This is a genomic window from Persephonella marina EX-H1 (assembly GCF_000021565.1).
In the GTDB taxonomy this organism is placed as follows: Bacteria; Aquificota; Aquificia; order Aquificales; family Hydrogenothermaceae; genus Persephonella; species Persephonella marina.
The window spans coordinates 629832-686260 of the sequence record NC_012440.1; the positions used below are offsets into that span (position 1 = coordinate 629832).

At 37.4% G+C, this 56429-nt stretch carries 63 protein-coding genes and 1 tRNA gene (2 of these 64 cut by a window edge); 17 read left to right on the forward strand and 47 right to left on the reverse strand.

From position 1 onward, the window contains the following. The 3 genes in view from PERMA_RS03330 to PERMA_RS03340 are tightly spaced (at most 19 nt apart) and all read left to right on the forward strand, a layout consistent with a single transcriptional unit that may run on beyond the window. A protein-coding gene (locus PERMA_RS03330) for an HNH endonuclease domain-containing protein (RefSeq protein WP_015898878.1) crosses the window boundary here: on the forward strand, positions 1-732 show its 3' portion. Its footprint begins 372 nt before the window's first position; only the last 732 of its 1104 coding nucleotides appear in the window; its start codon lies off the left edge, out of view; the stop codon is at positions 730-732. Further along, positions 720-1097: an HIT family protein gene (locus PERMA_RS03335; RefSeq protein ID WP_012675498.1), complete on the forward strand. Its 378-nt coding sequence runs from the start codon at positions 720-722 to the stop codon at positions 1095-1097. Before PERMA_RS03330 ends, PERMA_RS03335 begins: the two co-directional genes overlap by 13 nt. Before the next feature lie 19 nt (positions 1098-1116). Then, positions 1117-1392: a hypothetical protein gene (locus tag PERMA_RS03340; RefSeq protein WP_012676678.1), complete on the forward strand. Its 276-nt coding sequence runs from the start codon at positions 1117-1119 to the stop codon at positions 1390-1392. 387 nt (positions 1393-1779) lie between these two features. On the opposite strand, the gene PERMA_RS03350 is transcribed toward PERMA_RS03340, so the two are convergent. The 12 genes from PERMA_RS03350 to PERMA_RS03405 all read right to left on the reverse strand — a co-directional run bounded on the left by PERMA_RS03350 (position 1780) and on the right by PERMA_RS03405 (position 11470). Further along, positions 1780-1851: transfer RNA gene (locus PERMA_RS03350), tRNA-Cys, on the reverse strand. A 42-nt stretch (positions 1852-1893) separates the two neighbouring features. Further along, on the reverse strand, positions 1894-2283 hold the full coding sequence (locus PERMA_RS03355) for a hotdog domain-containing protein (RefSeq protein ID WP_012675304.1): 390 nt from the start codon (positions 2281-2283) through the stop codon (positions 1894-1896). Continuing rightward, positions 2261-3976, reverse strand: a complete 1716-nt coding sequence (locus PERMA_RS03360; RefSeq protein ID WP_012676393.1) for a peptidoglycan D,D-transpeptidase FtsI family protein — start codon at positions 3974-3976, stop codon at positions 2261-2263. Before PERMA_RS03360 ends, PERMA_RS03355 begins: the two co-directional genes overlap by 23 nt. A 10-nt stretch (positions 3977-3986) precedes the next feature. Further along, positions 3987-4292, reverse strand: coding sequence for a cell division protein FtsL (gene ftsL, locus PERMA_RS03365; protein ID WP_012675996.1), 306 nt, complete (start codon positions 4290-4292; stop codon positions 3987-3989). 1 nt (position 4293) lies between these two features. After that, positions 4294-5175 carry a 16S rRNA (cytosine(1402)-N(4))-methyltransferase RsmH gene (gene rsmH / locus PERMA_RS03370; RefSeq protein ID WP_015898918.1) on the reverse strand — a complete coding sequence of 294 codons (882 nt, stop codon included), beginning with the start codon at positions 5173-5175 and terminating at the stop codon, positions 4294-4296. Positions 5176-5177: 2 nt separating this feature from the next. Continuing rightward, on the reverse strand, positions 5178-5954 hold the full coding sequence (locus PERMA_RS03375; RefSeq protein WP_012676629.1) for an oxygen-binding di-iron domain-containing protein: 777 nt from the start codon (positions 5952-5954) through the stop codon (positions 5178-5180). Further along, on the reverse strand, positions 5944-6414 hold the full coding sequence (locus PERMA_RS03380) for a hypothetical protein (protein WP_012676712.1): 471 nt from the start codon (positions 6412-6414) through the stop codon (positions 5944-5946). Before PERMA_RS03380 ends, PERMA_RS03375 begins: the two co-directional genes overlap by 11 nt. After that, a complete protein-coding gene (locus PERMA_RS03385; RefSeq protein ID WP_015898954.1) occupies positions 6411-7796 on the reverse strand; it encodes a peptidylprolyl isomerase in 1386 nt (461 codons plus the stop codon). Before PERMA_RS03385 ends, PERMA_RS03380 begins: the two co-directional genes overlap by 4 nt. Positions 7797-7810: 14 nt before the next feature. Then, positions 7811-8482: an ABC transporter ATP-binding protein gene (locus PERMA_RS03390; RefSeq protein ID WP_012676125.1), complete on the reverse strand. Its 672-nt coding sequence runs from the start codon at positions 8480-8482 to the stop codon at positions 7811-7813. Next, positions 8479-9717, reverse strand: coding sequence for an efflux RND transporter periplasmic adaptor subunit (locus PERMA_RS03395; protein ID WP_041530875.1), 1239 nt, complete (start codon positions 9715-9717; stop codon positions 8479-8481). The genes PERMA_RS03390 and PERMA_RS03395 overlap by 4 nt, the downstream gene beginning before the upstream one ends. Further along, complete coding sequence (locus tag PERMA_RS03400) at positions 9714-10976, reverse strand: TolC family protein (RefSeq protein ID WP_015899021.1); 1263 nt, start codon at positions 10974-10976, stop codon at positions 9714-9716. Before PERMA_RS03400 ends, PERMA_RS03395 begins: the two co-directional genes overlap by 4 nt. A gap of 2 nt (positions 10977-10978) precedes the next feature. After that, positions 10979-11470 carry a hypothetical protein gene (locus PERMA_RS03405; protein WP_012676257.1) on the reverse strand — a complete coding sequence of 164 codons (492 nt, stop codon included), beginning with the start codon at positions 11468-11470 and terminating at the stop codon, positions 10979-10981. A 128-nt stretch (positions 11471-11598) separates the two neighbouring features. Here PERMA_RS03405 and ileS point away from each other — a divergent pair, with 128 nt between their 5' ends. Both ileS and PERMA_RS03415 read left to right on the forward strand, forming a co-directional pair. Further along, positions 11599-14442, forward strand: a complete 2844-nt coding sequence (gene ileS, locus PERMA_RS03410) for an isoleucine--tRNA ligase (protein ID WP_012675446.1) — start codon at positions 11599-11601, stop codon at positions 14440-14442. Beyond that, a complete protein-coding gene (locus tag PERMA_RS03415; protein ID WP_012675573.1) occupies positions 14439-14726 on the forward strand; it encodes an HU family DNA-binding protein in 288 nt (95 codons plus the stop codon). Before ileS ends, PERMA_RS03415 begins: the two co-directional genes overlap by 4 nt. Positions 14727-14734: 8 nt before the next feature. On the opposite strand, the gene gmhB is transcribed toward PERMA_RS03415, so the two are convergent. From gmhB to PERMA_RS10750, 3 genes are read right to left on the reverse strand one after another with little or no spacing between them, the layout of a single operon-like run. Beyond that, positions 14735-15295: a D-glycero-beta-D-manno-heptose 1,7-bisphosphate 7-phosphatase gene (gmhB, locus tag PERMA_RS03420; RefSeq protein ID WP_012676234.1), complete on the reverse strand. Its 561-nt coding sequence runs from the start codon at positions 15293-15295 to the stop codon at positions 14735-14737. Further along, on the reverse strand, positions 15296-15781 hold the full coding sequence (locus PERMA_RS03425) for a hypothetical protein (RefSeq protein WP_012675935.1): 486 nt from the start codon (positions 15779-15781) through the stop codon (positions 15296-15298). Between the two features lie 50 nt (positions 15782-15831). Next, positions 15832-15993: a hypothetical protein gene (locus tag PERMA_RS10750; RefSeq protein WP_012676475.1), complete on the reverse strand. Its 162-nt coding sequence runs from the start codon at positions 15991-15993 to the stop codon at positions 15832-15834. A gap of 103 nt (positions 15994-16096) precedes the next feature. Between PERMA_RS10750 and PERMA_RS03430 the strand changes: the two genes are divergently transcribed. Together PERMA_RS03430 and PERMA_RS03435 are read left to right on the forward strand one after the other, a co-directional pair. Next, on the forward strand, positions 16097-16582 hold the full coding sequence (locus tag PERMA_RS03430) for a ferredoxin-thioredoxin reductase catalytic domain-containing protein (RefSeq protein WP_015898913.1): 486 nt from the start codon (positions 16097-16099) through the stop codon (positions 16580-16582). Beyond that, positions 16582-16821, forward strand: coding sequence for a hypothetical protein (locus PERMA_RS03435; RefSeq protein WP_187146671.1), 240 nt, complete (start codon positions 16582-16584; stop codon positions 16819-16821). The genes PERMA_RS03430 and PERMA_RS03435 overlap by 1 nt, the downstream gene beginning before the upstream one ends. Here the strand turns inward: PERMA_RS03435 and PERMA_RS03440 are convergent. The 4 genes from PERMA_RS03440 to PERMA_RS03455 are packed head-to-tail and all read right to left on the reverse strand — an operon-like array spanning position 16814 to position 20733. Continuing rightward, positions 16814-18100, reverse strand: coding sequence for a Ni/Fe hydrogenase subunit alpha (locus PERMA_RS03440; protein ID WP_012676609.1), 1287 nt, complete (start codon positions 18098-18100; stop codon positions 16814-16816). The genes PERMA_RS03435 and PERMA_RS03440 overlap by 8 nt on opposite strands. Continuing rightward, positions 18097-18846, reverse strand: a complete 750-nt coding sequence (locus PERMA_RS03445) for an NADH-quinone oxidoreductase subunit B family protein (protein ID WP_012675806.1) — start codon at positions 18844-18846, stop codon at positions 18097-18099. Before PERMA_RS03445 ends, PERMA_RS03440 begins: the two co-directional genes overlap by 4 nt. After that, positions 18843-19649 carry an FAD/NAD(P)-binding protein gene (locus PERMA_RS03450; protein ID WP_015898946.1) on the reverse strand — a complete coding sequence of 269 codons (807 nt, stop codon included), beginning with the start codon at positions 19647-19649 and terminating at the stop codon, positions 18843-18845. Before PERMA_RS03450 ends, PERMA_RS03445 begins: the two co-directional genes overlap by 4 nt. Then, the gene (locus PERMA_RS03455) at positions 19642-20733 is read right to left on the reverse strand and encodes a 4Fe-4S dicluster domain-containing protein (protein WP_012676137.1); all 1092 of its coding nucleotides are present in this window, start codon (positions 20731-20733) and stop codon (positions 19642-19644) included. Before PERMA_RS03455 ends, PERMA_RS03450 begins: the two co-directional genes overlap by 8 nt. Before the next feature lie 148 nt (positions 20734-20881). Here PERMA_RS03455 and PERMA_RS03460 point away from each other — a divergent pair, with 148 nt between their 5' ends. The 10 genes from PERMA_RS03460 (at position 20882) to hypF (ending at position 32925) form a co-directional block, all read left to right on the forward strand. Next, entirely contained in the window at positions 20882-22126 is a 1245-nt protein-coding gene (locus PERMA_RS03460; RefSeq protein ID WP_012676872.1) for a hydrogenase small subunit, read from the forward strand. Between the two features lie 20 nt (positions 22127-22146). Next, a complete protein-coding gene (locus PERMA_RS03465) occupies positions 22147-23907 on the forward strand; it encodes a nickel-dependent hydrogenase large subunit (protein ID WP_012675774.1) in 1761 nt (586 codons plus the stop codon). Beyond that, on the forward strand, positions 23900-24589 hold the full coding sequence (locus tag PERMA_RS03470; protein ID WP_015898957.1) for a cytochrome b/b6 domain-containing protein: 690 nt from the start codon (positions 23900-23902) through the stop codon (positions 24587-24589). Before PERMA_RS03465 ends, PERMA_RS03470 begins: the two co-directional genes overlap by 8 nt. Positions 24590-24663: 74 nt before the next feature. Continuing rightward, positions 24664-25041, forward strand: a complete 378-nt coding sequence (locus PERMA_RS03475; protein ID WP_012676022.1) for a hypothetical protein — start codon at positions 24664-24666, stop codon at positions 25039-25041. Then, positions 25025-25939, forward strand: a complete 915-nt coding sequence (locus tag PERMA_RS03480) for a vWA domain-containing protein (RefSeq protein ID WP_012676351.1) — start codon at positions 25025-25027, stop codon at positions 25937-25939. The genes PERMA_RS03475 and PERMA_RS03480 overlap by 17 nt, the downstream gene beginning before the upstream one ends. Next, positions 25932-27443 (forward strand): hypothetical protein, encoded by a 1512-nt coding sequence (locus tag PERMA_RS03485; RefSeq protein WP_015898966.1) that lies wholly within the window; start codon positions 25932-25934, stop codon positions 27441-27443. Before PERMA_RS03480 ends, PERMA_RS03485 begins: the two co-directional genes overlap by 8 nt. Next, positions 27444-28784 carry a vWA domain-containing protein gene (locus PERMA_RS03490; protein ID WP_012675981.1) on the forward strand — a complete coding sequence of 447 codons (1341 nt, stop codon included), beginning with the start codon at positions 27444-27446 and terminating at the stop codon, positions 28782-28784. It abuts the gene before it with no gap. A gap of 68 nt (positions 28785-28852) precedes the next feature. Next, a complete protein-coding gene (locus PERMA_RS03495; protein WP_012676568.1) occupies positions 28853-29818 on the forward strand; it encodes an AAA family ATPase in 966 nt (321 codons plus the stop codon). Then, complete coding sequence (locus PERMA_RS03500) at positions 29815-30621, forward strand: DUF58 domain-containing protein (protein WP_012676196.1); 807 nt, start codon at positions 29815-29817, stop codon at positions 30619-30621. Before PERMA_RS03495 ends, PERMA_RS03500 begins: the two co-directional genes overlap by 4 nt. A gap of 60 nt (positions 30622-30681) precedes the next feature. Continuing rightward, positions 30682-32925: a carbamoyltransferase HypF gene (hypF, locus tag PERMA_RS03505; protein WP_012676523.1), complete on the forward strand. Its 2244-nt coding sequence runs from the start codon at positions 30682-30684 to the stop codon at positions 32923-32925. Here the strand turns inward: hypF and PERMA_RS03510 are convergent. The 28 genes from PERMA_RS03510 to PERMA_RS03645 form a co-directional block, all read right to left on the reverse strand. After that, the gene (locus PERMA_RS03510) at positions 32914-33228 is read right to left on the reverse strand and encodes a hypothetical protein (RefSeq protein WP_012675363.1); all 315 of its coding nucleotides are present in this window, start codon (positions 33226-33228) and stop codon (positions 32914-32916) included. The two genes, hypF and PERMA_RS03510, sit on opposite strands and share 12 nt — an antisense overlap. A 63-nt stretch (positions 33229-33291) precedes the next feature. Then, positions 33292-34341, reverse strand: a complete 1050-nt coding sequence (gene flhB / locus PERMA_RS03515; protein ID WP_012675532.1) for a flagellar biosynthesis protein FlhB — start codon at positions 34339-34341, stop codon at positions 33292-33294. Then, positions 34342-35124, reverse strand: a complete 783-nt coding sequence (locus tag PERMA_RS03520; protein WP_012676770.1) for a flagellar biosynthetic protein FliR — start codon at positions 35122-35124, stop codon at positions 34342-34344. It lies immediately after the preceding gene. A 2-nt stretch (positions 35125-35126) separates the two neighbouring features. Beyond that, positions 35127-35396, reverse strand: a complete 270-nt coding sequence (fliQ, locus tag PERMA_RS03525; protein WP_012675891.1) for a flagellar biosynthesis protein FliQ — start codon at positions 35394-35396, stop codon at positions 35127-35129. Positions 35397-35403: 7 nt separating this feature from the next. Beyond that, positions 35404-36117, reverse strand: coding sequence for a flagellar type III secretion system pore protein FliP (gene fliP, locus PERMA_RS03530; RefSeq protein WP_049756084.1), 714 nt, complete (start codon positions 36115-36117; stop codon positions 35404-35406). Then, positions 36098-36400 (reverse strand): hypothetical protein, encoded by a 303-nt coding sequence (locus PERMA_RS03535; protein WP_012676508.1) that lies wholly within the window; start codon positions 36398-36400, stop codon positions 36098-36100. Before PERMA_RS03535 ends, fliP begins: the two co-directional genes overlap by 20 nt. Further along, positions 36393-36632, reverse strand: coding sequence for a FliM/FliN family flagellar motor switch protein (locus tag PERMA_RS03540; protein ID WP_012676737.1), 240 nt, complete (start codon positions 36630-36632; stop codon positions 36393-36395). The genes PERMA_RS03535 and PERMA_RS03540 overlap by 8 nt, the downstream gene beginning before the upstream one ends. Before the next feature lie 8 nt (positions 36633-36640). Next, positions 36641-37153 (reverse strand): flagellar basal body-associated FliL family protein, encoded by a 513-nt coding sequence (locus PERMA_RS03545; protein WP_012676572.1) that lies wholly within the window; start codon positions 37151-37153, stop codon positions 36641-36643. A 22-nt stretch (positions 37154-37175) separates the two neighbouring features. Continuing rightward, positions 37176-38798: a flagellar hook protein FlgE gene (locus tag PERMA_RS10840; RefSeq protein ID WP_012675344.1), complete on the reverse strand. Its 1623-nt coding sequence runs from the start codon at positions 38796-38798 to the stop codon at positions 37176-37178. 4 nt (positions 38799-38802) lie between these two features. Further along, positions 38803-39450: a flagellar hook assembly protein FlgD gene (locus tag PERMA_RS03555; RefSeq protein WP_012676219.1), complete on the reverse strand. Its 648-nt coding sequence runs from the start codon at positions 39448-39450 to the stop codon at positions 38803-38805. Next, the gene (locus PERMA_RS03560) at positions 39428-40759 is read right to left on the reverse strand and encodes a FliI/YscN family ATPase (protein WP_012676105.1); all 1332 of its coding nucleotides are present in this window, start codon (positions 40757-40759) and stop codon (positions 39428-39430) included. The genes PERMA_RS03555 and PERMA_RS03560 overlap by 23 nt, the downstream gene beginning before the upstream one ends. Beyond that, positions 40719-41396 (reverse strand): FliH/SctL family protein, encoded by a 678-nt coding sequence (locus PERMA_RS03565; RefSeq protein WP_012676866.1) that lies wholly within the window; start codon positions 41394-41396, stop codon positions 40719-40721. Before PERMA_RS03565 ends, PERMA_RS03560 begins: the two co-directional genes overlap by 41 nt. A 1-nt stretch (position 41397) precedes the next feature. Continuing rightward, a complete protein-coding gene (fliF, locus tag PERMA_RS03570) occupies positions 41398-42987 on the reverse strand; it encodes a flagellar basal-body MS-ring/collar protein FliF (RefSeq protein ID WP_012675781.1) in 1590 nt (529 codons plus the stop codon). 12 nt (positions 42988-42999) lie between these two features. Next, the gene (gene fliE / locus PERMA_RS03575; RefSeq protein WP_012676878.1) at positions 43000-43284 is read right to left on the reverse strand and encodes a flagellar hook-basal body complex protein FliE; all 285 of its coding nucleotides are present in this window, start codon (positions 43282-43284) and stop codon (positions 43000-43002) included. A 21-nt stretch (positions 43285-43305) separates the two neighbouring features. After that, the gene (gene flgC, locus PERMA_RS03580) at positions 43306-43716 is read right to left on the reverse strand and encodes a flagellar basal body rod protein FlgC (RefSeq protein WP_012675747.1); all 411 of its coding nucleotides are present in this window, start codon (positions 43714-43716) and stop codon (positions 43306-43308) included. Between the two features lie 14 nt (positions 43717-43730). Next, positions 43731-44108 (reverse strand): flagellar basal body rod protein FlgB, encoded by a 378-nt coding sequence (gene flgB, locus PERMA_RS03585; RefSeq protein ID WP_012676498.1) that lies wholly within the window; start codon positions 44106-44108, stop codon positions 43731-43733. After that, entirely contained in the window at positions 44105-46057 is a 1953-nt protein-coding gene (locus tag PERMA_RS03590; protein WP_012675318.1) for a tetratricopeptide repeat protein, read from the reverse strand. The genes flgB and PERMA_RS03590 overlap by 4 nt, the downstream gene beginning before the upstream one ends. Further along, positions 46044-47735, reverse strand: a complete 1692-nt coding sequence (locus PERMA_RS03595) for a hypothetical protein (RefSeq protein WP_012675853.1) — start codon at positions 47733-47735, stop codon at positions 46044-46046. Before PERMA_RS03595 ends, PERMA_RS03590 begins: the two co-directional genes overlap by 14 nt. Positions 47736-47795: 60 nt before the next feature. Beyond that, on the reverse strand, positions 47796-48425 hold the full coding sequence (locus tag PERMA_RS03600; protein ID WP_012676949.1) for a sigma-70 family RNA polymerase sigma factor: 630 nt from the start codon (positions 48423-48425) through the stop codon (positions 47796-47798). A gap of 3 nt (positions 48426-48428) precedes the next feature. Further along, positions 48429-49286 carry a MinD/ParA family protein gene (locus tag PERMA_RS03605; protein WP_012675548.1) on the reverse strand — a complete coding sequence of 286 codons (858 nt, stop codon included), beginning with the start codon at positions 49284-49286 and terminating at the stop codon, positions 48429-48431. Positions 49287-49296: 10 nt separating this feature from the next. After that, positions 49297-50421, reverse strand: a complete 1125-nt coding sequence (flhF, locus tag PERMA_RS03610) for a flagellar biosynthesis GTPase FlhF (RefSeq protein WP_012676687.1) — start codon at positions 50419-50421, stop codon at positions 49297-49299. After that, the gene (gene flhA / locus PERMA_RS03615) at positions 50411-52498 is read right to left on the reverse strand and encodes a flagellar biosynthesis protein FlhA (RefSeq protein WP_012675509.1); all 2088 of its coding nucleotides are present in this window, start codon (positions 52496-52498) and stop codon (positions 50411-50413) included. Before flhA ends, flhF begins: the two co-directional genes overlap by 11 nt. Next, positions 52499-52786 carry a rod-binding protein gene (locus PERMA_RS03620; protein WP_012676645.1) on the reverse strand — a complete coding sequence of 96 codons (288 nt, stop codon included), beginning with the start codon at positions 52784-52786 and terminating at the stop codon, positions 52499-52501. Positions 52787-52795: 9 nt separating this feature from the next. Next, a complete protein-coding gene (locus PERMA_RS03625) occupies positions 52796-53884 on the reverse strand; it encodes a flagellar basal body P-ring protein FlgI (protein WP_012675213.1) in 1089 nt (362 codons plus the stop codon). 9 nt (positions 53885-53893) lie between these two features. Continuing rightward, entirely contained in the window at positions 53894-54589 is a 696-nt protein-coding gene (locus tag PERMA_RS03630) for a flagellar basal body L-ring protein FlgH (RefSeq protein WP_041530876.1), read from the reverse strand. Further along, complete coding sequence (gene flgA, locus PERMA_RS03635) at positions 54535-55473, reverse strand: flagellar basal body P-ring formation chaperone FlgA (protein WP_012675978.1); 939 nt, start codon at positions 55471-55473, stop codon at positions 54535-54537. The genes PERMA_RS03630 and flgA overlap by 55 nt, the downstream gene beginning before the upstream one ends. Beyond that, entirely contained in the window at positions 55454-56254 is an 801-nt protein-coding gene (gene flgG / locus PERMA_RS03640) for a flagellar basal-body rod protein FlgG (RefSeq protein WP_012676335.1), read from the reverse strand. Before flgG ends, flgA begins: the two co-directional genes overlap by 20 nt. Before the next feature lie 15 nt (positions 56255-56269). Continuing rightward, positions 56270-56429: the 3' end of a flagellar hook-basal body protein gene (locus PERMA_RS03645; protein WP_012675693.1), read on the reverse strand. Its footprint extends 557 nt past the window's final position; 160 of the gene's 717 nt are visible here — the last part of the coding sequence; its start codon lies beyond the right edge, outside the window — the gene reads right to left on this strand; the stop codon is at positions 56270-56272.

A 56429-nucleotide genomic window follows, 5' to 3' on the forward strand; every position in this document is an offset into this window, starting at 1 on the left:
GCAATATACAATGGTCCAATGAAACACTTGGGTTATTCTTCTAATAGAAGCTATTACTCAATCTTTGAATATGAAAAAATCAGGAGTAGAAAAGTAAATATTAAGAGTGAGAATTTTAACTTACGAGAATACCTAATAAATAATTACGGCTTTGTAAAGTTTGATAAAAATCTTTATATGCTCTTAAATGAGTTTGGATCTTTCATAAATGGAACGGAATCCATTATATTCAAGTGGGCGTTATTCTCATCAAACATTAATAAGACATTGGATACAGAAAAGATCATCTTTCTTCTGAGAAAAAGTACAGAAGTTCAGCGGGATGTATATGATGCTAAAAAAGTTTATGACAGATATATTAGGGATTTAAGATGTGTATGGTCTAATAAAAGATTAGACTTTGCAAATTATGAAGTGGATCACGCATTACCTTTCTCGGTTACTTTCATAAATGATCTTTGGAATCTATTACCTGCACACTATGAGATAAACAGAAAGAAAAGTGATAAAATTCCGACAGCAAATCTAATAGAAAAGAGAAAAGAATATATTAAAAATTATTGGGATGTACTTTTTAAAGAATATAAAAATAGATTTTTAAAAGAGATGGAAATTGGATTGACAGGTGTTTCAGGTGGAGACAAAAAGGATTTATTTAATTTTGGCATCGAAAAATTAAAACAAAAAAGTAAATTTCTTATAGATCAGGGTTATGAGCCGTGGGAAATTTAGATTGTCCTTTTTGTAAACCTTCACCAGACGAAATAGTCTTAAAAAATGAGTTATGCTATGCCAGATTTGACAAATTCCCTGTCAATAAAGGTCATATTCTCATTATCCCTTTTAGACATTTTAATAATTATTTTGATGCAACAAAAGAAGAAAAAATTGCTATTATTGAGCTAATAGATGAAGTTAAAGAGTATCTTGATAAAAATTTTAAGCCGGATGGGTATAATGTAGGAATAAACGTTGGAGAATCTGCGGGGCAGACTATTTTTCACGTGCATGTACACGTTATTCCAAGATATAAGGGGGATATGGATAATCCTAAAGGTGGCGTTAGAGGTGTAATTCCTGAAAAGAGAGTATATTAAATTTGGGGAGGGTAGGGTAATGAAAACTTTACTATATCCGTGTTGTGGAACGGAAGATCTGTATTACTTTCTATATAGATTTATGGATGATGTAGATAGATTTATTTTTGCTGATCTAAATTTCAGAAGGTATTTTTACATAGATGCAGTAAATAAAGTCAGTAAGATTGGTAAAGTTATAAAAACAGAAAGACAGGGTAGATTTTATTTATCAAGGGAAAAAGGCTATCTGGAAGTTGAGCCTGAATATTTTTACATAACGTTTATATATAAAGGAAAAGGAAATTTTATTTAGAAGAGGTTGTGCTCAGTTTGCTTTATTGGAATTAGAAAAAAGTTCTCTGGATTATTTTATTCATCGGGGTGATAGCGGTGGTGAAGGAGGAAGTCGTATATACTTTCTGTCAAATTTGAATCCTGATTATAAACCTATTTCAAGACTATATGATAAACTTTTGTATAGGCTTAAGCCAGATGGATATATAATATCTGATGGTTCAAATGTTCGATTTAAAAAACCTGATAAAGTTCTATAAGAGTATTTACCATAAAAGTCAGGAAGAAGTTCTCGATATTTTTCCTGTCGAAATGGAACTTCCAAATTCAAAACTAATATCAGTAGATATTCTGAACAGAAGGTATAACCATATGATTGTCTGGAAAGTAAAAAAATATGATTAAAAGGCGGGGGCGGGAATCGAACCCGCGTATAAGGGATTTGCAGTCCCCTGCCTTACCACTTGGCTACCCCGCCATGGGAAGATATATTATAGCACAGTTTTGTTTTATTTCCAGATCAGTCAAGAACGTGTTTTTCAGTGATCACACAGTAGAACTTTCCTGAGAAAACTATCTGATCTGACTCATTTTTTCCTATAACCTCTACAGTTCTTTTTCTTCCTTCTCTTTCCAGAACTGTTCCCTCAAATATGATACTTTTTCCTACCTTTACAGGTTTTATAAACTTTACCTCTGCTTTTGCAAGGACTACATTCGGATGGTTTACACTGATCATAGCACAGTAATCTGCAGCTCCGAATATAAATCCACCATGTACAAGCCCTTTTTCATCTGCAGCCATTTCCTCTTCTGTTTTTAGAACAACTGTTGCGTATTTATCTGTTTCAACAGCTATAGGCTCACCGCAGAGTCTTTTGTTTATCTTAAGGTGAGTTTTTAACTGCATAGCTTCCTCCATTTTTGTCAGGTTTTTCCTTTATATAAAACATAAGTCTATCAACGAGGGCTTTAAGAACAGGTGAGGAGACGGATCCTCCTCCAATTCTTTCCCATCTGTATATCTTCTGTGGTTCGTTTGCAAATATAACAACGGTGAATTTTGGATTTTCTGCAGGGAAGTATCCTGCAAACCATGTGTAGAATTTTTCATTTGATAGGGCTTTTATCTTTGGATCGTACTTCTGTGCTGTTCCTGTTTTTCCTGCTATAGTAAAGTATTTAGATTTCCCTTTTTTTGCTGTTCCTATCTCAACGACCTTTATCAGAACTTCCCTCAGTTTTTTTAAGCTTTTATCACTTAATACCTTACCTACAACCTCTTTTTTAAATTCCTTTTTCTCTCCTGTGAAAGGATCAACGATCTGTTTAACGAGTCTTGGTTTGAGGAGATATCCACCATTTGCTATAGCTGAGTATGCGAGTGCTATCTGGATAGGTGTTGCCGTCCATGACTGACCGATTGATGCGTATGCTATCTGGACAGGTCTGTAATCCGGTCTTAATATACCTGATGCTTCTCCAGGAAATGTTTTTGTTGATCTTCCAAAGCCGAGACTGAACAGTTTTTTGTAGAACTTTTTAGGATCAAGTTTTAATGCAAGCTTTATAGCCCCAACATTTGATGAGTAGATTATTATCTCCTCTGCTGTCAGCATCTTGAATTTCTTATGATCTCTTATCTTTTTCCCGTCAACAACTATCTTTCCTTCCCCACAGTAATACCTTCTGTTAAAGTTTACAACTCCCTCATCTATAGCCTCAGCTAAAACAAACGGTTTTGCAAGTGATCCAGGCTCATATGCACTGTGGAATGTTATGTTTTTGTGATTTCTGTAAAGCCAGTATCTGTTTGGATCGTATGTTGGGTAAGTTGCGTTTGCGAGAATCTCCCCTGTGAATGGGTTCATTATTATTATTGCAGCTTCTTTCGGTTTTCTCTCCCTGACAAAATCTCTCAGTATCTCCTCTGTTATGTACTGTATATTGCTGTCTATAGTCAGAACGAGATTTTTTGGATCTGTTTTTTTAATCTCCTTTTCTATAGTAAATGGGTTTCCTGTTGCATCTTTCATTAAAAGTATCTTTCCGATACCCCCTCCTAAAATCTTGTTGTACTTGTACTCAAGACCTTCAAGACCTATACCTTCTTTTCTGCTCACAAAACCTATCGTACTTCCTGCTACGGATTTTAAAGGGTAGTATCTTATACTGCTCTCTATTATTCCTATATTCCATTCTTTCAGCATCTTTTTTAGATTCTGTATTCTTGGTTTTAATGATTTGTCAACATTCTCAGCAAGGACTACATATCTGCTGTGGTTGTATAATTTTTTGAGGAGTGTTCTTTCCGGAATTTTAAGTATTTTTGACAGGTTTTTTGCTACCTCTTTTTTATTTTCAATATACCTTGGAATAGCGTATATACTTATTGTTGGTACACTGATGCCGAGAATTTTACCGTTTGAGTCAAATATTGTTCCCCTGGGCAGGACTATATTTTCTTTTGTGTAGTACTGTTTTTGTATGTATGAAAGAAACTCATCCCTCTTGTATATCTGGAAGTATGCAAGTCTGAGAACAACGAGAAGAAGACCGATTATTATCAGACCAGAAAATATGTATACTCTGGTTTTATTCATAAGTTATCTCTTAATTAAGATCTATAAAGTGAACCCTTGAGTAATCCACCGCTTTCATTTTAAGCCTCTTTTTTGCTATATCAGATATCCTTTCAGGGGATGAAAGTCTGGTTATCTCCTTTTTTAGCTGGAGGTTCTTTGCTTCAAGGTAGTTTTTCTTGTTAACAAGCTGTGTTATATCTCTCTCCGTTTTAAAATAAAGACTGTTGTACATAACGAGACCAAATGTTACGGAAATTATTATTATCCAGTATTTAACATATTTTTTTATTACAGCCAGGTCTTTCTTCAGTTCTAACCCTAATGCCCTTCCCATTTTAAATCCTCTTCGCAACTCTCAGTTTAGCACTACGGGAAGGAGGATTTTCTCTTATCTCCTCAGTCCCCGGTGTAATAGGTTTTTTCGTCAGAATCTCAATATCCTTTAATCTTTTCCTCTCCCTGTAAATATTTTTTACAATTCTATCTTCAAGTGAGTGAAATGAGATTACAGCAATGATCCCTCCTTTTTCAAGTAGATCTATACCTTTATTTACACCTTCTTTAATCTCCTCAAGCTCATTGTTCACCTCTATCCTTATCGCCTGAAAAGTTTTTGTTGCTGGATGTATTCTGCCCCTTCTTAATGGTGGTGGATATACATTATAAACTATCTGTGCAAGCTCCTTTGTGGTCTCAATTCTCTTTTTCTTTCTTGCTTCAACAATGGCTGAGGCAATTCTCCTTGCAAACTTTTCCTCACCATAATCCTTTATTATCTTTTCAAGTTCTATCTTTGTGTATCTGTTTACAACATCAAAGGCTGTTTTTTTCTGTGTTCTATCCATTCTCATATCAAGGGGTTCTTCCCTCTGGAATGAGAAACCTCTTTCAGTTTTTAGCTGGAATGTTGATACTCCAAGATCAAAAAGGACTCCGGATACGTATTTTATGTCCATTGAATGAACAATCGTATCTATATCTTTAAATGATCCTTTTATAAGTCTGAATCTTCCTTTAAATGGTGAGAGTTTTTCCTCGGCCTTTTCTAATGCGTAATCATCTTTGTCAATCCCAATAAGGAATGTTTCAGGTAGGTTTTTTAAAAGGAGGAAGGAATGTCCCCCTCCACCTACCGTCGCGTCAACTATATATCTTCCTTTTATATTTTTGAAAAAACTGAGTACTTCCCTGTGAAGAACAGGGTAATGTTCTACCACAGCTAACCTTCAAAATGTGATGATGGGATTTTATATATCTCCTCCATAAGATCTATACCACACTGGAGATCTTCCAGCCAGTCAAAGAACTTATTGACTATCTCTTTTCCTCTCATAATGGCTCCATGCTGTGGAGCTATAGTTTCTATATCAAGCTGTCTTGCCATTCTCACCCAGGCTTTAAGTATCCTGTTGGATGGTATATACCTTTTGTGGAAACCTTCCATATACTGAACATGTTCATCAAAGTTCTCAACATATATATAATCCTGTCCTAAAGATGCTCCAAGATCTCCTGAGTATAATGTTTTTGATACAGGATCGTAAACCTGGAAGTTTCCTGGGGCATGCATAAAATGGGCAGGAAGTATATAAAGCTCAGAGTTTCCTAATTTTATGATGGTTCCCTCATCACCTATACCTTTTATCCTGTTTACAACAAGTCTGTCAACACCAAAATGTGGAATGAATCTTATCCATAGAACAGGTGCTATAGCTGTTGCCTTTGTGGTCATAAGCCATCCGTTTATTGCTGCAACAATGTCCGGATCCTGGTGTGAGAGGAAGATATACTTGAGATTATCAACACCTATAAGGCCACCTATCTCAGCAAGAAGATGTTTGAAAACCTTGTGTCCGCCAGGATCAAGGATCATACCTTCACCGTTATCAACTATGAGATGGACGTTCGCCTGTACCATCTCCCCATGTCCAAAATCCTCAAGAAGTATGTTCTGATGAGATCCATTATCAAAAACCTTTCTCTCCTCAGGTACCATCTTCACCTCTCTTCTTTTTTAATTGTTTATAAATTTTATCATCAAATTTATATAGATTTTCAAATATTGTTATTTCTAGATCTGGCTTTATTCTTTTTTTCTTAAATAAAAAAGGTATTATCTCAGGGTAATCTTTTATCTTTTCGTAACATTCTCTTTTTGTATAAACACTGCAGAAACCATTCATTAAGATCGCTGTAAGTAAAAGGTCTATATCTATCTCAGGATAATTATCATACATACATAAAGCCAGTGAGAGAACCGATGCTGTCTTTTCCAACATTCCCCCTCTGTAATCTCTTCCTTTTCTGTCCTTCTTTTCCTCAAATTTTTTTCTTATTTCAGGATCTTTTAAAAATCTTTCCAGCAGATCTCTGTACCTTTTCTTTCTGACCTCATAAAATCCTTTCTCAATCTGTTTCCAGAGAAAATCGTAAGCGTAAGGGGTTTCTTTCCTCATCTAAAAATCCGCTCGTTCCTAATAATTTCAGCATCTTTTCTCAGTTTGTCTATGTACATCTGAACGAGTGTGTTGTACTTTTCATTTTTAAGTAGCGGTTCGACAAGTTTTTTCAGCTCCCCGGATTCTTCATCTGTTGGTGGCGTTACTTTATCAATCTTATAAACGAGAATACCATCTTTTAAAGGTATTATACCTTCTCTGTCTTTAATAAACAGCTTCATATATTCAGGTGTTAGACCGTATCTTACTATCAGGTCTCTTACGGTCTCATCCTTTATCTTCTCAAGTTTACCATCATACTTTTTCATAAGGCTCTGTATACCTTTATCACTTTCCTTTGATATCTTTTCATAAAGTTCTTTTACAGCTCGTTTTTCGTAGTCCTCTTTTAGTTTTGAGTATATCTCATCTTTTACTTTTTCATACGGTAGAGGTTCTTTTACAGCTCTTATAAATCTGGAAAGGTAGTATGCATCATCCGTTTTAACAAATATTATATTTTTATCAGGGGATATCTCCTTAAGCTTCTTTTTAAGCTCCTCAGGTATATTTGAGATACTGTCTGTGTCATCATAAATAACATCTTTGAAGATTATTTTTATATCCTCATTTTTTATCTCTGTTTCACCTTTTTTCAGTCTTAAGAAAAGATCCTTTGCGAGCTTCTCAGACTTCTCCTGATTGTTTTTATCAATATCTATCCTGTATATGATAACCTCTTTACCTTCCTTTCCTGTGTACTCACTTTTGTGTTTTTCGTAGTATCTTTTTGCCTCTTCTTCTGAGATCTTTAAAGGCTGAGGTTTTATGTAAAGAAAATCACCTGAAAGTTTTGATAGCTGTTTGTATACATACGAGTTTATCTCCTCATCTGATAGATAAAATGATGCATCTAAGAATGTGAAAAGATGCTGGGCTGAGAGATCTTTCCTTACTATCTCCTCAAAAAGCTGTGGGGATATATTCATTCCAGAGAGTAATGCTATATATCTATCCTTTGAAAAACGTCCATCTTCCTTAAATGCCTCGACATCAAGTATCGCCCTTTTTACCTCTTCTTTTGTTGCTGCGATACCTTCCTTTTCAGCTTCCTGGTATAAAAGCTCCCTGTCTATAACAGCCTCAAGAGCCTGATCGTATATCTCTTTTTTTAGAGGTGCTGTGTCTACCCCCTGATTTTCAAGTCTGTTCTGTATAACATTAACCTGGTAGTAAAACTCCTGCAGTGATATCTCCCTGCCGTTTACAACGGCAGCTCCTGTTATATTCCCTGCGAATTTGTATATCACAATGGCTACGAAGGCTGTTCCAACAAAGGCAAATGTTGTTATAAAAAGAACAAATTTCATCCATTTTGATTCAGCTATCTTTGCAAACATCTAAAAACCTCTTTTTAGTCAATTATTTTACCATCTTCAATCCTTATAATTCTATCTGCAATACCTGCAACTTTTGGATCGTGTGTTACAACTATGATAGTTTTTCCCTCTCTGTTAAGTTCTTTGAATATATCCATAATCTCTGAGGCTGTTTTACTGTCAAGGGCTCCTGTTGGTTCATCAGCAAGTATTAAATCCGGATCATTTATAAGAGCTCTTGCTATAGCTACCCTCTGCTGCTGGCCCCCTGAAAGCTGGTTTGGTTTGAATGAGAGCTTCTCCTCAAGTCCAACCCTTTCAAGAAGTTTTTTAGCTTTATCCTTCGGGTTTTCAGGTGGTTTTCTGGAGTATATTGTTGGGACAATTACATTTTCCAGAACTGTAAGATAGTTTATAAGATAAAACTGCTGGAATACGAAACCTATATACTCATTTCTTATCTCTGAAAGTTTATCATCATCAAGATCTGAAACATCCATTCCCTCAAAGTAGTACTTTCCGGAGGTTGGTGTATCAAGACAACCTATAATATTCATCAGTGTTGTTTTTCCTGATCCTGAAACACCCATAATTGAGACAAACTCACCTTTTCTGACTGTCAGATCAATACCTTTTAAAACCTTTGTTCTTATTCCAAAGCTTTCGTACTCTTTAACTATATTTTCAAGTTTTATAAGTATGCTCATCTTTTTTCTGGAAGTTTCTTTGTTTTTATTGGGATTATAACCTCTGTTGCTACAGTATCTCCCTCTTTTAATCCTTCAATAACCTCTGTGTATCTCTCAGAGATCCATCCTGTTTTTACATAAGTTTTTACAGGTTTTCCGTTTACTATCTTGAATACATACTGTCTCCCTTTTTCAAACTTTAAAGCTCTGTTTGGAACTAAGATAGCGTCTTCCTTAACACCTGTTATGATCTTTGCATAAACTGTCATCTCAGGCTTCAGATACTTTGCGTACTTCTTTTTTACATTTACTATGGTCATGTAGTAAACGATATTCTCCCTTACAACAGGTTCAGGGTATATCTTTGATATAACACCTTCAAAAACCTTATCAGGATATGCATCTGCGTAGTAAAAGACCTTCTGTCCAACCTTCACCTTACCAATGTCTGTCTCATCCGTGTATATCCTTACCTCAAGCTTTGAAGGATCAAGTATTGTTATGAGATTTGCAACCTGAAGACCTGCAACAACAGTCTCACCTTCCCTTGCTGCTATCTTTGATACAATCCCATCTATAGGTGAGTATATCTGTGTATATGTCAGTCTTATCTTATTTTTTTCAAGTACTTTTTCTGCGTACTCAACTTCTTTCTCTGCCCTTTCCAGTTTTGTTACAAACTCCTTCTTTATCCTCTCAAGTGTTGCTTCTGCAAGCTCAAGCTCTGCTTTAGCCTTATCAAGCTCCCTTTTTGCTATCTCAAAGTTTTCCTCAGTTGTGAACTCCTTTTTTAGGAGCTCCTCTTCTCTTTTATACTTCCAGAGAGCATATCTGTATTTTGCCTTTGCTGAGTTTACCCTCTTTTCTGCCTCTTTTATCTTTAACGGGTATGTTTCCCTTATCTCACTCAGATTTGCTTTTGCTTTTTTTAGATCTGCTTCTGATTTTTCTATATCTTTCAGTATCTCCCTCTGATCTATTATAGCTATAAGCTCACCTTTTTTAACATGATCTCCGATATCTACATTCATCTTCTGGATCTTTCCTGTTGCCCTTGCCCCAACTTTCACATAGGCGTTTACCTGTGTCTTTACGATAGCTGTCGCCTCAATAACATCCTCTATCTTACCTCTTATAACTTTCTCGGTTTTTAATACCTTTATTCCCTCTTCCTTTTTTCCAAATTTCATATAACCTAAGAATGCAAAAAAAACAGATATAACTATCAAAGTTGCGAATATAAGTTTCTTCATCGGCTGCCCCATACCTTGTTAATATCTTCCACCCCTAACTCCCTTTCTATGGATATCTTTGTTATCGCAAGCTCAAGTATGGACTGAACGTAGGTTTCATGAGCTGAGGCTAATGAACTTTCTGCTGTTAAAAGTGCTATTATATCGCTTGTTCCTGCCTTATACTCACCAAGAACCTGTTTATAGTTTATCTCAGCCTGTTCAAGTATAGTTCTTGCAAGCTCAAGTTTTGTGTACGCTGTCTTCAGATCTTCATTTTTCTTGAAAAGGTTAAGCTCAATACTTCTTTTGAGTTCTTTCAATGCGTACCTGTTGTACCTTACCTTCTCCTTTGATGATAGATAATCATAGTATCTTTTCAGTCCTGAAAATATGACCCAGTCCAGTGTTATTCCGTAAGAGCTGTATCTGTCCTTACCAAAATAGCCTGAATAGCTGTTGTTGATAGAGTAGAAAACGTTTACAGAAGGTGTATACTGGAAAATGTATATCTTACTGCTCTCCTCATAGGCCTTTACTGTCTCCTTAAGACTTTTTATCTCTGGTCTTACACTGAAGGCTATCTCTTTCAGTTTTTCAAAATCAGGAAAGTTGTTCTCTGTGTATTTATCCAGAATGGATGTGTCTATCTCTGTATCATTTTTTAAGGGAAGACCTATAAGACTGTTCAGCTCTGCCACCGATTTTCTGTACTCATTCTCAGCCTGTACAAGACTGTACTTGGCGTTCTCAAATCTAACCTTTGCCTGAAGAACATCAGATCTTTTAACAAGACCTAACTTTTTTTTGTCAATAGCAAGCTCATAATCGGCTTTTGCTGCCCTGAACTGTATCTTCCTGAATTTAAGTCTCTCCTTTGCTGCAGCCGATTTAAGATATGCGTACTTTACCTGAAATACTATATCAAGGATGATCTCATCCAGTGAGTACTCTGATGCTCTGTACCTGTGAAGTGCTGATCTGTAATCAAAGTATCTGTAACCGCTGTTGTATATGCTCCAGCTAAGTGATAATGAGTGTGTTCTGCTGAAGTAGTTAAAAGGCTTTTTATCACTGTACCTTGTATAGCTGAACCCGTAGCTCAGTGATGGGAAAAACTGGGAGACTGATGATCTGTAAGCATAAAAGTAAGATCTGAAATCAGATAAACCCTGGTAGTAAAGGGGAAGATTTTCCTTGGCTCTTTTTATAGCTTCCTCAACTGTTATACCGTAAGATATATTCACAAAAAGCAGTATAAAAAGAATGTATCTTTTCATTTTCAGAACACTTTACTCTCTGCAAGCTCTAAAACTTTTTTCCACTGACTTTCTGTTAATGCGTTCTGTATAGCCCTTACCTCTTTTATGTTGTAAATTGTCAGTTCAGCTTTAAGCTTTGCTATATCAACTATAAGCTGTTTTATCCTTTTAGCATCACCACCTTCAAGTACTAGTTTTTTTAGCTCATCTTCCTTTTCTTTTATCTCATTTGCCTTTTCAACCATAAGGTTGTAGTAATCCCTGTAGAACTTCTTTATCTCTTCCATCTGCTCTATTGTAATGCCTATCTCTTCAGCCTTATCTCTTATTACAGGAAGAAAATTGAATCTTTCCACCAGAAAGTATCTGTTCATATAGCTGTCATCTTCTGAAGGCAGCTGATACTCCGTTACAGGTGTTTCCTCTTCCTGGCTTTCCACATTTTCCTGATTCTGACCGAATGAGATCCCAACGGTTAAGAATATAGCCGATATGATGATTAACTTCTTCACAGTTCCCTCCTTATTTTTTGTTTAACAGAAATAGTATATCAGATCAGCTTAATTTTATTAGTTGTAGGATTTGGCTTATAATATTTGTTCTGTAGATTTTTTAGTAAACCTTAGGAGGTTTTATCACGTTGGAATGGAAAGATACACTGAACCTGCCGAAAACAGCATTTCCTATGAAAGGTAATCTGCCAAATAAAGAGCCTGAGATAATCAAAAAATGGGAAGAGATAGACCTGTATAAAAGGTTAAGGGAAGAGAGGAAAGGCAAAGAGAAATATATACTTCATGATGGACCTCCTTATGCAAACGGGAATATACACCTTGGACATGCCCTAAACAAGATACTGAAGGATATACTTGTAAAGTATGAAAGTATGAAAGGGAAGGATGCCCCTTTTGTTCCAGGATGGGACTGTCACGGTCTTCCTATAGAACAGCAGGTTGAAAAGCTTTTGAAAAAGGAGAAAAAGAGAAAGGAAGATCTTTCTAAATCAGAGTTCAGAAAGCTCTGCAGGGAGTATGCCCTTAAATATGTAAATATCCAGAGGGAAGAGTTTAAAAGGTTAGGGATAATAGGAAACTGGGAAAAACCGTACCTGACAATGAGACCGTCATACCAGGCTCAGGAGATAAGGGAGCTTGGGAAGATATTCAGAAAAGGGATAGCTTACAGAGGAAAAAAACCAGTTTACTGGTGTATATACGACAAAACAGCCGAGGCTGAGGCTGAGGTTGAGTATAAGGAGAAGAAAGATCCGTCCATATATGTTGCCTTTGAGCTTGTTGAATCCCCTTTTGATATAAAAGAGAAGGTGTACGCTGTTATATGGACAACAACCCCGTGGACGCTCCCTGCAAACCTTGGAATTATGGTTAATCCTGATTTTGATTATCTGTTTTTAAGATCTGAAGATAAGGTTTATATCGTTGCAAAGGATCTTCTTGAGAGCTTCAGTGAGAAAACAGGTATTGAAGGTGAGGTTATAAAAGAGGTTAAAGGAAGGGAGCTTGAGTTTTTAGAGTACAGACATCCATTTATAGACAGGGTTTCAAAGATATACCTCTCAGAGTTTGTAGAGCTTGGAACAGGAACAGGTCTTGTTCATATGGCACCTGGACACGGTCAGGAAGACTACATCATTGGACAGAGATACGGTGTTGAGGCTTTTGCCCCTGTTGATGATGAGGGAAGGTTTACAGATGAAGCACCTGAGTTCATACAGGGCTTAAGAGTCTTTGAGGCTAATGAGAGAATTGTTGAGAAACTGAGGGAAAATGGTGTACTCCTCCACCATGAGACTGTAAAACACTCCTACCCACACTGCTGGAGATGTAAAAATCCTGTTATATTCAGGGCGACCCCACAGTGGTTTATATCAATGGATGGGATAACTGAGAAAGGAGAGACACTCAGAGGAGAGGCTTTAAAAGAGATAGAAAGGGTTAAATGGATTCCCCACTGGGGTGAAAACAGAATAAAGTCTATGATTGAGAACAGGCCAGACTGGTGTATATCAAGGCAGAGAAGCTGGGGAGTTCCTATAGCCGTTTTCTACTGTAAGAGATGTGGAAATATTATAGATGATGAAAAGGTTTTTGAGCATATAGCAGACCTTGTTGAGAAGGATGAGTTTGGAGCTGATATCTGGTTTGAGAGAGAGGCTGAGGAGCTCCTTCCGGAAGGTTACAGATGCCCAAAATGTGATGGTGAGGAGTTTAAGAAAGAAGAGGATATACTTGATGTATGGTTTGATTCAGGTGTCTCCCATGCTTCTGTATTAAAGTCAGGTTTCTGGGATGAGTTAAAATGGCCTGCGGATATGTATCTTGAAGGGTCGGATCAACACAGGGGATGGTTCCAGTCATCACTTCTTGAAGGTGTTGCTTCCTATGGGAGAGCTCCTTATGATGCTGTTCTGACTCACGGTTTTATACTTGATGAGAAAGGAAACAAGATGTCAAAATCTCTGGGAAATGTTATTCCCCCAGAGAAGATAATAAAGATGTATGGGGCTGATATCTTAAGACTGTGGGTTGTCTCAGAGGATTACACAGAAGATATAAAGATAGGTATGAACCTTCTGAAGAGCATAGCTGATGATTATAGAAAGATAAGAAACACATTCAGGTACTTCCTCGGCAACCTTTACGATTTTGATGCTAATAAGGACAGAGTTCCTTATGAAAATCTCCTTGAGATAGACAGATGGATGCTTTCAAAACTCCAGAGATTGATAGACAGATCCCACTCGGCTTACAGCAATTACAGATTTCACAAGATATACCATGAGATAAAGAGATTTGTTATTGTAGATCTTTCTGCTGTATACCTTGATATTCTTAAAGATAGACTTTACGTTTATGCTCCTGACAGCCTTGAGAGAAGATCTGCACAGACAGTTCTTTATGAGCTTCTTGATTCGCTTACAAAACTGCTTGCACCTATACTTTCCTTCACAACTGAGGAGATATGGGGTTATGTTAGAGAGATCAATCCATCAGTAAAGGAGAGTATCCATCTTGAGGAGATGCCTGTTGTAAATCAGGACTATATAGATCCTGAACTTGAAGAAACCTACGAGAAACTTATGAAAGTCAGGGATGATATCCTTAAAGCACTTGAAGAGGCAAGAAGGTCAGATATTATAAGACATCCTTATGAAGCTAAGGTTGTACTTTCGTTACCTGATGAATACAGATCGGTTGTTGAGAAAAGGATAGACTGGATTAAGTTTTTCTTTACAGTAAGTCAGGTTGAACTCTCAGATCAGGCTGAAGGTGATGTTATTATAGGTGGTGAGAAGGTTGAAGGTGGTAAGATAGCTGTGAAAAAAGCCTCTGGTGAGAAATGTCCAAGATGCTGGATATACGATGAATCAGTTGGAAAGGATGGTCAGCCGGTTTGTGACAGATGTATGGAACAGTTAGAAAGGATGGAAATAAAAATATCTGATATAGAGGAGGCTAAATGAAAAAGTCAGATCTTTTAAACTATCTGATTGAAAGATTTCCTTACCTGAAGAAAAAGGATCTGCACACGATACTTAATGGAACATTTGAGGCTATGACAGATGCACTTTCAAAAGGAGACAAAGTAGAGATAAGAGGTCTTGGCTCATTCAAGGTTAAGGTGAAGAAGAGCAGAAAAGCAAGAAATCCTAAAACGGGTGTTGTGGTTGAGGTTCCTGAGAAAAGGGTCGTTCATTTTAAGATGGGTAAAGTTCTTAAGAAAAAACTTTTCTCCAGACCGGTTTAAAAGGGGGCTCAATAGCCCTCTTTTAGTATAAAGTTTTCTACAACATCCAGTATGTTCTCACCAACAAAATCAGCCTCTGTATTATCAATATACTTCAGGCCCTGTCCCGTTTTAACAAGAGCAGCTTTTATCCCTTCTTTATGAGCGGCCTTAATATCGTTCTCCTTGTCACCTATGAGGAATGATCTTGAAGGATCAATACTGAATTCTTCTATTCCCTGTTTTATCATACCACTTTCAGGTTTTCTGCAGTCACATACCATTCTTAGTTCAGGTACAACTCCATCTGGATGGTGGGGACAGTAATAAACCTTATCAATCTTTATACCGTTTTTACTGAAAATATCAAGCATATACTCTGTTAATTTTAGGAAATCTTCCTCAGTATAATAGCCTACAGCTATTCCTGACTGGTTTGTAACGATTAAAAGTTTAAATCCAGCATCCTGAAGTTTTTTTAAAGCTGGGAAGACCTCAGGGTATATCCTGAAATCCTCAATCCTGTGAACAAAACCGTAATCCTCATTTATAACGCCATCCCTGTCTAAGAAAACAGCCTTATTTTTCATTTACAACCCCAGTAGAAATGCTACATCTTCAGGTGTTTTCCCTTCTAATATGTAGTAAAAAGCCTGAAGACCTTTCTGGTCTATTGATATATAAAGGGCTTTATCCCCTGATTGGAATGGAACAACAAGGACCGGAACCCTCCATGTCTGTATAAACCTCTTCCATTCAGGCCTGAAATCGGCCATAAGAAGCTGTGCTTCCCTTCTTTTTCCTATTATAAAATTAACCACTGCGAACATATACTTTGCTTCAGGTATTTTTGATGCAGCTTTTGCAAGCTCTCTTCTTGATCCCTTTATATCCCCATCTATGTATTTGTTAAACCCTTCTATAAACGCCTTTTCCTCCTCAGGAAGTTCAAGATAAAACTCAAAAGGGATCTCTATATATGTTTCTATATTATCAAACTCAAATAAAGGTGCCACCTGGGTTTTAAACTTATCTGGATGCCTTTTGTATATAAGTATTGAAGGTTCTTTTTTCATCAGATCCTCTCAGATTTTTTGAGAAAATTATAATACAGAGGTTTTTTTTATCAGTGATTTATGTCATCATTTTTATCTTTCTGGTAGTACTTCCTGTCTCTCTCATCAACAACTGTGTTGTTCTTTGACCAGTATACCATGAGGCCTACTATCACAATAACAGCCAGTAAAAATATAACTACAGTAAAGATAAGCTCAACCGTTTCGTTCATCACCTTCTCCGAATGCTGATTTTCCTCATTTTAATTTAGCAGGTATAATATTACCTTATCAGTATAAAAAAATAAATATATCTTTAAAATATGGAGGAAATAAATGAAAGATGTTAAGCCTGAAATATTGGAAAAAATGAAAAAGTTTGCAGAGAACTTCTCAAAAAAATCCGGAACTGTAGTTAATCCTAATAAAGAAGCTGCAGAGGCAGTTATTAGCGGTCTTGCCTCACACGTTGAGGAACTTGGAAAACCATTATGTCCATGTAACTTCTACCCTGATAAACAGGAAGAAGTTAAAAGGAGAAGATGGATATGTGCCTGTGACGAGATGCAGGTATTAAAATACTGCCACTGTCTTCTCTTTACCACGGAGGAAGGACTCCCAATAACGGAGTATCTGCCAGAGTGGCATGAAGGAAGACAGATTTATGGACTTGTGAAAGATCCAACACCTGATAAAGGAAGAGCCCTTGGAAAGGTTGATAAGATAATAAACCTGCTTAAAGATTATGTTAAGGAACATAATCTTGATATACCAGAAGAAGAAATCGTGGAATGGGCCCAAAAGGTTGCAAGGAAAAAATGATGAGATTTGTTTTAGGATTTTTCTTTCTAATAATAGGTATTCTTGGGATAATACTTCCTGTTATTCCGGGGGTACCTTTCCTTGTTCTGTCAGGTTTCCTATTAGGTATCATATCTGACAGGACGGTTGTAAAAACGCTGAAAAAATTCAAGGTTAAAGACGGTAAAAACAGACTGTGGGACAGGGTTATAAATTACGTTATTATCAGGTATATACACAGAAAAAAAGCTGTTAACTGATCTTTTTCCCTCTTATCTCTCCGATCTTCAGAAAATGTGTAGCACAGGAGATACAGGGATCAAAGTTTCTTATAACTTTTTCTCCAGTTTTTAGGATCTCCTCAATATTTTCCCTGTTCATAATCATATTTCTAACAGATACCTCCATAATATCCTGGTTCTGTGAGGTGGGAGGTACTATATCCGCCTTTTTTATTTTTCCTTCACTGTCAAAGCTGTACTTGTGCCATAGTATTCCCCTTGGTGCTTCGGATACACCGTAACCTGTCCCCTCTTTAACTGTGTAATCGGCATTTTTCAGGCTCTCTTTTCTGTAGTCTTTTATCAGATCTATTGATCTTTCAAGTGAATGGATGATCTCAACCATTCTAATAAGTATTGTTTTAAAACTGTTTTTGATCGGTGGATAAAGATCTATATCTTTTGAAGATTTTAATGCCATATATGAAAGTTTTTCATAGCTGTTGTTGAATCTTGATATAGGTCCAACTATGTATAAATCCCTTCCGTAAAGCTTTGCTCTTTTTGCTGTTGAGTGATCAACCTGATACTCTTTTATTACATTATCAAACTCCTCTTTTGTTAATCTAAGGCCTTTGTTTGATACTATATCCCCTTTGAGTATAGGGTACTCTTCTTCCTCAAGTGAGAGAAAATGTATATCAGGAATCTCATTATCCGGAAAGTTGAACTCAGAGAATCTTTTTAAAGCGTATACAGAAAGATCAAGTGCCTTCTCGAGAAGAGGAATGATACTTTTAAGGCTATCATCGTCTGCAAATTTGGTAAATCCTCCAACTGAGATAGATACAGGATGGGAGACTCTTCCTCCTATTTTCTGTATAATTTCGCTTCCGGCATTTTTTATTATTGTTCCTATTTTAAGGAATTCAGGGCTGTCCTTTCCAACCTCAAATACGGATCCTTTATTAAGAAAATCAGGAAGATGGAGAAAGAAAACATGTACAGCGTGACTCTGTATCCATTCACCGAAGTAGTAAAGTCTTCTCAGTTTCTCAATCTCACTGGAAACCTTTAAACCAAAAGCGTCCTCAATTGCCTGAACACCGCTTATCTGGTATGCTACAGGGCATATACCGCAGATACGGGATGTTACATCTATAATCCTGTAGTACTCTTTACCTTTTAGTATTCCCTCTATAAATCTTGGAGGTTCAAATATGTTCAGTTTCACATCTTTAAGCGTTCCATTCTCATAAAAAAGAGATATAGATCCTTCTCCCTCTACTCTTGTTAAAAGATTTTCAATCTTTTTCATATCTTTTCCCTTATGTAAGGATGGTAAGCATTAAACCCCATAAGGATGGACTCGTAGAACTCCTTCTGATCTAAACTGAGGAACTGAAATACCTCCTTTAATGTCTCAATCTGAGGATTTTTAACAGGACCAAAGCATCCGTAACATCCCCTGTTGTAGGAAGGACATACAGCTCCACATCCTGCAGATGTTATACTTCCAAGGCAGGGTTTTCCAAAAATTATCACACATGGGTTTCCCTTTCTCTTACACTCCATACATACAGGGTACTCAGGGTTATAGGGTTTCTTGCCGAGGATCACAGAGTATATTACCTCAAGGAGGGCTTCTTTATTTATGGGGCATCCTCTTATCTCAAAATCAACGTCTATATAATCTGAAACAGGTCTTGATCTCTCAAGAGATTTTATCATCTCAGGTTTTGGGTAAACAGAACAGACTATATCTTTGTAATCTGAGAAGTTCCTTACAGACTGAATCCCCCCTGATGATGAACAGGCGCCAATGGTTACAACATACTCTGATACATCCCTTATCTTTTTAACCTTTTCCTCCTGCTCAGGTGTGGATACAGATCCCTCAATGAATGATATATCAAACCTTTCAAACTCATTTCTGTCCTGACCTTCAATGAAGTACTTTATCCTTACCTTTTCCTCAAGATGTGAGAGCATCTCTGAAATATCAAAAAATGAGATCTGACAGCCGTCACAGGAAGCAAACTTAAATATCCCTACCTCAATCATACCTCTTTCCTTTCAAAGAATTCCTTTATCTGTGAGTATCTGAATATTGGACCATCTTTACATACAAAGTATGGTCCAAACATACAGTGCCCACATGTTCCAACGGAGCATTTCATATGTCTTTCCATAGATACAAAGATATTCTCAGTTGATACCCCTTTTTTGCAAAGCTCAATAACTGAGAATTTAACCATTGGGTCAGGTCCACACATAAAAACAACAGCATCCTTATCTATATCTGATTTTTTTATTAGCTCTGTTATAAGTCCAACATCTCCCTTCCATCTTTTATCTGGATGATCTATAGTTATTTTAAAATCTATCTGTGATGACCATTTTTCATAGTTATACCTGTAAAGGAGAGAGTCGTAACTTTTTGATCCGTAAAGGGACAGTATACCTCTGAATCTATCCTTCTGTTTTATAGCCTCTTCCATAATCCATTTTATGGCAGCGAGTCCAAGACCTCCTGAGATAAGAACAAGCTGTTTTCCTTCTGCCTCATCGAGATCCCAGCTATTTCCGTAAGGTCCTCTTATGTATACCTTATCACCTGCTTTGAGTTTCACGATATGTCCTGTTACATCACCGGCTGATCTCACTGTATGTTCTATTATTCCTTCTGATCTTCCTGCGATAGTTATAGGGGCTTCACCTAAACCGAATATATAGATCATATTGTACTGTCCGGGAGAGTAGTTTCTGTATGAAAGTATTCGCAGGGTGACGGTGTCTTCAGTCTCTTTAACAGTTTCAATGACTTCCATCTCAGTTAGACTGTAAGGATTGTCTACCTTAAACATCATTTTCTCTCAAAAGGTTTATCTCGTTTCTTATATCTATTCCTGAAGGACACCATGTTATACACCTTCCACATCCAACACAGCCAAACGTCCCAAACTGATCTGTCCAGTAGGCGAATTTATGCATAAGCCACTGTCTGTATCTTGATGCTACACTTCCCCTCACATTGAATCTGTGTACTGTTGCAAATGATGGATTGAAACATGAATCCCAGACAGCTTTTCTTGTTGAGCTCATTGATACAAGGTCATTTTCTTCAACTATATCAAAACAGAAACATGTAGGACAGACCTGTGTACATGATGTACAGGCAAGGCAAGTTTTGTTAAATTTATCCCAGAAATCTGAGTCAATCTTGGTGTAAAGTATATCAGGGAGACCGTCTGTATCTATCCTGTTTTTAATCTTTTCCTCTGTTGATCTTATGATCCTTTCCTTCTCTTTCAGATCCTTATCTTCAGCTTTTCTGTGGGGAATATTTTTCATCAGGTCCATACCCTTTTCAGATCCAACATTAACGAGGAAATGATCTTTAAGTTCCGTAATTGATATATCAAAATTTTTTTCTGGAAAAGGTCTGTATCCAAAAGATGTACAGAAGCAGGTATCAACGGGATTTATACATGTGTATGAAAGTACAAAGATATTTTCTCTGATGCTTCTGTAATAGATATCAGGATGGTCATTTTTATTTATGAAAACATCATCAAGTATTGATAGGGCATTGAGATCACAGGGAGGAACACCAAAAAATGCGTATCTTTTTTCGGATTTTTCGTATATAAACTCCAGCTTTCCATTCTTCTTTTTAACTGTAAGGATATCAAACTCAGGGGGGTGTAAAAAGTTTTTTAAAGAGTTAACAGGTTTTGATATTGAGAAGAAGTAGCTGGAATCATCAATTCTATAATATCTTGAGTTCTGTACATCCTTTTTACCTGAAGCTATCTGATCAAATCTATCAACCTGACTGTAGGTTACTATACCGTCTTTATAAACCGGGGCTATAAGATCATAATTATCCTTTAAAATCAGGAATATATCTTTTAAAGACTCCTTGCTTATAAGCAGGTTTACATCCATAAATTCCCCCTTATATTTAAAGTTAAGGAGGGATACTCAAAAAGTCAAACAGCTTGACATGGGAAGTTTGAGGTATTATCATCAATTTAATAACGAATGAATGTTCATTAAATAGAAATAATTACCGTTATTATAGGAGGTTATGGATATGCAGCCTTTCAGCAGGGAGTATTTGAGGGAGATCTTTACGAAACCAACAAACTATATCAACACAAACAGGGGAAAGGAGTATTACGACAGACTTTACGCAAAGATGGAGAAGAGACTCTCAGAGCTGAAAAAACAGAGGCCTCTTAGAGAGACTGAGATCAGATTTGAAGAGCTTTTAGAAAGCTGGGAGCTTACAAGAAGAGATTTTCTGAAATGGGTTTCTGCAACAACAGCTATGCTTATGCTTCCTCCAAAGTTTGAACCTCTTGTTGCCCAGGCAGCTGAGGTTATGAACAGAGTTCCAATAATATGGATAAATATCCAGGACTGTGCTGGTAATACAGAGGCTCTGCTTAGAAGTGCATCTCCTACAGTTGATGAGCTCATACTTGAGTATCTCTCAGTTGAGTACCATGAGGTTATAATGGCTGCTGCTGGTGATCAGGCTGAAGCTAACCTTGAGAAGGCTGTAAAGGATTTTGACGGTAAGTATATACTTTTTGTTGAAGGAGCTATACCTGTTGGGATGCCTGAAGCTTTCACAATAGGAAGACATGCAAAAACAGGTGTTGAGCATCTAAAACATCTTGCAGAACATTCAGCTGCTGTTGTTGCTGTAGGTTCATGTGCGGCATTTGGAGGTGTTCCAGCTGCATATCCTAATCCTACAGGTGCTGTTGGTGTTATGGATATTGTTAAGGGTAAACCTGTTGTTAACATACCTGCATGTCCTGCAAACCCTGCGAACATAACTGGTGTTGTAATACATTACATACTGACAGGTGAGCTTCCAGAACTGGACTCACTTTTAAGACCTAAGTTTGCTTTCGGTTTCAGAATCCACGATAACTGTGAGAGAAGAGCCCATTTTGATGCAGGTGAGTTTGTTGAGGAATGGGGTGATTACGGTGCTAAAAACAGTTTCTGTCTTTACAAGATGGGCTGTAAGGGTCCTTTCACATTCAACAACTGCTCACTTATAAAGTACAACGAAGGAACAAACTGGCCTGTTGGTGTCGGTAGAGGATGTATAGGCTGTTCAGAGCCTGAGTTCTGGGATAAGTATGCAACAGAAAGACCTGTAGCAAGATCACCAATTCAACCACCTGCAGGAAGAGGCGTTGAGTCAGGTGTTGATGAGTTTGGTCTCGGGCTGCTTACGGCAGCTGCTATAGGTATAGGTATTCATGCTGTTGCGAGCGCTTTGGCTGGAAAGAGAGATCAAGTTAAAGATACTGAATAATTTATGTGGAGGTTTTAAAGATGGGGAAGCATTTAGTAATTGATCCGATCACAAGAATTGAAGGTCATCTAAGGATAGAGGCTATACTTGATGAGAATAACACGGTGATAGATGCTTACAGCTCATCCACAATGTGGCGTGGTATTGAGATCATTATGAAAGGGAGAGATCCAAGGGATGTACCTCTACTTGCTATGAGAATATGCGGTGTATGTACAGGAACACATTACTACACAAGTACACAGACTGTTGAGCATGCACTTGGAATAGTCCCACCTAAGAATGCAAGACTTGTTAGAAATCTTATACAGGGTTCACTTTATATACATGATCATGTTGTCCATTTTTATCATCTACATGCCCTTGACTGGGTTGATATAGTTTCCGCTTTAAAGGCTGATCCTGCAAAGGCTGCGGCTGAGGCTAAAAAATGGGCTAATATGCTGACAGATCCTGTCACAGGTGCTACAATTCAGCCCTGGAACGCTGGGGAAGGACAGTTCAGAACTGTTCAGGAAAGGCTTAAAAAGTTTGTGAAAGCCGGAAGACTTGGACCTTTCGCAAACGCTTACTGGGGAAATAAGTCTTACAAGCTCACACCTGAGCAAAATCTTGTTGCTGTCTCCCACTATCTTGATGCACTTGAGATGCAGAGGGAGATGGCAAAGCTTATGGCTATTTTCGGTGGTAAAAACCCACATCCACAGTCACTTGTAGTTGGTGGTGTCACATGTGTTCTTGATATACAGAACCCTGCAAGAATAGGACAGTTCAAGGATATCCTTATGAAATCAAGGGAGTTTATATACAGAGCTTACCTTCCAGATCTTTTAATGGCGGGGGCTGTTTATGCTGATGAGGCACTGAAAGGTATAGGAAAAGGTCTTGGTAATTATATGGCTTACGGTGATTTCAGAATGGATGATAATGACTGGTATAAGGGAGAGCTTTTATTCCCACCTGGTGTTGTTTTAAATATGGATCTTTCTACCGTTTATGATCTTGACCAGTCAAAGATAACAGAGGATGTAACACACAGCTGGTATGAGTACAGTGTTAATCAGCCTTTACATCCTTATGAGGGGCAGACAAATCCTAAGTATACAGGTTTCAGAAAGGACGGGACCGTTGATCCTAAAGGTAAGTACTCATGGATAAAATCACCTATATACGATGATAAAAGGGTTGAGGTCGGACCTTTAGCAAGGATGATAGTTGGTTATGCACGGGGAAATGAGAGAATAAAACATTATGTTGACTGGCTTTTAAACTCTGGAAATCTTCCGGTTCAGGTTCTTTTCTCAACAGTTGGAAGAACTGCTGCAAGGGCTGTTGAGACAGCTTTAATGGTTGATGTTATGGTTGAGTGGGTTGATCAGCTTGCTAAAAATGTTGCATCGGGTGATCTGAGCACATGGACTGAGTTTGATTTTGAAAGACTGACTAAAGGAAAAGAGCTCAAAGGATACGGTCTTACAGAGGCTCCAAGGGGAGCTCTTGGACACTGGATTAAGATAAAGGACGGAAAGGTTGAGAACTATCAGGCTGTTGTTCCATCAACATGGAATGCTGCTCCAAGGGATTATAAAAACAGAATGGGAGCTTATGAGGCATCACTTATAGGAACAACACTTTCGGATCCTGATCAGCCCCTTGAGATACTCAGAACGATACACTCATTTGATCCATGTATAGCCTGTGCAGTTCACGTTATAGATGCAAAAGGTAAAGAGCTTGGTGTTTATAAACTTGAACCTGTTGGAGGGGCCTGCAATGTATAAAAAAGTTAAAAGAATGACAGCATCAATGAGGATTTACCACTGGGCCAATGCTATAGCAATCGTTGTTGCTGTCATAACGGGACTTTATATAGCTGATCCTTACTACCAGGCAAAGATTGCGGAACCTGCTGCATTCAAGTATATAATGGCATACAACAGGATATTACATTTTATTTCAGCGATAATTCTTGATGTTCTTTTTATAGTTATAGCTTACCTTTACTTCTTCAGCAGGTTTGAAAAACCTTACAAGAAGCTTATTCCTAACTACCAGAATGTAAAAGAGTTCGTTGAGGTCTTTTTAAATCTTATAACTTTAAACAGAAGGAAGAATTTTGATACATCACACAGTGATAGCTTCAATGTTGTATGGTTTACAATACTGCATCTGTTACTTCTCCTTATGCTGTTTACAGGATTCCAGATGTATGTTGCAGGTCTTGCACATGGAACTTCTTCAATAGGACCCTGGTGGCCCTGGCTTTTACATGTTGCAACTGACTGGACACTTTACGTATTTGGTGGGTTACACGGTGTCAGGATAGTACATCATCTAACAATGTGGATAATTCTCGCATGGGTAATGTTCCATATATACTATCAGGTATGGAGAACGATATTCTGGAGAGAAGGAGATATAGCTATCGTTTTTGGTGGTTATAAGTTCAAGAAGATAAAGTAAGAGGGAGGGCTACCTCCCTTTCTTTTTGATCTATGTAGTTGCATATCTTTTCTTAAATTCATATTTTTAAATGCATGAACAGAGATTTTTTTTCAACATTTGAGATCTATCCAATTGTTATTGATTTTTACCAGATTATACTGATAATTTCTGGTCTGGTTTTACTGCTTATCTCTTTCTATCTCATCATCAGGTTTTTAAAACTGCCATCTTTTGAGCTTGTACCAAGGAAAAGGGAGGAAAAGATCTCAATAAATTTAGAGGATCCTAAAGGAACAGCTTACAGTGTGACATTTCTTATTCACAGGTATGATACACCTTACAACGAACAGCTTCTTAAAAGGCTTGAGAGATTCAAGTATAGAAAAAAGGTAGACAGGCTGGATAGGGAGACTGTAGAGCTGATAGAAAAATTTATAGAGTATATAAAAGAGTATGGGCATAGAGTTTAAGTATCTTTTTGCATCATTAATAGGGCTGATAGTTATAATCTGCGTGATTATATGCTCAATATATATAAAAAGTAGAAAGATTGTCCTTTTCCCCCATCTAAATCTTTTTGGAGAGCCGAAAAGGTTTATAGTCAGGTATATTCCTTTCCTTGTGATACTTTTAACAGTACTTGTGACTATCCTTGCGATGCACCCATTTGTTAAGGAACATCTGTACTCAGAGAAAAGGGTTTATAACATTATTATAGCCCTTGATGTGAGTAACTCTATGAAGGAGAAAAACAAACTGAAGATATCAAAGGAGATACTGAGGGATTTTCTGTTAAAAAGGGACGAGGAGGACAGAATAGGGATACTCGTTTTTGATAATCTCCCTTTCAGACTTATGCCTCTTACATCTGATAGAGGAGCTCTTTTAAGGGTTATATCCATAATAAGACCTGCTATGGTTGATGTTGGCGGAACAGCAATGTATGACGGACTTGTTGAGGCTCTGAACATGTTTATGAAAGATAGAAGGAACAAGATAATAATTCTCCTTACAGATGGTGGAGATATTAACAGTAAGTACACACTTGAGGATGTTGTGAGGTTCAATCAGGATATTGGGGCAAAGATATACACGATAGGTGTAAGCAGTGGTATGAACTTTTACGTTCTTGAGAGACTTTCCGAGGCTACTGGTGGGAAGGCATTTTTTGTTACAAAGGATTACCAGAAGGCTTTAAGATCTGTTTTTGATGAGATAAACAGACTTGAGCCTTCATACATTCAGGAATACAGGTTTGATGTTGAGAAGCCTGTCGATTTTTATATAAAGGTTGCTGCAGTTTTTGTTGTTTTTCTTATTTTATTAAAGATACTACTAACACCACTGAGAGAGAAGGTGAATGTATAGATTTTTTGTATTACTTTTCCTTTTTATAACGTTTTTCTCCTATGGTGATGTTCTTGAGTACAGGAAGGACGGAAGGACATTTTTAAAGCTCTATGTTGTTAAAGAATATCCGGAAAAACAGAAGTTCTATGTTAAAGAGCCTGTTCATGTAAGGTTTATAATAGGCCTTTTAAAAACGGATATAAGATCTGTTGAGGAAAATATTGATTTTATACTCCAGAATATAAAGATCCAGACATTGATATCTGAGAGGACTGTTATTTCTGATATACAGAAGAAGGTATCAGGTAAGAGGGTGATCGTTGATTATGTTGTTTACTTTATGAGGGATTATGATACAGATCTTCCATTTCTGATATCCATAGATACAGATAGATTAAAAGGGATGATTGATGATCCTGTTCTTGAAAGGCTAAAGGAGAGTTTTATAGTTAAAAGTGAGGATTACTACAGAATTGTCCCTGTTCCTAAGGATATAATCTATGTTGGATCGTTTGATATAAAAACAAAGTTTGAGGACAGGAAAGGATTTGGAACATTTTATATCATCATTGAAGGGAGAGGTTTTCCCTATCTGCCTAAATACTCACTGGTTGTAAAAAACGGTTCTGCGAAAAAAACAGGGTATACATTTGATCACAAACTTGAGAATGTCAGATCTGTCCAGAAATACAAGGTTGTTTATATGGATGAGCTTGAGATAAAACCTGTTAAGTTCAGGTATTTTGATCCATTTCAGGAGAAGATAGTTGAGAAAAAAACTGAGGAGTTTTTACTTAAGCCCGAGAAAAAAGAGGTTAAAAGTTACTGGGAGATGCTCTCCGAAGAGGAAAAGATGAGATACTACCTTTCAAGATTTAAGGAGCTTTACCCTGAGCAGTTCTATGAGGAAAGTCTTATCAGTAAGCTTTTCATATCCCTTTATAAGTATAGATATGAGATACTCGCATTTTTTGTTGTATTTCCTGTTTTTCTTCTCTTCTTTGTTGTCAGGTTTGGAAGGTATATATACCCTTCAGATATTAGAGAGATGATCTGTCTTAAAGGTAATAGAATTGAGGACTATAAAAAGGTTTACAGATATATCTCAAAGGATGTATACAGCTTGAAGGATCTGATCAGGGAGCTTGATGCTGTTCTTTACAGATCAAGATGGGTTGTTGAAGGTAAAAAGTTAAAAAAGGCTGTTTATGAGGATATTGAGATATACCCTGATCAGATAAAGGATATATTCAGAAAGATAATGCTGATAATACTTGAGGAAAGATCTAAAGGTTTTTCAAAAGGAAAAAGGTATCTTATGAAGGCTGTTTTTCTCGTTAGAGATTATGTTTATCTGATACTTCTTTTTGCATCCCTTATACTTATTTTTGGAGGAAGCTTTGTGCTTTCAGATATATTTTTCAGTTACAGGATGTTTATAATGATCTTTGCGTCTGTTTTATCGTTTTTTGTTGTGGTTTTCTTTTACTTTTTATCAAAACCAAGAATTAAGGTTGGTTAGATGGAAGGTTTTGAGTTTTTAAAGGCTGAATATCTCTGGCTTATCATTCCTGTTTTTCTGCTGTACATAATCTATGTTCTTATAAAGGGGACTGAAAAAGTTGAGATGGCTGTGTTCTCAATTATAGCGGTTCTTATTATCTTTACACTTGCCCACCCTGTTATAAAGAAGGGGTACAAAACTATATACAAAAAAGATACAGAGATAATGATCATGCTTGATCACTCTCTATCTATGGCTGTAGATGATATAAAACCTTACAGGTTTGAGGTTGCAAGGGAGAAGGTTATAAAGCTTATAAAAAAACTTTATGACGAGAAGATAGGTCTTCTTCTATTCTCTGATAGATCAGATATAGTATTCATGCCATACGAGAAAAAGGAGAAGATCTTACAGTATCTGAGGGATCTGAAGATACCTTTGAAGGGAAGTACAAACCTTTTAGATGCTTTCAGCAGTGCAAACTCTGCCCTTACAGGTAAGAGAAGGATCGTAATCCTCGTTTCAGACGGCGGTGATGAGGATATATCAAAGATAGTTCAGCTTGTAAAAGGTTCACAGCTAACTGTTGTATACTACGGGATAGGAACTGTAAAAGGTGGCGGTATACCAGGTTTCAATGCTGTATCAAAGCTTAATCTAAGTCTTGAAAAGGTTGCAGAAGTGTCTGATGGTATAATGGTAAAGGTCTCAAAGGACGACAGGGATATAAGGGAGATAACAGAGTTTATAAAAAAAATATCTGAGAAAACAAAGACAGAGCTTTTAAAGATACCTGATTATGCTGAGCTGACACCATACATAGCATTCCTTATACTGGGGCTTATTATGCTAAACTCAGCCTTAAAAAGGTTCCTTGCAGGTTTTATGATTTTCTTTTTCCTTACCTCACCTTCTTACAGCGGTGATATAAAAGGGGTTTTTAACTATATTCTTGGTGATTATGAAAAGGCTGCTGTTGAGTTTCTCAAGGAGAAGGATCCTGTATCACAGTTCAACGGTGCTGTCAGCTATATAAAAGCAGGAATGTGCGATAAGGCTCTCCCTGTCCTAAAAAATATTAAGACGGAGGATCTTGAGCTTGTTAAAAAGATTGAGTACAACATCTCATTCTGCTACATACTTGATGGGAAGTATAAAAAGGGAAGGGAGATACTTGATAAGCTTGTCCAGATATACCCTGAAGATCAGAAGATAAAAAAGCTTTACCTTTTTGCAAATATGGTTGTAAATTTAAATAAAAAGCCGGAGAAAAGGAAAACTGTAGTAGAGATAAAAGAAGACAAACCAAAAAGACATGAAAAATCCCAGATGGAGGTGGGAGACAGAAATCCGTGGTAAAAATTGACCAATGTTAAAGAATAAGTTTATAACCTCGCATAAATTTAATCTTAAAACAGGTGGAGAAGATGGACAGTCTAAAAAAGATAAAAAATGAGCTGAAAAAGGCTATAATAGGCCAGGAAAAGATGATTGATGCCCTTCTTATAGGTCTTATAACAGAAGGGCATATACTTATTGAAGGTATTCCAGGTGTTGCGAAAACAACAGCTGTAAAAACACTTGGTAAGATCCTTAACCTTGATTTTAAAAGGATACAGTTTACACCTGATCTTATCCCTTCAGATATACTTGGTGGGGAGATATACATAATAGAGAAGGATGAGTTCAGGGTTAAGAAAGGACCTATATTCACAAACCTTTTACTTGCAGATGAGATAAACAGAGCCCCTGCAAAGGTTCAGTCAGCTTTACTTGAAGCCATGCAGGAAAGGCAGGTTACGATAGGGGAACACACATTCTATCTTGACAGACCTTTTCTTGTTATGGCAACACTAAACCCTATTGAAGAGGAAGGTGTCTACCATCTACCTGAGGCACAGCTTGACAGATTTATTATGAAGGTGATCGTTGATTATCCATCAGATGAGGAGGAGTACGAGATACTAAAGCTCGTTGTCCAGAGGGAAGGTTTTGGAAATGAGGAAGGAAAAAAACCTGAGGAACCCCAGCAGGTTGCAACAAAGGAAGATATATTGGAGCTGAGAGAGAGACTTAAATCTATCCATATAGACAGGGAGGTTGAACAGTATATAGTAAATCTAACTATGGCAACAAGAAATCCTGAAAAATATGGGATAAATAAAGAGTATATAAGGCTTGGACTGAGTCCAAGGGCTACAATAAATCTTTACAAGGTATCAAAGGCTGTTGCACTCCTTAATGAGAAGGATTACGTAACTCCCTCAGATGTTCTCATGTATGTGAAGGAGGTTTTTAGACACAGATTTCTTATATCTTTCAAAGGTGAGGCTGAAGGCATAACAACAGATCATATTATAGATATGATTGTTGAGAAGGTTCCTATGCCATGAAAAAAGGCCGTCTTATAACAATCAGGGCTAAACACAGAGCCTTAAGTCTTACAGAAGGTCTCCACAAAACATTTACCATCGGGGAGGAGGATGACCTTAAAAGTGTCAGGGAGTATACTTACGGTGATGATATAAGGAAGATAAGCTGGATAATAACAGCAAAGGAGAGAAAGCCTCACATTGTTGAGAGGGAGGAGCTTAGAAGTCAGAATGTTATAGTTGTTATGCTACTTGATCAGGATATGCTTTTTAAAAATAAGATTGAGAAGGTGGCTGAGATTTACGCTCTTATAGGTTTCTCAGTTCTTTACCAGAAGGATAAACTTAACACGTACATACTGACGGACAGTGTTGATTACTATATGAAGCATAAGAACACACCTGTTATAGTTGAGGATGCTGTTGAAAGGATAATGAGCTTAAAACTTAAGAAGAAAACACTTGATCTTTCAATACTCCCTCAGGTTTTGCTGAAACATAAAAGATCATATGTGATACTTATAGGGGATTTCTGTTATCCTGTTGATCTTCTCCATATATCAAGGAAGCACAGAATTGCGATAATAAAGGTAAGGGACAGGGAGGAGGAAAACCCTGAGAAGTACGAGAAATACCAGCTTAAAAGTTTTGATGGGAAGAGAAGAATCCCTTTTTTGAGAAGGGATATGATAGGTACATACATAAAAAATCTCCACAGGATAGATTCTGATCTCAGGGCCTTTATGTTTAACAAAAGAATTCCCCACACAACAGTTTACACAGATGAGGATCCTTATATAAAACTCAAGATCATGTTTTCCTGATCTGGATTTCGTATATATTTTCACTTAAAATGAATAATTATTCATTTATTGGAGAAGGTGATGAGAAAACATCTCAAAATTCATCTTACAGGAGCTGTTCAGGGGGTCGGTTTCAGACCTTTTGTTTACAATACAGCCTTAAGACACAACCTTAAAGGATATGTTATAAATGATACACACGGTGTTGTTATAGAGGTGGAAGGTGAGGAGGATGATATAAACAGATTTTTGATATCATTAAATACCGAGAAACCCCCTTTAGCCCATATATTTTCACAGGAGATAGAGGAGCTTCCCCTGTCAGGATTTGAGGAGTTCACAATAAAAAAGTCTGAAAGTAAAGGAAAGAAAGAGGTCTTCATACTTCCGGATATATCGGTCTGTGACCAGTGTCTATCAGAGATGAATAATAAAAAGGATAGAAGGTACAGATACCCTTTTATCAACTGTACAAACTGTGGACCGAGATTTTCCATAATTGAGAGACTCCCTTACGACAGACCTAATACGACCATGAAAAAGTTCAGGATGTGTCCTGATTGTGAGAGGGAGTATAAAGACCCATCAGACAGAAGGTTTCATGCACAGCCTAACGCATGTCCTGTATGTGGTCCGCATCTTTCACTTTACAGCTCAGACAGAAAGTTTATAGCAGAAAGGGAAGAGGCTTTAAAGATAGCTGTTGAACTTTTAGGGAAGGGAAAGATACTGGCCGTTAAAGGTATAGGTGGGTTTCATCTTGTTTGTGACGCAACAGATGATAAAGCTATAGATCTCCTTAGAGAGAGAAAGAGAAGAGGTGAAAAACCATTTGCGGTTATGTTCAGAGATATAGATCAGATAAAGGATTATGCTGAGATAACACCATTTGAGGAAGCTGTTATTCTATCACCTGAAAGGCCTATAGTTATAGTAAGATCAAAAAAAGAGACAGGTCTGAGTAAAGGTGTTGCCCCATATTTAGACAGGATAGGTGTTTTTCTCCCTTACTCTCCACTACATCACCTTTTACTGAATGATTACGGTAAGCCTCTTGTTATGACATCAGCAAACCTTTCTGATGAGCCTATAGTGAAAGATAATGATGAGGCTTTTGAAAAGCTTTCAGTATTTACAGATTACATTCTTGTTCACAACAGGGATATAAGAAACAGGGTTGATGACAGCGTTGTCAGGATAATAGACAAAAAGATATCATTTATAAGAAGATCAAGGGGGTATGCTCCATTACCTGTAAAACTTCCTCTCAGACTGGAGAGGAAGGTTCTTGCTGTTGGCGGACACCAGAAAAACACCATAGCTATAGGATTTGATGATAAGGCCTTCTTGAGCCAGCATATAGGAGATCTTGAGACTTTAGATGCATGCAGGAATTTTGAGGAGATCATAAACAGATTTTTTGATCTTTACTCATTTCAGCCTGATGTTGTCGTTTCAGATATGCATCCAGCTTACCACTCAACGAGATGGGCAGAGGATTACACCGAGAAAAATAGTATTCCTCTCATTCAGGTTCAGCACCATTACGCACATGCTCTCTCTCTGATGGCTGAGAGCGGGATAAGAGAAGGTAAATTCCTCTCTGTAAGCTGGGATGGGACAGGTTACGGGACAGACGGTAATATATGGGGTGGTGAGTTTCTGTTGTGTGATTATGAAGACTTTGAAAGGGTTTACCATTTTGATTACTTCAGACTTTTAGGAGGGGAGAAGGCTGTTAAAGAGCCAAGGAGGGTTGCCCTATCAATCCTGTTTGATATGTATGGAAAAGATATTTACAGACTGTCTGAGGTTCAGACATTAAAATCTCTAACAGATAAAGAGATGGAGATTATGTTCAGAGTATGGGAAAAAGGGGTAAACAGTCCCTTATCATCATCTGCAGGAAGGCTTTTTGATGCAGCAGCATCAATTATCGGGATAAGACAGACTCTCTCCTATGAAGGTCAGTCAGGGATGATAATGGAGAATTATTACAGGTGGGATATTGAAGATCACTACCCTGTAGATTTAAGGGATGGTGTTATTGACTGGAGGCCTTTATTTGATGCACTTATAAATGACAGGTCTGAGATAGATATTAAGATCACGAGGTTTATAAACTCGCTTGGAAAGGTGGTATTAAGGATAGTTGATGAGTATAGTGATATACCTTCAGGTCTTACAGGAGGTGTTTTCCAGAACAGATTTTTAACAGAGAAGATACTGAGAATGGCAGAAAAGAGAGGGCTGAAGATCTTTACACATAAAAAGGTCCCTCCAAATGATGGAGGGATCTCACTTGGCCAGCTTTTAAAAGGTTAAACAGGGATGGAGTCCTTCGGCCTTTCCCTCTAATTTTCTGTTACCTTCCTGAAGGTAGTATCTGATCATCCCTTTTGGTGTTCCTTCTATCTTTACCCTGTAACCTCTTCCATCTTTGTAAAGTTTTTCAGATTTCAGATTAAGAATTATCTCACCAGCTTTGTTCTCATTTTTGTCAAAAAGCTCTAGAAGAAGATGATCCTTCCCAAGCTGATAGACCATAACACATCCATCTTTAAAAGATGGATACTCCTTTGAGACAACATCCTTAACAAAGACCTGGAGATCGTCTATCTTTTTCATGACAGCCCTCCCTTTTTGATTATAAGAACAATATAAAGATTTTTGGGAAATTTTCTATTCCGATCAGGCAGCTTTTCTTCTGTATATCTTTGCAAGTATCTTAGCTATCGCCACATAAAGATTTTCAGGGATCATATCACCTATCTCACAGCTTGAGTAAAGTGATCTTGCTAAAGGGGGATCTTCAACAACAGGGATATCATATTTTTTTGCTATCTCTTTTATCTTCTGTGCTATATGGTTTTTACCCTTTGCTATCACCTTGGGTGCTGCCATCTTCCCTTTTTCATACTTGAGGGCTACAGCGTAGTGCTCAGGGTTTGTTATAACAACATCAGCCTTCGGAAGTTCTGCCATCATTCTCATCATAGCTATCTCTCTCTGTTTCTTCCTGATGGCGGCTTTCACATGGGGATTTCCCTCATACATCTTTCTCTCTTCTTTTATCTCATGTTTTGACATCTTTATATTTTCTTCATGCTCCCACTTCCTGTATATAAAGTCTATTATGGCTATTGGTATTGATATAACAGCAAATGCGAGTATTAACATAATTATGTATTTAAAAAGAAAGTATATCTCATGGTTTAAGGGGAGATAAGACATATTAAAACTTTCAGATATTATCTTCATTAGGAGAAAGTATGCAACAACTGATGCGAAAAGAAGTTTTAAAAGATTTCTTACAAGCTCAAATAATGTTTTCATTGAGAATATCCTTCCAAGCCCTGAAACAGGGTTTAACCTATCTATCTTCGGGACCAGAGCTTTCCCAGATAGAAGAAACCCAAACTGGACAACATTTGAGAAAACACCTATGGCAAGAAGTATAAGGAAAAATGGCAGAACGAGAATAGCAAGTACCTTAACAGACTCGTAAATAAAACCTCTGTTAAGATCAGGAATGAGATGAAAAGGGTTTGAGAATGTGTGGTGGAAGTACTCTGTAAGAATGTTGTATGAAAAAGGGATGTATGCAAACATCATAACAGCAACTATGAGAAGTGATGCAGCTATGGGAATATCCTGACTTCGGGCAACCTGACCCTCTTCCCTTGCCTTCTGCCGCCTTCGGGGGGTGGCCTTTTCCGTTTTTGAAGGATCTTTAGCCATCTACTTACCCATCACAGTTACAGCTTTTATATACTCTTCGGACAGCCTTTCTATAACTGAAATGGAGAAATATATGATAAGAGATGTTCCTATAGCAAGTGATGCAAGTCCCACAAATATCTGTAGGGGAAGACCCACAATGAAAACATTTATCTGGGGTATAAGCCTGTTAATGAGAGCCAGAGCAACATTTACAATAAGAAGTATGAGAACAAATGGAAATGCTATCTTTAAAGCAAGATAAAAAAGTATCGGGAGTTTTTCAAGAAGATGTGGAAATATATCTGTGTTAATGTAAAGCTTCCCTACAGGCATTATCTTAAATGTCATAAAAAGTGATCCAAGTACTATCTGGTAAGCTCCCGTTATGAAAAAAAGAAGGTAAAAAAGGAGAATGAAAAATCTGTCAAGTACCGATATCTGACCAAATGTTGGATCAAAAAGGTTGACTATTGTAAATCCCATAAAGTAGCTTATGATCTCAGCTGCGTAGGAAAATGCTGATATAAAAAGGTTTACAAGAAGTCCAAGTAAAAATCCCATCAGAAGTTCTTTGAGCACAAGGAGGAAGTAAAGCAGAACTGAGAAGTTTTCAGGTGATATACCGGCGTTTATACCAAATATCTTCATAATATAAAATGATAGTGATACAACAAGTAGAATCCTCACATTTGCAGGTATAAGTCCTGTATTGAGAAGGGGAAAGCTCAGAAATATACCGATTATCCTTGATAAAACAAGACCAAACGTTATCGCAATTTCAGGTGTTATTAATGGGTTCATCTTCAGGATATCAGAACTATTATATTTTTTAATACTTCCTGTGTGTACTCAACAAGCTGTCTGAACATCCATGATCCAAAAATGATAAGTGCAACAATAGTGGCAACTATCTTTGGTATGAATGTTAATGTCATCTCGTGAATCTGTGTTGCTGCCTGAAATATACTTATAAGAAGACCAACAATAAAGGCTATAAGTATAACAGGGCCTCCAACCATAAGTGATGTGAAAAGCATCCCCTGCATCAAGTTTATAGCCTGATCTACAGTCATAACACACCTACTGGTAACTCTGTATTAAAGCTTTTGTTAAAAGCTCAAAACCGTCGGCAAGAACGAAAAGTATAAGCTTAAAAGGAAGAGATATGAGCATTGGTGGAATCATCATCATACCCATGGACATCAGTATACTCGCAACAAGCATATCTATTATAAGAAATGGCAGAAATATTATAAATACGATCTCAAATGCCGTTTTTATCTCACTTATCATAAATGCAGGTATGAGGGAGACCATACTTACCTCATCAGGTGATTTGGGCTTTTCTCCAGCTATATCTAAAAACAGTTTAAGATCTTCCTTTCTTGTATTTTTAAGCATAAACTTTTTTACAGGCTCCTTTGCCCTTTCAATAGCTTCCATATCTCCTATCTCTTTTTTTAGATAGGGCTGTATAGCATTACCGTTTATATCGTCAAAAACAGGTTTCATCACAAAAAATGTAAGGAAGAGGGAAAAAGCTATTATAACCTGATTTGGAGGGGACTGAGGGATACCGAGGGCATGTCTTAAAAGAGACAGAACGATAACTATCCTTACAAACGCTGTAACTGTGATAAGTATTGAAGGGGCAAGGCTGAGTATAGTAATGAGGAAGAGAATCTTGAGTGTTATATCGAGATTGTTAAGCTGTGCCAGCGTATCGTTCACAGCATCAGTCTGTCCCAAGGATGTATAAGTTATGATAAGAAAGCTAAGGATTATTATTCTCATCTTTTTCACTTAATGAGTCTCCGGTATTGATTGTATCCCACTCTTTTATAACCTTTATCTCTTTTTCATCAAAAGAGATAAGGAAAAACTGCCTGTTCGCCTCAATTATAGCAAATCCTTTTCCCTTTGATATATACCTGATGTCCAGAATTTTGATAAGTCCTTTCTTTCCTGGTATAAGCCCTTTTCCGTAGTTATTCACAAAGTAATAAATGGCGTACAGAAATATGATAATGATAACAAAAGAGGAAATAAACTTCAGATAGTCTGTGTACTCAAGCAAGATCCACAACCCTTATGCCGTATTTCTCGTTTGCTACGATAAGTTCACCAACGGCAAACAGCTGATCTTTTACATAAAGTTCAACATAATCCTCTATATGTTTATCAAGCTTTATAATGTCCCCTTCTTTAAGGGTAATTATCTCTATAAAAAGTTTTTTGACTCTACCTACCTCTCCTGTTACCTTTACTGTAACATCCTTCAAGAAAGATATATCGTGCTCCTGTGACATGTCAGCACCTACGCTGTCTGTATTACAAAATCTGTAAAGTAAACATTCTTTACACCGCCTAAAGGTAGTATAGCATTTACCCTCTTTATTATCTCTTCCTTTAAAAGCTCTATACCTTCAGCTGTTTTGAGCTCCCTTGAGTTTTTTGTAAAAAGAAGTGTTGTTATAGCATCCTTTATCTGTGGAAGTCTCTTTTCCACTTCCATCTTTACCTGCTCGTTCTCTATCTCAAGTATTACTGTAACTTTCAAAAATCTATCAGCATCCTTGTCCGCAAGGTTAACTATAAATGTACCAACCTCAAACATAATCCCGAGGTTTTCTATATCCTTTATCTCTTCCTGAATCTTCTCTGCCTTGTTTTCCTGTTTTTCTTCCTTCTGTTTGTCAAGGACTAAAAATTTATAAGCTGCCCCTCCTCCACCTGCGAGTATAACAAGGAGGAGGACAGCTATTATAAGTAGTTTTTTCTTCCCACCTTTCTTCTCTTCCTGTTCCTGCTCTTTATTTTCCTCAGCCATCTATCACTCCAGATTTATTTGTTTACCTTTTTATGTTCATTGTTTCCTGTAGAACCTGATCTGATGTTGTTATAGTTCTTGCATTTGCCTGGTATGCTCTCTGTGCTGTTATAAGGTTTATAAACTCTCTTGATATATCTACATTTGAAAGCTCTAAAAATCCACCTCTGATTTTAGATATAACACCTCCGGGAACTATTATCGGTGTGTAGGTCTGACTGTTAGGAAGGAAAAGGTTATTTCCTTTTCTTATCAGAATCTCCTTGTCATTAAATGTTGCTATAGCTATTCTTGCCCAGTCCTTAACCTGTCCGTTTGAGTAGACACCTCTTACAAGACCGTCTTCACTGACTGATACTGAAAGAAGATCACCTTTCGCATAACCATCCTGTTCTGCGTAAAATATGAATTCAGACTCAACCTGCTTCATATTCTGTATGTCTAAAGTAAACTGGATAGGGTTACCTCCAGTGTTTAATGTTGCAGAGTTTGGATTGTTAACAGGTATAGGGACTATTGATATGCTGTCTGGAGGAATAGTGTTTGTTGACACTGTAGTATCATATGTTTTATAGCTTCCTGCCGTTAATGTTTCCGTAGCTCCATTTCCAGCAAACTGGTTTATAAAAACAGTCCCATCATCGTAGCTTATACTTCCAACAACCCTGTTGTCATTGTTAAGGTCTATGATGTTTCCGTGTCCATCGTCTATCCAGTTCACATTGTAAGTTGTCGCCCCATCCGTATACTGTGTTATAACAACTGAGCCAGGAAGAACAGGTGTGTTATTTAATGTGAACTGTCCAAGATCACCTGACTCGGTTTCTGTTCCTGCACCTGTAATTGTCTGATCCGTGTTTATTCCATAACCAAATACCCTGTTTATCTGTCCAACACCGTTAAACTCAACAACCAGTGCATCGTATGTGTTTGCATCACCTGGAACATTGAACTGGATCGGTTCATCATCCATTAATCCAAAAACTCTCCACTGGTTAGGGCCTGTGTGAACAAAATAGAGCTGTGCCTCGTGAGGAACGCCTAATGAGTCATAAACTGTTATGGCATTAACATAGCTGTAAGTTCTTGCGTCACTTGTATCAAATACACCTGTTACCAGTTCTGATCCAGCGTCAAGATTTGTAGGTTCTTTTAGTGCGAGTTTTGTTGTTACATGGGGAGGCATGTCATTTGGTATGTTTATGGCACCTATCGCACCTGCAATATTCCCAGCATCATCTAACTGCCACCCTAAAAGTTTCATCCCGTTAAGATTTATGAGGTCACCGTTAGCATCAGTTCTGAACTGTCCTGCCCTTGTGTAGTATGTAACATCCTGTGCATCCCTTACCATAAAGAATCCTTCGCCATCAAGAGCCAGGTCTGTTGGTGTATTTGTGTTCATCAAAGCACCCTGGGAGAAATCCTTTGTTGTACTTCCTACAAATGAACCACCGCCTATCTCCATATTTTTAGGTGAGTTGTTTGCAAATGTTGTGAGACTGCTTGATATGAGATCCTCAAAGTTTACCCTCTCAGCCTTAAAACCTATCGTATTAACATTCGCTATGTTGTCTGAGATCACTGAGAGCCAGTTTTTATTTGCATTTAAACCTGCATTCCCTGTGTAAAATGATTGAATCATGATTTTAACCTCCTATCTGGACTATTGAGTTTAGATCAACATTTATGTCATCAAATAAAACCTTTATTCCATCACTTTCCCTTACTACACTTTCAACGAGGCCTAAACTCTTCACAGAGCTTTTTACAGGACTCCCGTCTTTTGTGGCCTCTATATACACTGTGTAGTAACCGTCTGTTAAATTCGGGTTGTCTATCTCAAATGGGTAATCAACACCTCCCTGAAGGTTTGAAAAACTTTCTGTCTCAACAACATTTCCCTGTTTGTCCATTACAGTAACAGTAACTATATCAGCGTTGTCATCAAGTCTGAACGATACTGATGATCTACCATTTTCTACAAATGTCTGGTTTCCCTCGTAGACGACTTTCTTACCTATAAGTCCTGATGCGTATAAAAGTGAGTTTGCCTCATTTGTCTCCTTTAGAAGTTCAACGGTTTCCTGAAAGCTGTTTAATACCTCCATCTCTCTGAGCTTTACTGTATTCTGGATGAAATCTGTTATATCGTTTGCCTGAAGTGGATCCTGCCACTGGAGATCTGCAAGTAAAACCTTTAGAAAGTCCTCATTTTCCATCTTTGAGTTATCATAACCTGCTTCTACTATCCTCACCTCATTTTTCTGTATATCATAAATCCCAGCTGATTCCATATTTTTCACCTCCTTCTTTAACAATCAGATCTATAAGTTCCTCCAGCTGTTTAAAAGATTCATTCAGGGTTACTTTTTTATGCATATCCTGTTTTATGAAGCCTTCCATCCTGCTGTGCATCTGTATCGCAAGATCTACCTTGGGTGTGGTTCCTTTCTTATATAATCCAAGATTGATCATATCCTCAGCTTCTCTGTATATACTCTCTATCTCTGTAAATATTCCCTGATATTTTAATATATCGTCAGATACTATCTGTGGCATTAACCTGCTTACACTTTTTAGAACATCTATCGCGGGAAACACCCTTTTGTTTGCAAGCTCCCTTGAAAGGACTATATGACCATCTAAAAATCCCATCGCTGCATCAGCCACTGGATCCATTGTTATATCATCACCTTCAACCAAAACTGTGTATATTCCCGTTATACTTCCCCTGTTGTAAAAATTACCGGCCTGCTCTATGAATTTTGGGAGCAGGGCAAATACTGAAGGTGTGTAGCCTTTTGTTGTTGGTGGTTCACCAACTGCGAGACCTATCTCCCTCTGTGCCATAGCAAGTCTTGTGAGGGAGTCAAGGAGGAAGAGAACATTTTTTCCCGAGTTTGAGAAAAATTTTGCAACAGCTATAGCCGAGTATGCGGCTCTTATCTTTGCTAGAGGAGTCTGGTCTGATGTTGCAACGATAACAACAGACTTTTTCAGTCCTTCCTCTCCAAGGTTGTCCTCAATAAACTCTCTGACCTCTCTTCCCCTTTCACCTATAAGTGCTATAACGTTAACATCAGCCTCTGTAAACCTTGAGATCATACCGAGGAGTGTACTTTTACCAACACCTGCCCCTGAGAAGATACCTATCCTCTGTCCCTTCCCTATTGTAAGAAGTGCATTTATTGATCTCACCCCAACATCAAGGGGTTCTTTTATCCTTTCTCTGTCAAGGGGATTTATCGTTGCATTTTTCAGGTAGTAATGGTGTGAAGGATTTATCCTGTCTTTATTTAAAGGTTTTCCAAAAGGATCAAGAACAGTTCCTAAAAGCTCCTCACCAACCTCTATACTTACAGGTTCCTGCCTTGCCTCAACCCAGCTCCCAACTCTGATTCCTATAGTGTCATCAAAGGCCATAAGCAGGGTTTTCCCATCTTTAAAACCTACAACCTCAGCCTCAAGTCCATTTTCAAGAATACAGGCATCTCCTATAGATACCTTGGGGAGAACAGCCTCTATGACGGGACCAACAACACCTGTTATCTTCCCCTTAACCTTATATCTTGGAATGCTTCTTAATCTCTCTTTTAATCTCATCTTTCAGTATCTGCATCTTCTCCTTAAAGTTACTTTCAAGCTGTATATCTTCAATATTTATTCTGAAATCACCTTTTACAAGTGTTTTATCTATGGACACATCAAAGTTTTCCTTCTCAAGCATTTTTGCTACATCTTCCATATCAGGTGAGAGCGTTATCTTAAGTTTTGGGTAGTTTCTGAACTCATTTATCACCGAGATTATCTGCTGAGATAAGAATTTCTCGTTTTCCGGTGATATATAAAGGTAGTTTAACATCTCCTCAAGTGCTGAGAGTATAAGATCGTTTATATGGTCTATATACTCCTGGTAGGCTTTTTTTAAAGATTCTGAGAGCTCGTTTATCTCATTTTTAAGGGCTTTTATCTTTGATTCGTACTGATCTTTTATTTTTTTTATCTCTTCATCAAGTTTTTTTTCGAGCTGATCTGAAAACTCCTTTTCCGCTTCTTCCTTTCCCTTCAGGTATCCTTCTTTAAATGCCTTTTCTTTTTCCTGCTGTATTCTTTTTTTAAGCTCTTCTTCTATCTTTTTTATCTTTTCCTGGTAGAACCTTTCTATCTCTTCTTTTGATATCTTTTCTAAGTCAGGTTTTTCCTCACCACTGCCAAAATCATCAAGCTCAAGCCTCGCCATACTATCTTCCTTCTTCTTTCATCCATTTTGTTATAAGTTCTGCTATAAGTTCTGGGTTTTCCTGTGCAAGATCAACAAGTTTTCTGTATATAGGTTCCCTCTCAAGCTGGAACTCTTCCATCTCCTTTTCATGTATGGCATAGGCTGCAGCTGCCTCTGGAGATATTCCAGGTGGAACAGCTTCCGGTACTTTTTTCTTTCCCTTCAGGACTTTTACAAGAATGATCGCAGCAACTGCGAGAACGGCAAGTCCAAGTATTCCTATAGCAACGAGAAGTATTATATCCTCAATCTTTCTCTCTTCAGCAACAGCAACTTCAGGTTTTGCCTCAAAAGGAACGCTTACAACGGTTACCTGATCCCCTCTTTTTGGATCGTATCCTATAGCACTCTTTACAAGTGATTCGTATACCTTAAGCTCCTCTTCTGATCTTGGTATGAACCTGTATTTTTCATTACCCTCTTCATCTTTGACCTTCTCATACTTTCCATCTATAAGAACACCTACACTTATCTTTTTTATGTTGAATATAGGCTTCTGTGTGTTTACAAGGGATTTTGTTACGTTATAGTTCTTTGTTGTGTCTTTCCTCTCTTTCTGTTTGATAATACTTCCCTGTCCTGTCTCGTCTATAACAGGTGGAACATTTGTAGGTGTTCCAGGTGGTAGAGCTTCCTGCTGTTTAAACTCCTTTTCTTTTTCCTGTATCTTCCTTTCACTTACAACAGCTGTTCTGTCAGGATCGTATATCTCATCCTGCTGTTGAAGTTTTCCTGTTTCTATCTCAACTGTAGCTCTAACAACAACCTTTCCCTCACCTAAGGCTCTTGAGAGCATTGTCTGGACATTTTTCTCAATCTGTCTCTCAAGTTTCCTTTTTATCTCAACATTTTTGTCTGAGACTGCTGTTACCGTGTCTTCCTCAAGTATATCTGAAAGAACTCTCCCCCTGTTATCAACAACGGTCACATTTTCAGGCTTAAGTTTTGGAACAGCATGTGAAACGAGAAATACAACAGCCTTAACCTGTTCTTTTGTGAGATCCTTCCCCGGCCAGAGTTTCAGTATTATGGATGCTTTAGGTTCATCCTCTTCCCTTACGAATATGCTCTCCTTTGGAAGGGCTATATTTACCTTGGCGTCCCTCACTGGGTCAAGCTGTCTTATCGTTCTTGATAGCTCACCTTCTAGGGCTCTCAGATAGTTAACATTTTCCTGAAACTGTGTTATTCCCATCTTTGGTTCTTCAAAAATCTCAAATCCTACGGTCTTTCCTGATGGAAGTCCTTTGGCAGCGAGTTTCAGTCTTATCTCATGGACTTTATTTCTTGGAACAAGTATTATGCTTCCATCTCCCTCAACTTTGTACGGTATGTTTTCCTCCTGAAGAACAGATAGAATACTTCCTGCGTCATCAGGGTTTAGATGTGTGTATAAAACACCATACTCTTCCTTTGTTACCGTTTTGAAGGCTATAATCCCAAGGAATGTTATCAGGAGAAGTCCTGCAATTATTAATGCTATATTTCTTGGGTTTAGATTTTTTTTAATAAACTCTGAAGTTTTTTTAAGAATCTCGTTAAAATCCAAGTTTTCCTACCTCTACACCTGCATTCTCATTATTTCCTGATAGCTTTCCAGAGCTTTGTTTCTTATCTCAGTTATAAGTCTCAATGATATATCAGATTTTGCTATCTGGTACATAAGGTTTTCAAGGTTTTCAACCTCACCTGCAGCTATCTTTCTTTCAGCTTCTTTTGCAACCTTCAGATCGTAATTAACATCTGCCACAAACTCCTCTAAAACCTCACTGAAAGGTTTTACCTCCTTTTCATTCTTCTGTTTACTGACAAGTGATGTAAAATCATTTAGACCTTCAATTCTCATAACAGATCCCCCTGCTCCTTATTAGACTCTTATCAGCTCAAGAGATTTTAAAAGCATATCCTTATGTGTATTGAAAGCTGTCAGGTTTGCCTCGTATGTTCTTATAGCTGACATCATATCAACCATCTCCCTTAAAGGATCAACATTCGGGTATGCCACATAACCGTTCTGGTCAGCATCAGGATGTGAAGGGTCAAACTTTAGTTTGAATGGTGAAGGATCTTCTATAACCTCAGGTATTTTCACCTTGTAAACTGGTGTTTTTGTCTGGTTATCAAGTACAGCCTGAAAGACAGGAACCTTTCTTCTGTAAGGCTGTCCGTCCTCAGTTCTTGTTGAGTTTACATTTGCAAGATTACTTGATGTTATATCAATCCTTATTCTCTGTGCAGCCATCCCTGTTACTGAAACCTCAAGTCCTTTGAATATCATCTTACTCCCTCCGATTATCTACCAGTTATAGCATACTTAAGTTTTGCCATCTCTTTTTTCATTGATTCTAAAAGTGTTTTGTACATTATTGAGCTTTCTGCAAGTTTGGCCAGTTCTTCCTCCACATTAACCTGATTCTGATCGTAACCTGTAAGCTTTCCCTGTTCAACCAGTTTGATTGATGATCTTTCCTCAGGAAAAGGGTCTATATGTTTTGGGTCTGTTTTCTTTAGTTTTATCTGCTCTGTTAAAACCTTCTCAAAAACGAGATCCTTAGGCTTGTAAAAAGGAGTATCAGCATTCGCTATATTACTCTGTATAACCTTTGTCCTTTCTAAAAAGTATGATGCCTTCTCTTCAAGTCTATCTATATGGGAAAAAAGCTCACTCATCTTGAGACCTCCTTCATAAGGATGCTGTCCTCATATACATTTTTAGCCACTGAAGACCATGAGGTATCACATTTTTCTATCTTTTTCATATATTTTTCAGTTTCCTCTGATCCAGTTCTTACCATACTGATCAACAGCCAGCTGTTAATGTTGCAGTCATCTAACTTTTCGGATACAGGTAGGAGTATGTTTAACACATCACTGTATCTGTTTTCAGATATAGATCTGGTGATTATACGTGAGATATATTTTCTGAAGAAAGGGTCAGAATAGAATCTGTATAGATCATCCTTTATCTTTGATAGTGTTTTAATAGAACTGTCTAAATTCCCGGATCTAAAATAAAGTACGGCTTCTAAAAGTAAAGCCTCCTTATCATTTTTACAGGTATTTAGTATCTCTGAGCTTTTTCTGGTATCTCTGTCGAGCTCTATTATATTCTTTGTGTACAGTTTTGCGTAGTTACAGTTTCTGTTTTTCATCTTTGACAGGACTTCAAGAGATTTTTTAAACTTGTTCTCCTCAAAGTAAACCTTCGCAAGAGCAAGTCTTGAGATATCATCATTCCATTTCTTCAGTATCCATTCTGCAAGATCGATCCTGTCCTTTCTCATATTACATTTTTTCAGGTCTTCAACTATCTTTAATAGGACTTTTCTGTCAAATATGTTTTTGAAAAATCTTCTGTTTGTCCTGTAAAGCTCACAGATTTTATCCGGCGGCAGTTCCAATAATCCTTTATCCCAGAGCTTTCTGATATACTCCTTCTGCTCGTAAAGCATCCTCTCCGGATATATAAGGGAAAGCTCTTTAACAAGTTCTGAAAAAAGTGACTCGTTCTTCATATCAAAAACCATCTTCCCAAAGTTTCCTATGGCAAAATTTCCTATGTACGAATTTCTGTTTGACACAAGCATCCTGTAAACGAATCTTAAAGGTTTTTCAAAATCTTTATCCTTTTTCTTAAGTAGATATATCTTTTCCTTTATCCTTCTATCATCTTCCATACTTAAGATCTTGAGTTTTGCAACCTTTGCTTCCTGTGAATCGGGGTATTTCTCAACTATTGAGTAGTAATAATTAAAGGCCGTTATCTTATCTCCTTTTATGTTGAAGATATCTCCAAGTCTGAGAAGTGATCTTCTTATTATCTCCTCATCCTTTATCAGACTTATTATCCTTCTGAAAAGCTGTTTTGAGAACTCGTACTTTCTTATCCTGTATGTGTTTTCTGCAAATATGTAGTAGTAGTATGGATTTTCTATAAGGTAAGGCTCATACTCTTTGTAAACCTTTGAGAGGTATTCATATGCCTTCTCGTAATTACCTTTCTGGAACTCTAAAAGACCTTTTATAAACTCAAACTCTTTTTTCTCCTCATGTGAAAGCTCTTCAACATTCACAAAAACTATATACCTTGTCACAAGATCCATCTTGTGAGTCCATGCTGCTGTTCTCAGTATCGCTGCTATCGTTTTGAACTGCTGTTTCTTTGTCAATGCTCTGTAGAAAGCCAATTTATAAAGAGCAAGGGCCCTTTCATACATGTATAGATTCTCATATATATTTCCCTTTGTGTAATAAAAATCCCAGTTTTCAGAGTTTTTAGCCATATATGAGTATTTGTTTATATAGTTCAGAGCTTTTAAGATAAGTGATTTTTTTCCTGTCTTTCTCCCAAGTTCAAGATATATCTTTGCTGTTAGAAAAAGTGCGTCAGAGTAATGTATATTATCCCTGTGGGTTATAAGTTTTGTAAGAAGGTTGAGGGCTGAGTAGTAGGACTTCCTTCTGTACATCTGGATGGCTTCTCTATATATCTGTGAGGCCTCTTCTTCAGAAAGGCTTTTAAAAGGACTCTCCTGCTGGTTTAAAACAGTTTTTTCCTCTGCAAAGGAGGGAGATATTATTATTAAAAGAACCGTTAAGATCAGTTTAAACCCTGACATTTATTTCACTTCTACTGTAGTAGTTTTCTCCGGATTTTCTGTTCTCTAAATATGTTTTTTTATCCTTTGTTTTCAGTCTCAGATTAAACTGTTCAAAGCCTGACTCTTTAAGTATATCACCTATCTGGTTTTTAAGCTGTTCCAGGGATGCTGTTGTCTGGTTGTGGAATATAACTGTCATATTAAGAAAGTTTCTGTTGAGCTTTACGTTCATATTAAGATCTTCAAGTTTTATATTCATTGTAAAATGTCTGTTGAAGTTCTGGGTTTCGTTTTCTGGGATATTTTCGTCAAAACTGATGTAGGAAAAGCCCTCTTTATTCTCACCGTTACTGAAATTCTGATCGCTGTAAGAATGTTTACTTCCCCCTGATTCCTCTACATTGATGAAAAGATCCCTGTTGATGATTGTCTCAGTTTTTCTGTTTGTTTCAGGGTTTCTGTTCTCTTTTTGATTCAGAGTGATCTGCAGGTTGTCCTCAAGTCTGTCAGGTATCTCATTTTGATCGGGGAAGATCTTTGTATCTTTTTTTTCAGTCTGTATTTTTTCTTTTGTGGAGGTTTTGGAAAGTTTGATCTGGGCGTTTTGTACTTCATTTCTGGTCTTTTTGTTTGATATTTCTTCCCTGCTATGTGAATTTTTGCTGGAAATTATCTCTTCTGTTTTTTTGTGAGTGTTTATATTGAGTGTTTTACCGTTATCCGTCTTTGTATCTCTTTTAAATATAAAATACTGTTCACTGTTTTTGTTTTCCTGTACTTTTTTTCTGCTGTCTGTATTCAAAATCTCCTGACCGTTTTTTGATGTATAACCGGTTGATTTATAAAAATCAGTGTTTAGCTCAACATTTTTTTCTGTTTTCTGTGGTCTATTTTTTACTATCTCTTTCTCTGTTTTTGCTGTTTCAGGTTGGGGACTCACGTATTTCGCTCTTTTCTCCCCTGTTCTCTCCTGACTTTTCAAAGGATGACTTTCAGCTTTTTTTATAAAATTATCTGGAGATGGCTGAATAGCTGTTTGTTTAGTACCGGATTCTTTTTCTTTAACGATTTTTTCTTTTATATGGTTTTTTTCGTCGTTGTTCTTAATAATATAAAAATGTCTGTTTTCCTTTTTCTCGGTTAGATATGTATGAGGATCTTCTGTTTTGACACTGTAATTTTTCTGCTGGTTGTATACACTCTTTACTTTTTCTTTTCCAATGGGGATCTCGATCTCAGATTTATCGTTCTTTGTCTGTTTTTTTTCGATCTGAAGATTCTTTTCAGTTGATTCCTGTAGAAAACTGTAATATTTTTTCGCTTTAGCTATTTCCTGCTCTGGTTCTTTTTTAGAAAGTTCTTCAGGATGGATGTTTAAATCCTGTCTGTGTTCATCAGATTTTAAACTTTTATCTCTCTCTCTGTTTTTTTGGAAATAGACTACTTTAAAAAACAACGGTATATGACTGTTCTCAACTTTTGTGGCATATGCTTCAGTTTTTGGTTCTGGTTTTTTTTCTGACTTTTCTGTTTTCTTTGTTATCTCTGATGAATTTTTGATTTTTTTATCATTTTTTATCATTTTTTCGGTTGTTTTTAGAAGAACGGATATGAAATCAACAGAGTTTTTCTTTTTTTTATTTTTTCCTTGCTTTACTCCTTTTATCTGTGCTGGATTCTCAACAGCTATTTTCATATATCTACCATTTAATTTTTATTTAAATCTAAAATCTTTTTCGTAAGTTTGCAAAAATTGTTAATAACTGAATATACTCTTAAGTTTCCTCAGTGCTTCCGATTTTATCTGAGACACCCTTGAAACTGATATGTTAAGCTCGCTGGCAACTGTTTTAAAGTCAAGTTCTTCAAAGTAAAGCATCTGGAGGACTCTTTTTTCCTTTTCATTCAGCATATCTATAACTTTTATAAGTCTATCCTTGAGATCATCTTTTATGACTTCCTCTTCCGGTGTTTCTTTCTTAGATACAAGGGTGTCTATAAGTTTGAGACTTTCATCTTTTGTTGATAGGGCTTTTTCGATGCTTACCATTACAGCGGATGTTGAAAGGGGCATAGGTTCTTCTCTCTCGGCCTTTTCTTTTTTAATTCTGTCCCTTACAGTTCTTGGAACTATATCAAGACTTCTCAGATAATCAAGTATCTCTCCCCTTATCTTTATGTATGCGTAAGTTGAGAATTTTGCTTTGTCCTTGTCGTATCTATCTATAGCCTTCATAAGTCCGATGATCCATGTATTAACAAGGTCATCAAACTCTATATCCCCCTTAGGCAGTCTTGAGTATATCTTGCTTGCCACCTTTTTAACAAGGGAGAGATTTTCAAGAACTATCTGCTCTTTGTTTTTTTTATCTATACTGTCTCCCATCTATCAATCTCTTCTTAAAAGATTTACCACCTTTTCCCAGAATCTTGTTTTTTCAGGTGGAGGTGGTTCTCCAAGCTCAGATGATGCGATAACCTTTAACTCTCTAACAAAATCATCAGATGGGTATATCTCAGCAATAAGCTGTTTGTTCTTTACACTTTTTTTCATATTTTTAGTGTTCGGCAGAATGCCCAGCAGAGATAAATCTATCTCAAGGAACTTCTTTGCAGAGTTTTTTAGTTTCTCAAATGTATCAAAACCTTCATTCCTGTTTTTTACCATATTTACAACAATCCTGAACTCGGAGTAACCGAATATCTTTTTTACAGATTTTATAAGGGCGTAAGCGTCTATTATTGCTGTTGGTTCCGGTGTTGTTATAACATAGGTTTTTGATGATGCTTTTATGAATGATACTATCCTGTTATCTATACCTGCTCCTGTGTCTATTATTATGTAGTCGTAGTTTTTTGATATATCATCAAGTGACTGAACAAGCCTGAGAACAGAGCTTTCCTCAACCTCCTCAAGCATATCTATACCTGAAAAACCCGGTAGTATATCTATTCCTCTTGTTGTGAATATAACCTCCTCAACAGGAACACCTGAGATGATATCTTTTAATGTTTTTTTTGTATCAACATTTACAAGGATGTGTACATTTGCCATTCCCATATCCGCATCTACTAAGAGAACCTTTTTGTTGTAAACGTTTGACAGGACGTAGGCAAAATTGACAGCAAAGTTTGTTTTGCCTACACCGCCTTTTCCGCTTGCCACCGTGATAAACTTTGTGTTTGATATATTTTCCTTACTGCCTACAAGCTTGATAAGCTCTTTAGCCTGTTCCCCAACTTCCATAACTACCCCTTTAATCGCCAAGTATGTAAGATGTAATATTCTCAGGTTTTAATATCTTTATATCTTCCGGAACCCTCTGGCCTGTGCTTATGTAGGAAACAGGTATCTTTGTTTCAACAGGAAGATTTAAGAGAAGACCTGGTTTTGATGTCTCATCTATCTTTGTAAATAGTAGGCTGTCTATATCAAAGAATGATGAGTATCTGTTTACAACCTCAAATGCATCCTCATTCTTGAAATTACAGCTTACAGTCAGGACTATATGCATATTCTCGCTCAGATCTCCAAGTATCTCCTTTATCTCACCAAGCCTCCAGTAGTCGTAATGGCTTCTTCCTACTGTATCTATAAGGATGAAATCGTAGTTCTCAAGCTCCGATACAGTTGATTTCAGTTTCTTTGATTCAGATGCTGAGTAGAATGGGATATTAAGTATGTTTGCATAAATTCTCGCCTGCTGTGTTGCACCTACCTTGAATGTGTCTGTACTAATAACGGCGACCTTCATCTTCTGGTTTATAACGAAATGGGATGCTATCTTGAAAAGGTTTGTTGTTTTCCCCACACCTGTAGGACCAACAAATGTTAGTATCTTTAGTCCTTCTTTTTCCTGATCAAAAGGTCCTGTGAATTTTATATACTTTCTTATCCCTTTTATTAGAGCTTCTTTTGATGTTAATGTGTTTAGATCCCATCTGTTTGTGTCAATATCAAGACCACACCCTTCCTTAACAAGCTTCTTCGCTACGTCTGGAAGAACATCCCTGTTTAGAAGCTGGTTTATAAGCTCTAAAGCCTCACCTGTAAACTCGCTGAACTGTTCAGATACTAACTGCTGACTTTTTTCTGGATTCTGTATTACAGGGCTTGGGCTGTTTACCTTAGGTAATGTCTGCTGTATCTTTTTATCTATTATCTCTTCTATCTTCTCAAAGATATCTTCAAACTGGACAACGGGCTCTTCAATCTCAGGCATCTCAACAAACAGCTTGTATCTTTTTTTACTCCCGAATAGAAACCATCTTCTCTCTGTTATTGTCTCATAATGAACTATCTTTATATCCTCTCCAAGCTCCTCTTTTGCTTTCTGGATAAGCTCTTCAAGATTGTAACCCTCGTAAATTTTAATCTCCATGGACTTCTACCATTCCAAGAACGTTTAGTTTAATTTTCGGATCAATCTCATTATAAGATAAAACGGCAAAGTTTGGTATGTAAGGCTCTATGATCTTTCTCACATACCTTCTAACAGCAGGTGATGTCAGAAGAACAGGTGTCGCCTGATTTAAAACGAACTGTTCCATATGCTTTGAGAGTTCGCCTATAAGCTTCTGAACGAATGTTGGATCAAAAGGTGGAAGTGCACCTTCATTCTCCTTAACCTTATCAAGTATAAACCTTTCCGTTGATGGTCCAAGTGTAACTGCAAAGATCTCACCATTCTTTGCATATATTGATGATATCATCCTTGATAATGACTGTCTCACAAACTCTGTAAGTATCTCTGGATCGTTTGTTTTTATTATGTTGTCAGAAAGTGTCTCAATGATAGTCAGAAGGTCTTTAATAGGTATTCCCTCTCTCAGAAGGTTCTGTAAAACCCTGTGAAGTATGTTAAGTGGGACCTGCTCAGGAACAATATCCTTAACAATGGGGTATTTGCTGGATAGGTTGTCAACAAGCTCTTTTGTCTCGTTTCTTCCAAGTATCTCATGTGCGTATTTTTTGAGTATCTCAGAGAGGTGAGTCACTATCACTGTAGGAATATCAACAACTGTGTAACCGAGCATCTTTGCCTTATCTTTCTGTTCCTCATCAATCCAGTAAGCATCAAGACCAAATGCTGGCTCTTTTGTTTTAACACCTTCTATCTTACCTTTTGTTGATCCTGTATCTATAGCCAGTAATTTGTCAGGTATTATCTCACCTTTAGCTACCTCTATATCCCTTATGAGAATTCTGTACTCTCCAGGTTTGAGCTCCAGATTATCCTTTATATGAATTAATGGGATTATAAGACCAAGCTCCTTTGAGAGCTGTTTTCTCAGAGATCTTATCCTTTTAACAACCTCACCGTTCTGTGATTCATCAACGTATGGAATGAGGGCATAACCTATCTCAAATGTTATTGTTTCGGGCTGTGGTATAAGCTCTTCAGGTTTTTCCTCCTTCTCAGGTGCAGAGAGAAGCTCTTTAGCCTTCTCTTCAGCCTCTTTTTTCTCCCTCTCTTTTATAAGGCTTGATATCATGTATGCTGTAAGTCCAAGTAGTGCTGATAGAAGCATAAACGGGAGAAAGGGCATTCCCGGAACGATACCCATCAGGAATATAAAACCTGACGCCATGTATAGAGCTTTGGGGAATGTGGTTAGCTGTGTAAAAACCTCCTTACCGAGATTCTCCTCAGATACAGCTCTCGTTACCATTAGACCTGCCGCTGTGGATGTTATCAGAGATGGTATCTGACTTACAAGACCATCACCTACAGTAAGAAGTGTGAAGTTTACAAGGGCTGTCTGAACGTCCATCCCATGCTGGAGAATCCCTATAGCGAGACCACCTAATATATTTACTATTGTTATTATTATCCCTGCTATAGCATCCCCTCTTATAAACTTACTCGCACCGTCCATTGCTCCGTAAAAGTCAGACTCTTTCGCAAGCTCCTGTCTTCTCCTCTGGGCTTCCTTCTCATCTATGAGACCTGCGTTAAGATCAGCATCTATGCTCATCTGTTTACCTGGTAATGCATCAAGTGTGAATCTTGCAGCAACCTCAGAGATCCTTTCTGTACCTTTTGTTATGACGATATAGTTTATCGTCACAAGTATAAGAAATACGATAAAACCTACAATATAATTCCCTCCAACAACAAACTGTCCGAAAGCCTGTATAACATGACCGGCAGCATCAGGACCTTCATGTCCGTGAAGTAGAATTCTCCTCGTTGTTGCAACGTTAAGTGATAGTCTGAAAAGTGTTGCTATAAGCAGAAGTGATGGGAATGATGAAAGCTGAAGAGGGCTTTTAACATAAAGTGTTGACATTAAAAGAACGATAGAAAATGTGATACTCCCTGTAAGAAGTATATCAAGAAGGAATGGTGGAACAGGGAGAACCATTGATGAGAGTATTATTATTATAAGAATAACAACGATAGCGTCAGAATACTGGTTTACTTTATTGAAGAAGGCATTTAAGGTCTCACCCATCTATTCCTCAGTTGAGTATTTTTCGTAACTTTTTATAGCTTCAAGTATATAAGATTTTATACCAAGCTGATCAGATGAAGCGACAGCTTCAGATATCTGCATATCAAACATATCAAGATACATCTTTGATGAGAATGATGAGAAGAGACCTTCAGGAATGGATTTTCTGAACTCCTTCATCAGCATTCTTACAAATATAGCCTCAAACTCCTTGGCTATCTCTTCTTTACTTTTTATCTGTGATATATCCTTAATATCCCAGTACGGTCTTATCTTTATCTCTTCCATAGCTCTACCTTACATAATTATTATCTTTGCGTGTAGTTTTCCCGCATTTTTTATAGCCTGAATTATGGCTATAAGATCCCTTGGGGACACACCAAGGTCGTTTAAAGCCTGAACAAGATCCTTAAGTGAAGGGCTCTGTATGGAGAATATCCTCCCTTCTTCCTCTACAACTGTTGTCTCAACCTTCTCAGCAGTTACAGTCTCACCACCTGATAGTGGAGGCGGCTGTGATACTACAGGTGTTTTAAGAACGGATACGTATATATTCCCGTGAGAGACGTATATAGGTGTGTCTATCTTTATATCCCCGCTCATTATAACAGTTCCTGTTCTCTCGTATATAACAACTGTTGGTTCATTATCAGACTCTATCTCAAGGTTCATTATCTGTGATGTGAACTCGACAGGATCTATCCCTTCAGGGAATTTTACCTTTACTGTTGTTGCATCTATAGCTTTCGCAAGCTGTTTTCCAAAATGTCTGTTTATAGCGTTCTGTATCTTTGTTGCCTTTGTAAAGTCAGGAATCTTTAATGTTAATGTTAGATCCTTCATACTTTCAAAGCTGAAGGGAAGATCCCTTTCAATTATTCCACCGTTTAGAACAACACCTGTTGTTGGGAAGTTCTTTGTAACCCTTCCCCCTTTGTTTGATTCTGAAAAACCTCCTCCAAGCGATACAGGTCCCTGTGCAAAAGCGTATATCTTTCCATCAGGACCCATAAGAGGTGTTCTTATAAGAACACCATTTTCAAGGCTTTTTGCATCACCAAGTGAGGAGACTGTAACATCAAATCTCATACCGTTTTTTGCAAATGGTGGCATTGATGCTGTAACAATAACAGCAGCGGCATTTTTAGTTCTTACCTGTCTTGGATCAACATATATTCCCATCTTTTTAAGCATGTTTGCTATACTTATAAGTGTAAATCTGCTCGTTGTTCCATCTCCAGTTCCTTTCAGCCCAACAACTATACCGTATCCTGTAAGGTAGTTCTGTCTAACACCAACAACCTCAACCTCGTTTCCTATCTTAACCCTGTTTACCGCAAATGCTATATCTACAATCAAAAGCAGGATGATAAGTGATCTCAGCATCTTACACCCCTAAAAAGGCCAGATTTTAACGAGAAATCTTGAGAGCCATCCAGGTTTCTGGTTGTCTGCTATAAACCCTTTACCGTTGTACTCAACGTACATATCGGATATTCTGTCTGAAAGAACAGAGTTGTCCTGCTCAATGTATGTTGGCTTTACAATACCTGATATCTTAAGTATCTGTTCATCCTCATTTATCTTCACTATCTTCTTTCCCACTATAAAAAGATTCCCGTTTGGGTAAACCTTAACAACCCTTGCTGATATTGTGGCTATAAGTTTAGCCTTCCTGTCAGTCTTTCCTGTTCCTTTAAAGTTGTTTTTTGATCCCGCTTTAAGACCTGCTATAGGTGATTTATTGGGAGTCTGCTTTCCCATTATTGTTGGTGATGGAAAATCAAGATCAACACTACTGTCCCTGCTTCCTGAGCTGTTTGCTGATCCTGATCCAGATATATTCTCCACAACCTTTATTGTTATTATATCTCCAACCTGGTATGCCTTATCGTCTGAAAAAAGATTTCCGTATCCTGTGTAAAGTGATCCGGCAGGTGGTTTTACCTGATCTTCAATGATCTCCGGAGGCTGTGGATTGAACGGTTTAAAAACTTCCTTCTCCTTCTGGGCACATGAAAATAAGAGTATAAAAGCTAAGGCTGCTGTCCACCTGTATATAAAACTGTATCTTTTCCAATAACCTTGCATATTAACACTTTCCCTGAAGATATATTTTTAACCTTTATAAGATCTCCTAACTTTCCATTTTCAAGGGCAACTCCCTGTATCTCTATTCTTATACTGTTTCGGCTGTATATAACTTTAACATAATCCTTCCTTTTCACCTTGTAGTCCGGTATAACCATTCTTTCAGTGATAACATCATTTTCAGATATATCAATCTTTGCTGTTGATCCCACTATATCTTTTATATCTGTGAAGGGCTTTCTCACATTTTTATCCGTTTTTATAAACCTGATATCTTCCTCTGTTATAATCTCTCCTTTTTTTATATACCTCTTGGCTGCTATAACCCTTCTCAGCTTCCTGTACTTTACAGATATCCTCAGCTTTTTTAGCTCAACGCCGTCTTTAAAAACTCTGTAGCTCAGGTATATGTATGATCCTGTTGAGTTTATCTCCCTGATCTCCCTCTCCAGTTTTCCATCAGTCTCTATACTGAATTTTGGTATGTTTATACTTACGATCTTAAGATCTCTGTATCTACTTTTTATAAATGATCTTATCTCATCCTCTACAGATCTCTGTGTTATCCTGTGGATTTTCTTTCTGAGTAATGTGTTGTCAGCTCCTGTGAACACAATCCTTGAGAGATCTATATAGTTATTCTTAAGGACATTTTTTATAAAATCCCTTGAGATCTTTTCCTTTCTCTTCTTTAACTTGTGTATCTTTATACCTGAGAGAAACTCTTCAAACTTCCTGTTGTCTGACTTTATATCTGCTATATCTGAGAGGTATACTGTATCCCTCTCTAACTCAACCTCTTTTTTGAGTCTTATCTCCGTTTTACTTAATGCTGGAAGGGATATAAGTATTATGAGAAAGATACTAACTTTTAAGCGTTCCAACAGTTCTGAGCATCTCATCAGCTGTTATGATACCTTTTGAGTTTATCTCGTAGGCTCTCTGGGCAACTATAAGATTTACCATCTCCTCAACTATATTCACATTTGAAGCCTCTAAAAATCCCTGTGCAAGCTTACCAAAGCCATCTGTGTTAGGATCTCCCTCAATAGGTTCACCTGAAGCTTCAGTGTACTTAAAAAGGTTCTCACCTATAGCTTTAAGTCCTGCAGGGTTTATAAACTTGTAAAGTTTTATATCTGTAAGCTCCTCTGTTGTCTGCTGACCTCCTTCATTTCTCACAACATAAACCTTACCGTTTGGACTAATTGATATGCTTACAAGTGTTTCAGGTGCTGATATCTGTATATTTGGTGATAGTCTGTATCCGTTTGGTGTCACTATATAACCTTCGTTATCTATCTGGAAGTTTCCTGCCCTTGTGTAAGCCTCTCCACCTCCTGGAAGTTCTATCTTGAAAAATCCATCTCCCTGTATAGCTATATCAAGAGGTTTGTCTGTCTTTATAAGGCTTCCCTGTGTGAATATCTTGCTAACATCTGAAAGTTTAACACCGAGACCTATCTGTATTCCTGACGGAACCCTCGTCTCGTTTGAGCTCATAACACCTGGATCTTTTATATCCTGATAGATAAGATCCTCAAAGTTTGCCCTGCTTCTTTTGAAGCCTACAGTATTAACATTGGCTATATTGTTTGATATTACATCAAGGTTTGTCTGCTGTGCTCCCATTCCTGAAGCTGATGTCCATAAAGCTCTTATCATCTTATCCTCTCCTTATTAGGCTTTTCCTATCTCATTACTTTTTTGTTCCATCGCATCAAGGCTTCTCATAAGATTTCCATAAATCTCAAATCTTCTCTGTGCATTTATAAGTTCTATCATAGCCTCAATGCCGTTTGTGTTTGACTGCTCTAAAAATCCCTGTTTCAGGGAGTAA

Bases quoted from the DNA above. Each gene is read 5' to 3' on its own strand.
- PERMA_RS03475 (WP_012676022.1), top strand. From the start codon at position 24,664: ATGAACAGAGATTTTTTTTCAACATTTGAGATCTATCCAATTGTTATT.
- PERMA_RS10840 (WP_012675344.1), bottom strand. From the start codon at position 38,798: ATGATTCAATCATTTTACACAGGGAATGCAGGTTTAAATGCAAATAAA.
- PERMA_RS03380 (WP_012676712.1), bottom strand. From the start codon at position 6,414: ATGAGGAAAGAAACCCCTTACGCTTACGATTTTCTCTGGAAACAGATT.
- PERMA_RS03490 (WP_012675981.1), top strand. From the start codon at position 27,444: ATGGAAGGTTTTGAGTTTTTAAAGGCTGAATATCTCTGGCTTATCATT.
- PERMA_RS03470 (WP_015898957.1), top strand. From the start codon at position 23,900: ATGTATAAAAAAGTTAAAAGAATGACAGCATCAATGAGGATTTACCAC.
- PERMA_RS03445 (WP_012675806.1), bottom strand. From the start codon at position 18,846: ATGATTGAGGTAGGGATATTTAAGTTTGCTTCCTGTGACGGCTGTCAG.
- PERMA_RS10750 (WP_012676475.1), bottom strand. From the start codon at position 15,993: ATGAACGAAACGGTTGAGCTTATCTTTACTGTAGTTATATTTTTACTG.
- flhF (WP_012676687.1), bottom strand. From the start codon at position 50,421: ATGGAGATTAAAATTTACGAGGGTTACAATCTTGAAGAGCTTATCCAG.
- flgG (WP_012676335.1), bottom strand. From the start codon at position 56,254: ATGATAAGAGCTTTATGGACATCAGCTTCAGGAATGGGAGCACAGCAG.
- PERMA_RS03415 (WP_012675573.1), top strand. From the start codon at position 14,439: ATGAAAAAGTCAGATCTTTTAAACTATCTGATTGAAAGATTTCCTTAC.
- PERMA_RS03450 (WP_015898946.1), bottom strand. From the start codon at position 19,649: ATGTTTAAGGTAGACAATCCTTACAGTCTAACTGAGATGGAAGTCATT.
- PERMA_RS03595 (WP_012675853.1), bottom strand. From the start codon at position 47,735: ATGAAAATAGCTGTTGAGAATCCAGCACAGATAAAAGGAGTAAAGCAA.
- flgC (WP_012675747.1), bottom strand. From the start codon at position 43,716: ATGATATTCAAAGGACTTGAGGTTTCAGTAACAGGGATGGCTGCACAG.
- PERMA_RS03625 (WP_012675213.1), bottom strand. From the start codon at position 53,884: ATGCTGAGATCACTTATCATCCTGCTTTTGATTGTAGATATAGCATTT.
- PERMA_RS03460 (WP_012676872.1), top strand. From the start codon at position 20,882: ATGCAGCCTTTCAGCAGGGAGTATTTGAGGGAGATCTTTACGAAACCA.
- PERMA_RS03540 (WP_012676737.1), bottom strand. From the start codon at position 36,632: ATGTCACAGGAGCACGATATATCTTTCTTGAAGGATGTTACAGTAAAG.
- ftsL (WP_012675996.1), bottom strand. From the start codon at position 4,292: ATGGGAAGGGCATTAGGGTTAGAACTGAAGAAAGACCTGGCTGTAATA.
- PERMA_RS03590 (WP_012675318.1), bottom strand. From the start codon at position 46,057: ATGTCAGGGTTTAAACTGATCTTAACGGTTCTTTTAATAATAATATCT.
- PERMA_RS03565 (WP_012676866.1), bottom strand. From the start codon at position 41,396: ATGGCGAGGCTTGAGCTTGATGATTTTGGCAGTGGTGAGGAAAAACCT.
- PERMA_RS03555 (WP_012676219.1), bottom strand. From the start codon at position 39,450: ATGGAATCAGCTGGGATTTATGATATACAGAAAAATGAGGTGAGGATA.
- fliE (WP_012676878.1), bottom strand. From the start codon at position 43,284: ATGAGAATTGAAGGTCTAAATGATTTTACATCACTTGTCAGTAAACAG.
- PERMA_RS03425 (WP_012675935.1), bottom strand. From the start codon at position 15,781: ATGAAAAAAGAACCTTCAATACTTATATACAAAAGGCATCCAGATAAG.
- PERMA_RS03340 (WP_012676678.1), top strand. From the start codon at position 1,117: ATGAAAACTTTACTATATCCGTGTTGTGGAACGGAAGATCTGTATTAC.
- PERMA_RS03400 (WP_015899021.1), bottom strand. From the start codon at position 10,976: ATGAAAAGATACATTCTTTTTATACTGCTTTTTGTGAATATATCTTAC.
- PERMA_RS03510 (WP_012675363.1), bottom strand. From the start codon at position 33,228: ATGAAAAAGATAGACGATCTCCAGGTCTTTGTTAAGGATGTTGTCTCA.
- PERMA_RS03435 (WP_187146671.1), top strand. From the start codon at position 16,582: ATGAGATTTGTTTTAGGATTTTTCTTTCTAATAATAGGTATTCTTGGG.
- PERMA_RS03485 (WP_015898966.1), top strand. From the start codon at position 25,932: ATGTATAGATTTTTTGTATTACTTTTCCTTTTTATAACGTTTTTCTCC.
- PERMA_RS03630 (WP_041530876.1), bottom strand. From the start codon at position 54,589: ATGCAAGGTTATTGGAAAAGATACAGTTTTATATACAGGTGGACAGCA.
- fliQ (WP_012675891.1), bottom strand. From the start codon at position 35,396: ATGACTGTAGATCAGGCTATAAACTTGATGCAGGGGATGCTTTTCACA.
- PERMA_RS03455 (WP_012676137.1), bottom strand. From the start codon at position 20,733: ATGGATGTAAACCTGCTTATAAGCAAGGAGTCTTTAAAAGATATATTC.
- PERMA_RS03600 (WP_012676949.1), bottom strand. From the start codon at position 48,425: ATGGGAGACAGTATAGATAAAAAAAACAAAGAGCAGATAGTTCTTGAA.
- flhA (WP_012675509.1), bottom strand. From the start codon at position 52,498: ATGGGTGAGACCTTAAATGCCTTCTTCAATAAAGTAAACCAGTATTCT.
- fliP (WP_049756084.1), bottom strand. From the start codon at position 36,117: ATGAGAATAATAATCCTTAGCTTTCTTATCATAACTTATACATCCTTG.
- PERMA_RS03360 (WP_012676393.1), bottom strand. From the start codon at position 3,976: ATGAATAAAACCAGAGTATACATATTTTCTGGTCTGATAATAATCGGT.
- PERMA_RS03520 (WP_012676770.1), bottom strand. From the start codon at position 35,124: ATGAACCCATTAATAACACCTGAAATTGCGATAACGTTTGGTCTTGTT.
- PERMA_RS03560 (WP_012676105.1), bottom strand. From the start codon at position 40,759: ATGAGATTAAAAGAGAGATTAAGAAGCATTCCAAGATATAAGGTTAAG.
- PERMA_RS03605 (WP_012675548.1), bottom strand. From the start codon at position 49,286: ATGGAAGTTGGGGAACAGGCTAAAGAGCTTATCAAGCTTGTAGGCAGT.
- PERMA_RS03390 (WP_012676125.1), bottom strand. From the start codon at position 8,482: ATGAGCATACTTATAAAACTTGAAAATATAGTTAAAGAGTACGAAAGC.
- PERMA_RS03545 (WP_012676572.1), bottom strand. From the start codon at position 37,153: ATGGCTGAGGAAAATAAAGAGCAGGAACAGGAAGAGAAGAAAGGTGGG.
- PERMA_RS03495 (WP_012676568.1), top strand. From the start codon at position 28,853: ATGGACAGTCTAAAAAAGATAAAAAATGAGCTGAAAAAGGCTATAATA.
- flgB (WP_012676498.1), bottom strand. From the start codon at position 44,108: ATGAGTGAGCTTTTTTCCCATATAGATAGACTTGAAGAGAAGGCATCA.
- PERMA_RS03480 (WP_012676351.1), top strand. From the start codon at position 25,025: ATGGGCATAGAGTTTAAGTATCTTTTTGCATCATTAATAGGGCTGATA.
- gmhB (WP_012676234.1), bottom strand. From the start codon at position 15,295: ATGAAAAATAAGGCTGTTTTCTTAGACAGGGATGGCGTTATAAATGAG.
- PERMA_RS03440 (WP_012676609.1), bottom strand. From the start codon at position 18,100: ATGAAAAAGATTGAAAATCTTTTAACAAGAGTAGAGGGAGAAGGATCT.
- PERMA_RS03395 (WP_041530875.1), bottom strand. From the start codon at position 9,717: ATGAAGAAACTTATATTCGCAACTTTGATAGTTATATCTGTTTTTTTT.
- PERMA_RS03430 (WP_015898913.1), top strand. From the start codon at position 16,097: ATGAAAGATGTTAAGCCTGAAATATTGGAAAAAATGAAAAAGTTTGCA.
- PERMA_RS03375 (WP_012676629.1), bottom strand. From the start codon at position 5,954: ATGGTACCTGAGGAGAGAAAGGTTTTTGATAATGGATCTCATCAGAAC.
- flhB (WP_012675532.1), bottom strand. From the start codon at position 34,341: ATGGCTAAAGATCCTTCAAAAACGGAAAAGGCCACCCCCCGAAGGCGG.
- PERMA_RS03465 (WP_012675774.1), top strand. From the start codon at position 22,147: ATGGGGAAGCATTTAGTAATTGATCCGATCACAAGAATTGAAGGTCAT.
- PERMA_RS03500 (WP_012676196.1), top strand. From the start codon at position 29,815: ATGAAAAAAGGCCGTCTTATAACAATCAGGGCTAAACACAGAGCCTTA.
- PERMA_RS03355 (WP_012675304.1), bottom strand. From the start codon at position 2,283: ATGCAGTTAAAAACTCACCTTAAGATAAACAAAAGACTCTGCGGTGAG.
- hypF (WP_012676523.1), top strand. From the start codon at position 30,682: ATGAGAAAACATCTCAAAATTCATCTTACAGGAGCTGTTCAGGGGGTC.
- PERMA_RS03385 (WP_015898954.1), bottom strand. From the start codon at position 7,796: ATGTTTGCAAAGATAGCTGAATCAAAATGGATGAAATTTGTTCTTTTT.
- PERMA_RS03620 (WP_012676645.1), bottom strand. From the start codon at position 52,786: ATGGAAGAGATAAAGATAAGACCGTACTGGGATATTAAGGATATATCA.